Annotated in this window: 49 protein-coding genes, 1 pseudogene and 1 CRISPR repeat array (2 of these 51 only partly in view); of the genes and pseudogenes, 23 read left to right on the top strand and 27 right to left on the bottom strand. The window is 66.8% G+C overall.

All coding sequences use genetic code 11. The features are described 5' to 3' along the window. Together ABXG85_RS01090 and ABXG85_RS01085 are read left to right on the top strand one after the other, a co-directional pair. Nucleotides 1–208 carry the end of an ABC transporter permease gene (locus ABXG85_RS01090; RefSeq protein ID WP_353511888.1) on the top strand. Its footprint begins 569 nt before the window's first position, so 208 of the gene's 777 nt are visible here — the last part of the coding sequence; the start codon falls outside the window, past its left edge; its stop codon occupies nt 206–208. 7 nt (nt 209–215) lie between these two features. Next, nucleotides 216–308, top strand: a pseudogene (locus tag ABXG85_RS01085) (Uma2 family endonuclease); the annotation flags it as partial. 30 nt (nt 309–338) lie between these two features. Here ABXG85_RS01085 and cimA read toward each other — a convergent pair. From cimA to ABXG85_RS01055, 6 genes are all read right to left on the bottom strand, one after another. Beyond that, the gene (gene cimA, locus ABXG85_RS01080; protein WP_353511887.1) at nt 339–1,919 is read right to left on the bottom strand and encodes a citramalate synthase; all 1,581 of its coding nucleotides are present in this window, start codon (nt 1,917–1,919) and stop codon (nt 339–341) included. 2 nt (nt 1,920–1,921) lie between these two features. Beyond that, nucleotides 1,922–3,478, bottom strand: a complete 1,557-nt coding sequence (locus ABXG85_RS01075; RefSeq protein WP_353511886.1) for a 2-isopropylmalate synthase — start codon at nt 3,476–3,478, stop codon at nt 1,922–1,924. Between the two features lie 47 nt (nt 3,479–3,525). Beyond that, nucleotides 3,526–4,539 carry a ketol-acid reductoisomerase gene (gene ilvC, locus ABXG85_RS01070; protein WP_353511885.1) on the bottom strand — a complete coding sequence of 338 codons (1,014 nt, stop codon included), beginning with the start codon at nt 4,537–4,539 and terminating at the stop codon, nt 3,526–3,528. Continuing rightward, on the bottom strand, nt 4,536–5,048 hold the full coding sequence (gene ilvN / locus ABXG85_RS01065; protein ID WP_234503667.1) for an acetolactate synthase small subunit: 513 nt from the start codon (nt 5,046–5,048) through the stop codon (nt 4,536–4,538). Before ilvN ends, ilvC begins: the two co-directional genes overlap by 4 nt. Continuing rightward, nucleotides 5,045–6,739 carry a biosynthetic-type acetolactate synthase large subunit gene (gene ilvB, locus ABXG85_RS01060; protein WP_353511884.1) on the bottom strand — a complete coding sequence of 565 codons (1,695 nt, stop codon included), beginning with the start codon at nt 6,737–6,739 and terminating at the stop codon, nt 5,045–5,047. The genes ilvN and ilvB overlap by 4 nt, the downstream gene beginning before the upstream one ends. Before the next feature lie 143 nt (nt 6,740–6,882). Beyond that, entirely contained in the window at nt 6,883–7,878 is a 996-nt protein-coding gene (locus tag ABXG85_RS01055; RefSeq protein WP_353511883.1) for a YpdA family putative bacillithiol disulfide reductase, read from the bottom strand. A 32-nt stretch (nt 7,879–7,910) separates the two neighbouring features. Between ABXG85_RS01055 and ABXG85_RS01050 the strand changes: the two genes are divergently transcribed. The 3 genes from ABXG85_RS01050 (at nt 7,911) to ABXG85_RS01040 (ending at nt 10,756) form a co-directional block, all read left to right on the top strand. After that, nucleotides 7,911–8,654, top strand: coding sequence for a TerC family protein (locus tag ABXG85_RS01050; protein ID WP_353511882.1), 744 nt, complete (start codon nt 7,911–7,913; stop codon nt 8,652–8,654). A gap of 21 nt (nt 8,655–8,675) precedes the next feature. Continuing rightward, on the top strand, nt 8,676–10,073 hold the full coding sequence (fumC, locus tag ABXG85_RS01045) for a class II fumarate hydratase (RefSeq protein ID WP_353511881.1): 1,398 nt from the start codon (nt 8,676–8,678) through the stop codon (nt 10,071–10,073). Nucleotides 10,074–10,141: 68 nt separating this feature from the next. After that, nucleotides 10,142–10,756, top strand: coding sequence for a superoxide dismutase (locus ABXG85_RS01040; protein WP_353511880.1), 615 nt, complete (start codon nt 10,142–10,144; stop codon nt 10,754–10,756). On the opposite strand, the gene mqnB is transcribed toward ABXG85_RS01040, so the two are convergent. The 6 genes from mqnB to infC form a co-directional block, all read right to left on the bottom strand. Beyond that, entirely contained in the window at nt 10,753–11,415 is a 663-nt protein-coding gene (gene mqnB, locus ABXG85_RS01035; RefSeq protein WP_353511879.1) for a futalosine hydrolase, read from the bottom strand. The genes ABXG85_RS01040 and mqnB overlap by 4 nt on opposite strands. Continuing rightward, entirely contained in the window at nt 11,415–13,076 is a 1,662-nt protein-coding gene (locus ABXG85_RS01030) for a glycerol-3-phosphate acyltransferase (protein WP_353511878.1), read from the bottom strand. Before ABXG85_RS01030 ends, mqnB begins: the two co-directional genes overlap by 1 nt. Then, nucleotides 13,073–13,537 carry a COG2426 family protein gene (locus tag ABXG85_RS01025; RefSeq protein ID WP_353511877.1) on the bottom strand — a complete coding sequence of 155 codons (465 nt, stop codon included), beginning with the start codon at nt 13,535–13,537 and terminating at the stop codon, nt 13,073–13,075. Before ABXG85_RS01025 ends, ABXG85_RS01030 begins: the two co-directional genes overlap by 4 nt. Before the next feature lie 55 nt (nt 13,538–13,592). Then, a complete protein-coding gene (gene rplT, locus ABXG85_RS01020) occupies nt 13,593–13,955 on the bottom strand; it encodes a 50S ribosomal protein L20 (protein WP_353511876.1) in 363 nt (120 codons plus the stop codon). Between the two features lie 12 nt (nt 13,956–13,967). Next, the gene (gene rpmI / locus ABXG85_RS01015) at nt 13,968–14,165 is read right to left on the bottom strand and encodes a 50S ribosomal protein L35 (protein WP_353511875.1); all 198 of its coding nucleotides are present in this window, start codon (nt 14,163–14,165) and stop codon (nt 13,968–13,970) included. A gap of 92 nt (nt 14,166–14,257) precedes the next feature. Further along, complete coding sequence (gene infC / locus ABXG85_RS01010) at nt 14,258–14,773, bottom strand: translation initiation factor IF-3 (RefSeq protein ID WP_353512061.1); 516 nt, start codon at nt 14,771–14,773, stop codon at nt 14,258–14,260. A gap of 91 nt (nt 14,774–14,864) precedes the next feature. On the opposite strand from infC, the gene ABXG85_RS01005 reads away from it, so the two are divergent. Both ABXG85_RS01005 and ABXG85_RS01000 read left to right on the top strand, forming a co-directional pair. After that, complete coding sequence (locus tag ABXG85_RS01005; RefSeq protein ID WP_353511874.1) at nt 14,865–15,629, top strand: enoyl-CoA hydratase/isomerase family protein; 765 nt, start codon at nt 14,865–14,867, stop codon at nt 15,627–15,629. Nucleotides 15,630–15,638: 9 nt separating this feature from the next. Beyond that, nucleotides 15,639–17,285 (top strand): glutamine--tRNA ligase/YqeY domain fusion protein, encoded by a 1,647-nt coding sequence (locus tag ABXG85_RS01000; RefSeq protein WP_353511873.1) that lies wholly within the window; start codon nt 15,639–15,641, stop codon nt 17,283–17,285. Here ABXG85_RS01000 and ABXG85_RS00995 read toward each other — a convergent pair. Further along, the gene (locus ABXG85_RS00995) at nt 17,282–17,710 is read right to left on the bottom strand and encodes a hypothetical protein (protein WP_353511872.1); all 429 of its coding nucleotides are present in this window, start codon (nt 17,708–17,710) and stop codon (nt 17,282–17,284) included. The genes ABXG85_RS01000 and ABXG85_RS00995 overlap by 4 nt on opposite strands. Further along, complete coding sequence (locus ABXG85_RS00990) at nt 17,703–18,014, bottom strand: DUF3234 domain-containing protein (protein ID WP_353511871.1); 312 nt, start codon at nt 18,012–18,014, stop codon at nt 17,703–17,705. The genes ABXG85_RS00995 and ABXG85_RS00990 overlap by 8 nt, the downstream gene beginning before the upstream one ends. A gap of 17 nt (nt 18,015–18,031) precedes the next feature. Here ABXG85_RS00990 and ABXG85_RS00985 point away from each other — a divergent pair, with 17 nt between their 5' ends. Then, entirely contained in the window at nt 18,032–18,739 is a 708-nt protein-coding gene (locus ABXG85_RS00985; RefSeq protein ID WP_353511870.1) for a TlyA family RNA methyltransferase, read from the top strand. On the opposite strand, the gene ABXG85_RS00980 is transcribed toward ABXG85_RS00985, so the two are convergent. Then, nucleotides 18,726–19,721: an aspartate-semialdehyde dehydrogenase gene (locus ABXG85_RS00980; protein WP_353511869.1), complete on the bottom strand. Its 996-nt coding sequence runs from the start codon at nt 19,719–19,721 to the stop codon at nt 18,726–18,728. The genes ABXG85_RS00985 and ABXG85_RS00980 overlap by 14 nt on opposite strands. A gap of 13 nt (nt 19,722–19,734) precedes the next feature. Beyond that, entirely contained in the window at nt 19,735–21,255 is a 1,521-nt protein-coding gene (locus ABXG85_RS00975; RefSeq protein ID WP_353511868.1) for a glycine--tRNA ligase, read from the bottom strand. A gap of 119 nt (nt 21,256–21,374) precedes the next feature. Here ABXG85_RS00975 and ABXG85_RS00970 point away from each other — a divergent pair, with 119 nt between their 5' ends. From ABXG85_RS00970 to sucD, 5 genes are read left to right on the top strand one after another with little or no spacing between them, the layout of a single operon-like run. Beyond that, nucleotides 21,375–23,585 (top strand): ATP-dependent Clp protease ATP-binding subunit, encoded by a 2,211-nt coding sequence (locus ABXG85_RS00970; protein ID WP_353511867.1) that lies wholly within the window; start codon nt 21,375–21,377, stop codon nt 23,583–23,585. A gap of 54 nt (nt 23,586–23,639) precedes the next feature. Then, complete coding sequence (gene radA / locus ABXG85_RS00965) at nt 23,640–24,908, top strand: DNA repair protein RadA (protein ID WP_353511866.1); 1,269 nt, start codon at nt 23,640–23,642, stop codon at nt 24,906–24,908. Next, nucleotides 24,905–25,909 (top strand): PIN/TRAM domain-containing protein, encoded by a 1,005-nt coding sequence (locus ABXG85_RS00960; RefSeq protein WP_353511865.1) that lies wholly within the window; start codon nt 24,905–24,907, stop codon nt 25,907–25,909. The genes radA and ABXG85_RS00960 overlap by 4 nt, the downstream gene beginning before the upstream one ends. Before the next feature lie 43 nt (nt 25,910–25,952). After that, on the top strand, nt 25,953–27,089 hold the full coding sequence (sucC, locus tag ABXG85_RS00955; RefSeq protein ID WP_486401631.1) for a succinate--CoA ligase subunit beta: 1,137 nt from the start codon (nt 25,953–25,955) through the stop codon (nt 27,087–27,089). Next, nucleotides 27,086–27,952 carry a succinate--CoA ligase subunit alpha gene (sucD, locus tag ABXG85_RS00950; protein ID WP_353511863.1) on the top strand — a complete coding sequence of 289 codons (867 nt, stop codon included), beginning with the start codon at nt 27,086–27,088 and terminating at the stop codon, nt 27,950–27,952. Before sucC ends, sucD begins: the two co-directional genes overlap by 4 nt. 39 nt (nt 27,953–27,991) lie before the next feature. On the opposite strand, the gene malQ is transcribed toward sucD, so the two are convergent. From malQ to ABXG85_RS00925, 5 genes are read right to left on the bottom strand one after another with little or no spacing between them, the layout of a single operon-like run. Further along, nucleotides 27,992–29,491 carry a 4-alpha-glucanotransferase gene (gene malQ, locus ABXG85_RS00945; protein WP_353511862.1) on the bottom strand — a complete coding sequence of 500 codons (1,500 nt, stop codon included), beginning with the start codon at nt 29,489–29,491 and terminating at the stop codon, nt 27,992–27,994. A 41-nt stretch (nt 29,492–29,532) separates the two neighbouring features. Beyond that, nucleotides 29,533–30,405, bottom strand: a complete 873-nt coding sequence (locus tag ABXG85_RS00940; RefSeq protein WP_353511861.1) for a 3-hydroxybutyryl-CoA dehydrogenase — start codon at nt 30,403–30,405, stop codon at nt 29,533–29,535. Between the two features lie 15 nt (nt 30,406–30,420). Then, nucleotides 30,421–31,281, bottom strand: a complete 861-nt coding sequence (locus tag ABXG85_RS00935; protein WP_353511860.1) for a DMT family transporter — start codon at nt 31,279–31,281, stop codon at nt 30,421–30,423. Beyond that, nucleotides 31,271–32,491, bottom strand: a complete 1,221-nt coding sequence (locus tag ABXG85_RS00930; RefSeq protein WP_353511859.1) for a M16 family metallopeptidase — start codon at nt 32,489–32,491, stop codon at nt 31,271–31,273. Before ABXG85_RS00930 ends, ABXG85_RS00935 begins: the two co-directional genes overlap by 11 nt. Next, nucleotides 32,481–33,695, bottom strand: coding sequence for a M16 family metallopeptidase (locus ABXG85_RS00925; RefSeq protein WP_353511858.1), 1,215 nt, complete (start codon nt 33,693–33,695; stop codon nt 32,481–32,483). Before ABXG85_RS00925 ends, ABXG85_RS00930 begins: the two co-directional genes overlap by 11 nt. Before the next feature lie 15 nt (nt 33,696–33,710). Between ABXG85_RS00925 and recG the strand changes: the two genes are divergently transcribed. Both recG and ABXG85_RS00915 read left to right on the top strand, forming a co-directional pair. Then, nucleotides 33,711–36,026, top strand: coding sequence for an ATP-dependent DNA helicase RecG (gene recG, locus ABXG85_RS00920; RefSeq protein WP_353511857.1), 2,316 nt, complete (start codon nt 33,711–33,713; stop codon nt 36,024–36,026). Then, nucleotides 36,026–36,802, top strand: coding sequence for a hypothetical protein (locus ABXG85_RS00915; RefSeq protein WP_353511856.1), 777 nt, complete (start codon nt 36,026–36,028; stop codon nt 36,800–36,802). The genes recG and ABXG85_RS00915 overlap by 1 nt, the downstream gene beginning before the upstream one ends. On the opposite strand, the gene ABXG85_RS00910 is transcribed toward ABXG85_RS00915, so the two are convergent. The 4 genes from ABXG85_RS00910 to ABXG85_RS00895 all read right to left on the bottom strand — a co-directional run bounded on the left by ABXG85_RS00910 (nt 36,756) and on the right by ABXG85_RS00895 (nt 43,842). Beyond that, nucleotides 36,756–37,742, bottom strand: coding sequence for a pectin acetylesterase-family hydrolase (locus ABXG85_RS00910; RefSeq protein ID WP_353511855.1), 987 nt, complete (start codon nt 37,740–37,742; stop codon nt 36,756–36,758). The two genes, ABXG85_RS00915 and ABXG85_RS00910, sit on opposite strands and share 47 nt — an antisense overlap. A 262-nt stretch (nt 37,743–38,004) precedes the next feature. Further along, nucleotides 38,005–38,423: direct repeats of the CRISPR family, unit length 37 nt; unit sequence GATCGCAATCCCCTGACGGGGAAGCATCTCGTGCAAC. Between the two features lie 420 nt (nt 38,424–38,843). Next, nucleotides 38,844–41,711 (bottom strand): AAA family ATPase, encoded by a 2,868-nt coding sequence (locus tag ABXG85_RS00905; RefSeq protein WP_353511854.1) that lies wholly within the window; start codon nt 41,709–41,711, stop codon nt 38,844–38,846. Then, nucleotides 41,695–42,819, bottom strand: a complete 1,125-nt coding sequence (locus ABXG85_RS00900; protein ID WP_353511853.1) for a metallophosphoesterase family protein — start codon at nt 42,817–42,819, stop codon at nt 41,695–41,697. The genes ABXG85_RS00905 and ABXG85_RS00900 overlap by 17 nt, the downstream gene beginning before the upstream one ends. A gap of 15 nt (nt 42,820–42,834) precedes the next feature. Beyond that, nucleotides 42,835–43,842: a YibE/F family protein gene (locus tag ABXG85_RS00895; RefSeq protein ID WP_353511852.1), complete on the bottom strand. Its 1,008-nt coding sequence runs from the start codon at nt 43,840–43,842 to the stop codon at nt 42,835–42,837. A 58-nt stretch (nt 43,843–43,900) separates the two neighbouring features. On the opposite strand from ABXG85_RS00895, the gene ABXG85_RS00890 reads away from it, so the two are divergent. The 7 genes from ABXG85_RS00890 (at nt 43,901) to ABXG85_RS00860 (ending at nt 51,253) form a co-directional block, all read left to right on the top strand. Beyond that, nucleotides 43,901–44,269: a zinc uptake transcriptional regulator gene (locus tag ABXG85_RS00890; protein ID WP_353511851.1), complete on the top strand. Its 369-nt coding sequence runs from the start codon at nt 43,901–43,903 to the stop codon at nt 44,267–44,269. A gap of 8 nt (nt 44,270–44,277) precedes the next feature. Beyond that, on the top strand, nt 44,278–46,893 hold the full coding sequence (locus ABXG85_RS00885; RefSeq protein WP_353511850.1) for a DNA translocase FtsK: 2,616 nt from the start codon (nt 44,278–44,280) through the stop codon (nt 46,891–46,893). A gap of 22 nt (nt 46,894–46,915) precedes the next feature. Beyond that, entirely contained in the window at nt 46,916–47,314 is a 399-nt protein-coding gene (speD, locus tag ABXG85_RS00880) for an S-adenosylmethionine decarboxylase (protein ID WP_353511849.1), read from the top strand. A gap of 2 nt (nt 47,315–47,316) precedes the next feature. Next, nucleotides 47,317–48,261, top strand: a complete 945-nt coding sequence (gene speE / locus ABXG85_RS00875) for a polyamine aminopropyltransferase (RefSeq protein ID WP_353511848.1) — start codon at nt 47,317–47,319, stop codon at nt 48,259–48,261. 34 nt (nt 48,262–48,295) lie between these two features. Further along, nucleotides 48,296–48,928, top strand: coding sequence for a DsbA family protein (locus ABXG85_RS00870; RefSeq protein WP_353511847.1), 633 nt, complete (start codon nt 48,296–48,298; stop codon nt 48,926–48,928). 68 nt (nt 48,929–48,996) lie between these two features. Then, nucleotides 48,997–50,532, top strand: coding sequence for a cation:proton antiporter domain-containing protein (locus tag ABXG85_RS00865; protein WP_353511846.1), 1,536 nt, complete (start codon nt 48,997–48,999; stop codon nt 50,530–50,532). Next, the gene (locus tag ABXG85_RS00860; RefSeq protein WP_353511845.1) at nt 50,519–51,253 is read left to right on the top strand and encodes a YebC/PmpR family DNA-binding transcriptional regulator; all 735 of its coding nucleotides are present in this window, start codon (nt 50,519–50,521) and stop codon (nt 51,251–51,253) included. The genes ABXG85_RS00865 and ABXG85_RS00860 overlap by 14 nt, the downstream gene beginning before the upstream one ends. A gap of 32 nt (nt 51,254–51,285) precedes the next feature. On the opposite strand, the gene secA is transcribed toward ABXG85_RS00860, so the two are convergent. Further along, complete coding sequence (gene secA / locus ABXG85_RS00855) at nt 51,286–54,282, bottom strand: preprotein translocase subunit SecA (protein ID WP_353511844.1); 2,997 nt, start codon at nt 54,280–54,282, stop codon at nt 51,286–51,288. Between the two features lie 39 nt (nt 54,283–54,321). After that, complete coding sequence (tsaD, locus tag ABXG85_RS00850; protein WP_353511843.1) at nt 54,322–55,293, bottom strand: tRNA (adenosine(37)-N6)-threonylcarbamoyltransferase complex transferase subunit TsaD; 972 nt, start codon at nt 55,291–55,293, stop codon at nt 54,322–54,324. Between the two features lie 34 nt (nt 55,294–55,327). Between tsaD and ABXG85_RS00845 the strand changes: the two genes are divergently transcribed. Beyond that, nucleotides 55,328–55,393, top strand: the beginning of a protein-coding gene (locus tag ABXG85_RS00845) for a VWA domain-containing protein (protein ID WP_353511842.1). Its footprint extends 1,245 nt past the window's final position; the window shows 66 of its 1,311 coding nt (coding positions 1–66); its start codon is at nt 55,328–55,330; its stop codon lies beyond the right edge, outside the window.

The following is a 55,393-nucleotide window of genomic DNA, read 5'->3' as shown; positions in this document are numbered from 1 at the left end:
GGAGGTCTTCCCCGAGCCCCTGCGGGCCCTCGCCCTCCTTACCCCCTTCCCCTACCTGGTCTACCTCCCCGCCGCCCTCCTGGCCGGGCAGGAGGTGGGCCTCTTCCCGGGCCTTTGGGTCATGCTCCTTTGGGGCGGGTTCTTCCTCCTCCTTTGGCGCCTCCTCTGGCGGCTTGGCCTCAGGCACTACTCCGGCCACGGGGCATAATGAGGGCATGGCCACCCGGTACCGCTTCCGCGTGGAAGAGTTCGAGCGGGCCTTCCCAGGGGTGCCCCACCTGGAGCTCTTACGGGGAGAGGTGTATCGAAGGCGGCAAGCCCCCTGGCCTTCCCTGAGGTCAGGCTTCCTTGGGCGTAGGAACCCGCACGGGGAAGAGAAGGGCGTAGGCGTAGCCGTCGGTGAGGGCCTTGAGGGAGGCCTCGAGGATGTTCTCGCTGGCCCCCACCGTGGCGAAGCGCTCCTCCCCCCGCTTCATCTCGATCATCACCCTCACCCCCGAGTTGGTGCCCGCCTCCTGCCCGGAGAGGATGCGCACCTTGTAATCCGTGAGCTCCACGTCGGCGAGCTCCGGGTAAAACTGCAACACCGCCTTGCGGAAAGCCCTATCCAGGGCGGAAACGGGACCAAAGGGGCTTTCGGCGGCGGTGTGCTGGAGGCTATCCCCCACCCGCACCCGCACCGTGGCCTCGGCCCAGGCGGTGTCCAAGCCCGCCCCGTGAACGAAGACGCTAAACCCCTCCACGCCAAAGGGAAGCGCCCCGCCCTTTAGGCGGTGGGCCAGGAGGTAGAAACTCGCCTCCGCTCCCTCAAAGGCGTAACCCTCGTACTCCAGGGCCTTCACCTCGTCCAAAAGGCGTTTGGCCTCCTCCTTGGAGAGGTCCACCCCAAGTTCTTGTAGCTTGGCCAGGAGGTTGGAGCGGCCCGAAACGTCCGAAACCAGGAAGCGGCGGGCGTTCCCCACCCACTCCGGGGGGAGGTGCTCGTAGGTACGGGGGTTTTTCAAGACGGCGGACACGTGCACCCCCGCCTTGTGGGCGAAGGCCGCCTCCCCCACGTAGGGGGCGCGGCGGTTCGGGGTGAGGTTCGCCCGCTCGTCCACAAAGTGGGAAAGCTCCTTGAGCTCCCGGAGCCTCTCCGGGGGAAGGGCAGGGATCTTGTACTTGAAGACCAGGGTGGGGAGGAAGCTCGTGAGGTTTAGGTTGCCGCACCGCTCCCCGTAGCCGTTGAGGGTGCCCTGCACGTGGGTGGCCCCGGCCCGCACCGCCGCCAAGGCGTTGGCCACGGCGAGGTCGGCGTCGTTGTGGGGGTGGATGCCCACCCTCACCCCGGGGAAGCGCTCCACCACGGTCTTGGTGAGGGCGTAGACCTCCTCGGGCAGGCTTCCCCCGTTGGTGTCGCACAGGACCAGGGTATCGGCCCCCCCTTCCCGGGCGGCCTCGAGGGTGGCCAAGGCGTAGGCGGGGTCCTCCTTGTAGCCGTCAAAGAAGTGCTCCGCATCGTAGATGACCCGCCTGCCCTTCCCTGCGAAGAAGGCCACCGTGTCCCGGATCATGCGGAGGTTTTCCTCCAAGGAGGTTTCCAGGGCCTCCAGGACGTGCAACGTCCAGCTTTTGCCGAAGAGGACCACCACCGGGGTTTCCGCTTCCAGAAGGGCCAAAAGGGAAGGGTCCTCCTCCGGGGCAAGCCCCTTTTTGCGGGTGGCCCCGAAGGCGGCAAGCCGCGCCGCCCCCAGGTCCACCCCCTTCATGCGGGCGAAGAACTCGGCATCTTTGGGGTTGGAGCCAGGCCAGCCCCCTTCGATCACGTGGATGCCGAAGGCGGCCAGGCGCCGGGCGATGGCCACCTTGTCGTCCACGGAGAAGCTTACCCCTTCCCCTTGGGTGCCGTCCCGAAGGGTGGTGTCTAGGATCTCCACCATGCCTAAACCCCACGTTGTACATCAGCGATGGAGGGAGGGTGCCGGGTGGCCCGGCCCGAGGCCAGCTTCCCGGCAGCGTCCAGGAAGGCCAGGGCGCTGGCCTCAATGATGTCCGGGGATACCCCCACCCCCACCGCCTGGAGCTCCCCAAGCCTCAGCCGCACCGTCACCTGGCCCAAGGCCTCCGTGCTTCCCGTGATGGCCTCCACCCGGTAAAGCTCCAGCTCCGGCCTAAGGCCGATGGCCTCCTCCAAGGCCTTGTACACCGCATCCACCGGCCCGTCCCCCGTGTGGGTGGCCACCCGTTCCCCATCCGGGGTCTTCACCTTCACCGTGGCCGTGGGCAGAAGGCCCGAGCCGGAAAAGAACTGCACGTGCTCCAGGGTGAAGAAGTGGGAGGCGGGCTCGCGCTCGCTTTCCACCAGGGCCTGGAGCTCCTCGGCGGAAAGGGGGCCCTTTTTCTCGGCGATCTCCTTGAAGCGGGCGAAGAGCTTCCTCAGGTCCTCCTCGGAGAGGTCCTTGTAGCCCAGGTCCTCGAGGGCCTTCTTAAAGGCCGCCCGGCCCGAGTGCTTGCCGAGAACGATCACCGCAGGCCGCCTGCCGATGAGCTCGGCGTCCATGATCTCGTAGGTGGCCCGGTGCTTTAAGACGCCGTCCTGGTGGATGCCGGACTCGTGGGCAAAGGCGTTGTCCCCCACGATGGCCTTGTTGGGGGGAACGGGCATCCCGGTGTAGCGCTCCACCAAGCGGCTTACCCGGTAGATCTCCCGGGTGTTGATCTGGGTGTAGGCCCTGTACCAGTCCCGGCGCACGTAAAGGGCCATGACCACCTCCTCCAAGGAGGTGTTCCCCGCCCGCTCCCCGATGCCGTTGATGGTGCACTCCACCTGCCCTGCCCCGTTCTCGATCCCCGCCAAGGCGTTGGCGGTGGCTAGGCCCAGGTCGTCGTGGGTGTGGGTGGAGATGACCACGTCCCGCCCCCGCACCACCTCGTCGCGGATGCGGCGGATGAGGGCCCCGTACTCCCCGGGGGTGCCGTAGCCCGTGGTATCGGGGATGTTGATGGTGGTGGCCCCCGCCTCTATGGCCACCTCGTAGAGCCGCTTCACGAAGTCCCAGTCCGCCCGCATCACGTCCTGGGCGGAAAACTCCACGTCGTCCACGTAGCGGCGGGCGTAGCGGACCATCTGGTCCGCCATCTCCAAGACCTCCTCCTCCGTCTTCTTCAGCATGTACTCCAGGTGGATCTTGGAGGCGGAGGTGAAGACGTGGATCCTGGGCTTTTCCGCCTTCTCCAGGGCCTTGGCCGCCTGGTCGATGTCCAGGGTATGGGTGCGGGCCAAGGCGGCGATGACGGGACCCCTTACCTCCGTGGCGATGCGCCGCACCGCCTCAAACTCCAAAGGCCCGGATACGGGGAAGCCCGCCTCAATGATGTCCACGTTGAGCCGGGCCAAGGCATGGGCGATTTCCAGTTTTTGGTCCAGGGAAAGCGCCACCCCTGGGCTTTGCTCGCCGTCCCTAAGCGTGGTGTCAAAGATTCGGATGTGCCGTTCCATGGTTCCCTCCTCCACGCAAAAGGCCCCCTGTGGGGGGGCCTTGGTCGCTACCCGACTTCCTCCAATACCCGGGCCCGCAGGAAGGGCATCATGGCCCTAAGCCTCGAGCCCACCTCCTCAATGGGGTGGCCCTTCCAGCGCTTGCGGTTCGCCTCCAAGACGGGCTGGCCCACCTGGTTTTCCAGCATCCACTCCCGGGCGAACTCCCCAGACTGGATCTGGCGCAAGATTTCCCGCATGCGCCTTTTGGTTTCCTCCACCGGCACCGCCACCTCGCCCCGGGTGTAGTCCCCGTATTCGGCGGTGTTGGAGATGGAGTAGCGCATCCCGGCGAAGCCCGCCTCGTAGATGAGGTCCACGATGAGCTTCACCTCGTGCACCGTTTCGAAGTAGGCCATCTCCGGAGGGTAGCCCGCCTCCACCAGGGTTTCAAACCCCGCCTGGATGAGCCGGGTAAGCCCCCCACAGAGCACCGCCTGCTCCCCAAAGAGGTCGGTTTCCGTCTCGTCCTTGAAGGTGGTGGCGATCACCCCCGCCCGGGCCGCCCCGAGGGCCTTGGCGTAGGCCAGGGCGGTGGGGAAGGCGGAGCCGGAGGCGTCCTGGTGCACCGCCACCAAGGCGGGCACCCCACTGCCCCTTTGGTACTCGCTCCGCACCAGGTGCCCAGGCCCCTTGGGGGCCACCATCCATACGTCCAGGTCGCGCCTCGGCTTGATCTGACCGAAGTGGATGTTGAAGCCGTGGGCGAAGGCCAAGGCCGCCCCTTCCTTAAGGTTGGGCTCCACCTCCTCCCGGTAGACCCGCCCCTGGGCCTCGTCCGGCAGGAGGACCATGACCACGTCCGCCTCCCGCACCGCCTCCGCCACGGGAAGCACCCGAAGCCCCGCCGCCTCCGCCTTGGCGAAGCTCTTGGAGCCGGGCCTGAGGCCTACCCGCACGTCCACCCCCGAGTCCTTCAGGTTTAGGGCGTGGGCGTGCCCTTGGGAGCCAAAGCCCAAAACCGCCACCTTCTTGCCCAAGATGAAGCCCAAGTCCGCATCGTGCTCGTAATAAATCTTCATACCGCCTCCCGTTTTTCCCTGACCTTAAGGGTCCTCTCGCCCCGGCTCATGGCCACGGCCCCGGTGCGCATGACCTCGAGGATCCCGTAAGGCCTCAGGGCCTCAATGAAGGAATCCACCTTCTTGGAGTCGCCGGTGAGCTCCAGGATGAGGCTCCTTTGGGCCACGTCCACCACCCGGGCCCGGAAGGCCTCCTGGATGTCCTTCACCGCCAAGCGCTCCTCCACCCCGGCCACGTGGACCTTGACCAAACAAAGCTCCCGCTCCACGTGGGGCTCAGAGTGGTCGGTGACCTTGAGCACCTCGATCAGTCGGTTGAGCTGCTTTTCCACCTGTTCCAGGGTGTGGTCGTCCCCGGAAACCACCAGGCTGATCCGGGAAAGCCCGGGCACGTGGGTGGTCCCCACCGCCAGGCTCTCCAGGTTGAAGCCCCTGCGGGCGAAAAGGCTCGTGATCCGGTTCAAAACCCGGGGGTGGTCCTGCACCAGGACCGAGATGACGTGCCTCACGCCTCCACCTCCTCCCGCTCCCTTTCCTCGGGATGGTCAAGGATCATGTCCTCCGCCGCGCCGCCGGCGGGGATCATGGGGAAAACCCCCTCCTCGTGGTAGACCTTGAACTCCGCCACCACGGGGCCATCGGCGTTGAGCACCGCCTCCACGCCCTTCCTCAGGTCTTCCTTGCGCTCCACCCTGACGCCCTTGATGCCGTACGCCTCCGCCAGGCGGGCGAAGTCGGGGTTGGAATCCGCCAGGTAGACCTCGGAGTAGCGCTTGGCGTGGAAGAGGTCCTGCCACTGGCGCACCATCCCCAGATAGCCGTTGTTCAGGATCACCACCTTCACGTCCAGCTTATACTTCACCACGGTGGCCAGCTCCTGCAGGGTCATCTGGAAGGAGCCGTCCCCGTCAAAGTCGATCACCAGCTCCTCGGGGCGGGCGATCTTGGCCCCAATGGCGAAGGGAAGCCCCACCCCCATGGTGCCAAGGCCCCCAGAGGTGATAAAGCTCCGGGGCCTCGTCACGGGGAAGAACTGGGCGGCGAACATCTGGTGTTGCCCCACCCCCGTGGTGACGATGGCGTTCCCCCCGGTGGCCTCGTAAAAGGCCCGGATCACCTCTTGGCTTTGCAGGTGGGACCTGGGTTTCCAGCGCAAGGGGTAGCGGGTGCGCCACTCCTCCAGCTCCCGCCACCAGCCCGCCAGCCTCAGGGGCTTGGCCCCTTTGAGCATCTCCTTCAGCACCAGCCGGGCATCCCCCACGATGGGGATGTGGGTGCGCACCACCTTGCCGATCTCCGCCGGGTCGATGTCCACGTGGATGATGGTGTGGGCATGGGGGGCGAAGCGGGAAACCTTGCCCGTGACCCGGTCGTCGAAGCGGAGGCCGATGGCCAGGATCACGTCGGCGTGATGGATGGCCCGGTTGGCCGCCACGGTGCCGTGCATTCCCGGCATCCCGAGCCACAGGGGGTGGTTGCCGGGGAAGGCCCCGAGGCCCATGAGGGTGGTGATCACGGGAAGGCCCGTCCGCTCGGCAAAGGCCAGGAGCTCGGCGTGGGCGTGCTGGGCCCCGCCTCCCACCATGAGGATGGGTTTTTCCGCCTTTTCCAAGGCGTCCAAGGCCCTTTCGATCTGCTTGGGGTGGCCCTTGGTGGTGGGCTTGTAGCCGGGAAGGTCCAGCGCCCCGTCAAAATCCCCCGTGAAGTCCGCCAGCTGCACGTCCTTGGGGATGTCGATGAGCACCGGCCCCGGGCGCCCCGTGGCGGCGATGTGGAAGGCCTCCTTCACCACCCGGGGGATCTCGTTCACGTCCTGGACCAGGTAGTTGTGCTTGGTGATGGGCATGGTGACCCCGGTGACGTCCGCCTCCTGGAAAGCGTCCGTGCCGATGAGGGCCCGGGGGACATTCCCGGTGATGGCCACCACCGGGGTGGAGTCCATGAGGGCATCCGCCAAGCCCGTGACCAAGTTGAGCGCCCCAGGGCCCGAGGTGGCCATCACCACCCCCACCCGGCCCGAGGCCCGAGCGTAGGCCGTGGCGGCGTGCACCCCTCCCTGCTCATGCCGCACCAGGATGTGGCGGATTTTGCTGTCGTAAAGCGCATCATACGTGGGCATGATGGCCCCACCTGGGTGCCCGAAAATCACCTCCACCCCTTCCTGTTCCAGCGCCCTTAAAAGTGCCTCGGCTCCCTTCATGGCCTCCTCCTTCGCTAAGCGAAAACCCCCCGGTTTCCCGGGGGGTTTTGGATGCGCCTGAAAAACGCTACACCCTACCCCCCGCCGGCCCTACGATTAGGACCAGGGCTAGGGATAGGGCGAGGGCGAAGCGCATCTTGCCGCTAAGGATAGCCCGCCCCCTCGCAGGGTGTCAAGGGGCCAAGCCGCCTAGCGATGGCGGAAAGGGCCTGTTTGGCGTGCTCGCGGCCGTTTTCTATGAAAACCGAGCGGGTATCGGGGCCAAAGGCGCAGGAGCCCACGGCGAACAGGCCGGGGAGGGACGTTTCGAACTCCGGGCTCAGGCGGGGCTTTTCCCCCTCGTAGACCACCCCGGCCTCCCGCAGGAGGCGGTCCTCGGCCCGGTACCCGATGAGGACCAGCACAAAGTCCGCCTCCAAAAACCCCCGCCCCTCCGGGCGCCTAAGCCAAAGCCCCTCAGGGGTGATGGCCTCCACCCAGGCCTCCATGAGGGCCTGAATCCTCCCCTCCTTCACCCGGTTTTCAAAATCGGGGAGAAGCCAGTACTTGACGCTAGGGCGCACCCACTTTCCCCGGTGGACCAAGCTCACCTTGGCCCCGGCCCGATAAAGCTCCAAGGCCGCCTCCACCGCGGAGTTGCTCCCCCCCACCACCGCCACCCGGCGGCCAAAGAAGGCTTCCCCTTCCTCGTAGCGGTGGAGGACATGGGGTAGATCCTCGCCAGGCACCCCTAGGCGGTTAGGGTTCCCGTAGTAGCCCGTGGCCAGGACCACGTACCGGGCGAGGAAGGTCCGTTCCCCATGCCGGTCTTTGGCCCGCACCCGAAACGCCCCTTCTTGGCCCTCGAGGCGCAACACCTCGGTGTAGGTGAGGACGTTTAAGGCTTCCCGTTCCGCCACCCGCTGGTAGTAGAGGAGGGCTTCCCTACGGGTGGGCTTGGGGCCGTGGGCTACTAAGGGGTGCCCTCCGATCTCGATGTTCTTGCCCTCGGAGAAAAAGACCATGTTCCGGGGAAAGCGGTAGATGGTCTCCGCCACCGTGCCCCTTTCCAAAACCATGTGGGAAAGGCCCCAGCGCTTGGCTTCGATGGCGCAGGCAAGCCCCACGGGCCCCGCTCCCACCACCAACACGTCCACCATGCCCCCCAGTTTATGGGGTATAGTTCTTGCCCATGGAGTGGCTCACCAACCCTGAGGTGTGGATCGCCCTCGTGACCCTCACGGTGCTGGAAGTGGTCCTAGGCGTGGACAACGTGATCTTCATCAGCATTCTGGCCTCTAAGCTCCCCAAGGAGGAGCAAGACCGGGCCCGGGTCCTGGGCTTGAGCCTGGCGGCGGCGACCCGAATCCTCTTCCTCCTCTCCATCGCCTGGATCATGGCCCTGAAAAAGCCCCTTTTCACCCTTTTGAACCACGAGGTCACGGGAAAGGACCTGGTGCTCATCGCCGGGGGGCTCTTCCTCATCTACAAGTCGGTGAAGGAAATCCACGAGAAGCTGGAAGGGGAACCGGGGCACGCCGTGAAGCGGGTGGCTCCCAGCTTCGCCAGCGTCATCGCCCAGGTCCTCCTCCTGGATATTGTCTTCTCCATCGACTCCGTGATCACCGCCGTGGGCCTCACCCGCTACGTGCCCGTGATGGTGGCCGCCATCCTCATCTCGGTGGCCATCATGCTCCTGGCCTCCAAGGGAATTTACAGCTTCGTCAACCGCCACCCCACGGTGAAGATGCTGGCCTTAAGCTTCCTCCTCCTCATCGGCTTCACCCTGGTGGCGGAGGGCACGGGGGTGCACATCCCCAAGGGCTACGTGTACTTCGCCATGGGCTTCGCCGTCTTCGTGGAGTGGCTGAACCTTCGGGCAGGGCTTCGGGGCGAGCCCGTAAAGCTCCACCAGCCCTATGAGGAGGAAGGGTAAAATCGGTCCGGAGGTGGTCCTATGGAATACCGGATTGAGCGGGACACCATGGGCGAGGTGAGGGTGCCGGCGGACAAGTACTGGGGAGCCCAGACCCAACGCTCCTTGGAACACTTCAAGATTGGGGCCTGGCGCTTCCGCATGCCCACGGAGGTTATCCGAGCCTACGGGATGCTGAAGAAGGCCGCCGCCAGAGCCAACTTAGAGCTGGGAGAGCTTCCCGAGGACATCGCCAAGGCCATCATCCAGGCGGCGGAAGAGGTGATCCAGGGCAAGCTGGACGAGCACTTCCCCTTGGTGGTCTTCCAGACGGGAAGCGGCACCCAGACCAACATGAACGTGAACGAGGTCATCGCCAACCGGGCCTCGGAGATTTTGGGCAAGCCCTTGGGGAGCAAGTACGTTCACCCCAACGACCACGTGAACCGGGGCCAAAGCTCCAACGACACCTTCCCCACCGCCATGTACGTGGCCACCGCCTTGGCGCTCCACCAAAGGCTTTACCCGGCGGCGGAAACCCTCATCGCCACCTTTGCGGAGAAGGCGGAGGCCTTCGACACCATCGTCAAGATCGGGCGGACGCACCTCATGGACGCCGTGCCCATAACCTTGGGGCAGGAGGTGGGGAGCTGGGCGGCGCAGCTTAGGAACACCTTGGCCATGGTCAAGGAGGCGGAAAAGGGCCTCCACAACCTCGCCATCGGGGGCACCGCCGTGGGCACGGGCCTCAACGCCCATCCCCGCTTTGGGGAGCTGGTGGCCCAGTACCTGGCGGAGGAAACGGGCCTTCCCTTTAGGGTGGCGGAAAACCGCTTCGCCGCCTTGGCCGCCCACGACGAGCTGGTCCTCGTGATGGGGGCCTTGCGCACCCTGGCCGGGGCCCTGATGAAGATCGGAAACGATATCCGCTGGCTGGCCTCGGGGCCCTACGGGGGCATCGGGGAGATCTTCATCCCTGCCAACGAGCCCGGCTCCTCCATCATGCCGGGGAAGGTGAACCCCACCCAGGTGGAGGCCCTCACCATGGTGGTGGTGCGGGTCTTTGGCAACGACCACACCGTGGCCTTCGCCGGAAGCCAGGGGAACTTCCAGCTCAACGTCTATAAGCCGGTGATGGTGGACGCCGCCTTAGAGTCCATCAAGCTCCTGGCGGAGGCCATGGAGTCCTTTAACGAGCACCTGGCCAAGGGGATTGAGCCCAACTTGGAGCGGATTGAGGAGCACCTTCAGAAAAACCCCATGCTGGCCACCGCCCTCAACAAGGCCATCGGCTATGACAAGGCGGCGGAGATCGTGAAGAAGGCCATCCGGGAAAAGAAGTCCCTGAAGCAGGCGGCCCTGGAGCTGGGCTACCTCACGGAGGAGGAGTTTGACCGCATCGTGGTGCCCTTGCGGCTCGCCAAGCCCCACGAGGGCTAAGGCGGTTTGTGAGAACGCCCACCCCCAAAGGGGGTGGGCGCTTTATAGTGGGGCTTGGGAGGTGAAGTATGCCGTACCCGTTTAAGCTTCCGGAACTCGGTTACCCCTACGAGGCCCTCGAGCCCCACATCGACGCCAAGACCATGGAGATCCACCACCAGAAACACCACGGGGGCTACGTGAACAACCTGAACGCCGCCCTGGAAAAATACCCCTACCTGCACGGGGTGGAGGTGGAGGTCCTCCTGCGGCACCTCGCCGCCCTCCCCCAGGACATCCAGACCGCCGTGCGCAACAACGGGGGCGGGCACCTGAACCACAGCCTCTTCTGGCAACTCCTCACCCCGGGCGGGGCCAAGGAGCCCGTGGGGGAGCTGAAAAAGGCCATTGACGAGCAGCTTGGGGGCTTCCAAACCCTCAAGGAAAAGGTCACCCAGGCGGCCATGGGCCGCTTCGGCTCGGGCTGGGCCTGGCTGGTGAAGGACCCCTTCGGCAAGCTCCACGTCCTTTCCACCGCCAACCAGGACAACCCCGTGATGGAGGGCTTCACCCCCATCGTGGGCATCGACGTCTGGGAGCACGCCTACTACCTGAAGTACCAAAACCGCCGGGCCGACTACCTCCAGGCCATCTGGAACGTCCTCAACTGGGACGTGGCGGAGGCGTTCTACCAGAAGGGCTAAGCCCCTTTAAACCCTACGAGGCGGCCCACCGCTTCCCCCAGGGCCGCCACCGCTTCTTTAATCCGCCAAGCCCCCTTGTCCCGGAGGCCCGCCGGGTTGGAGATGGCCCTAAGCTCCGCCCCGCGGATCCCCAAGGCGAGGCAGGCCCGGGCGAAGGCCGCCCCTTCCATGTTCTCCAAAGCGGCTTGCCACCGCCTGGCCAAGGCCCGGGCTTCCTCCTCGCTTTCCGAAACCAGGTCCCGGGTGAGGCCCACCACGGGCGAAAGACCCAGGAGGTGGCCCAGGGCCTGGGTCAAGCCCGCATCCAGGGGGAAACGGTTGTAGTAGCGCTTTCCTCCCCCTTCCCAGGCGGGAAAGCCCAGGGGCTTTAGGCCCTCCTTAAGGCCCAGGTCCGCCTCCACCTCCTCCCCCACCAAGGCCACCTCCCCCAGGCGGAGCCCGCTATCGGGATAGGCCCCGGCAAGGCCGAAAAGGAGGGCCTTCTCCACCGGGTTCCGCCCCGCCCAAGCCGCCAGGGTCAGGGCGGCGTTCACCTTGCCGATGCCGGTTTCCAGGTAGACGAAGCCCTCCCCCCTAAGGCCCTTCCGGCCCAGGAAGGAAAAGCGCTCCCCTTCCAGAAAGGGGGCCTCGAGGGCCGTGGGGGAAAGGAGAAGCCACACTAGTCCACCACCCGGAAGCCCAGGGCCTCCGCCCGCTCCACGAAGAACTGGATGTTCTCCCCCTTTAGCTCCCCCCCCAGGCTCTTGCGATCAAAGGCCTCCTCCGCCGCCAGGATCATGGTTTCCGCCAGACAGGCGGGCACCTGATCGGGGGCGCCGAAGTGGAGGTCCAAGGTGGCCCGGGCCTCCCCGGGAAGCCGCACCACCCCCCCGGGGATGACCCGTACCCCCGGCACCGCAAGCACCGAGGGGTGGACGTCCGGGGGCACCCCCTCGTCGTAGATCCAGGCCCCGGGCTTCACGTGCTCCGGGTAGATGATGGGGTTGGGGTCACTGGTGGCGGTGAAGACCAAGTCCGCCTCCTTGATGGCCCCCACCTCCGTGCTCAGCAACATCTCCGGGGCCTCTCCTTTCCGCTCCAGGTTTTTCCTCAAGGTTTCCGCCGCCCGCTTGAGCCGTTCCAGGTCCCGCCCCACCAGGATGAGCCGGCCCACCAGGGGCGCGATCTGGCGAGCGATGCCAAAGGCCACCACCCCGTTTGCCCCCACCACGGCGGCGGTGACGGCCTTGAGGTCCTTGCCCGTCTGGGCGAAGTGGGCCAGGATCTGGGGGATGGCCGCCTTCACCGTGCCGGCGGTGTAGGCACCGCCGTTGGTCACCTCGATCCCCGGCACCGCCTCCTGCACCCGTTTCCCCTTCTCCCCCACCACGCTCCAAAAGGCCCCCAGGCCCACCACCGTGGCCCCGAGCTCCTTGGCAAGCCTCGCCCCCTGGATGGCCCGCTTCACCGCAAGCTCAGGCTTTTCCTTGATCTGGTGGGGCAAAAGGGGGGCGGAGATCAGGTGGCAGAGCACCTCCCGCCCGTCCGCCGTCCTCACCCCCCGCACCTCCCCCACCTTCATGGGGCGGAAGCGCTCCGCCAGGCGCTCCACCCACCCCTGCCGCACAAGCCCCAGGCGTACCAGGGGCTTAAGCCAGCGGAACCGGGGGCTTTGCCAGAAGTCCTCCAAGGTAAGGGGGTGGATGAGGAAGGCGCAGACCACCTGTTTGTCCGAGGGCAGGGGCAAGGGGTTTCCCAGCTTGGGCTCGGTGCCCTCGAGGATCCGGCCCAGGTTCTCCTTGTAGCGCCAAAGGGCGAGCAGGAAAAGCATTCCGGCAAGAAGCCTTTCCACCCCACCCCACCCCCCCAAAACCCCCGCCAAAAAGAGGCCCAGGGGAAGGCCCAAGGCCCCCAAGGAGGCGTAGCCCGTGAGGGCGTAAAGGGCTAACCCCAAGGCCAAGGGCACCATTCCCAAGGCGGGGGGCAGGGGAAGCCCCGCCACGAGGCCCAAAAGGACCCCGGCCCCCTTAGCCCTCAGGGGCCACGGGTCGCGGAGGAAGAGGGGGTAGAGGTGGCCCAGGTAGACCGCCAAGGCCAAAAGGAGAAGCTCCCCCAGGGAAAGCCCGAGGGCGCGGCCCAAGAGAAGGGGCAGGTAGCCCTTGAGGAAGTCCAAAAGGAAGGCGAGGAGGGCGAGGCCAAGCCCCAAGCGCCGCAAGGCGTTTTCCAGGCCCAGGGTGTAGGGGCTCGCCGTGCGCAGGTCCACCCCGCGCCGCCGGGCGAGCCAGTAGCCCAAGGGAAGCGCCCCCAGCAGGTAGGCCAAGGGAAGCAAGAGCGCCGTCATCGCAGGTAGTTTAGCCCGGCCACCGCACCGCCGGTAAGGAGGAGGACGATGAGCCCTGCGGCCAAGACCCCCAGGGAGATGGCCAGGAGGGCATAGCGCCGCTTAAGCCCCAGCACCACCGCCAGCACCGCCCCGCTCCAAGCCCCGGTGCCGGGAAGGGGCACGGCCACGAAGAGGAAAAGGCCCAGGGCGCCAAGCCGTTGCACCTGCTCTTCCCCTTTGAGCCGGACCCGGGCCTCGAGGGCCTGCCAAAGCCGGGCAAAGAAGGGGTGGCGGGTGGCCAGGCCCACCGCCCAAGGGAGGACGGCCAGGGCCAGGGGAGCCACCAAGAGGTTGCCGAGGAGGCTCAAGAGAAAGGCCTCCCAGGGGGAGAGGCCCATGGCCACCCCCAAGGGGATCGCCCCCCTTAGCTCCACCACGGGCAAGGCGGCCAGCAGGACCACGTAAAGCTCAGGCGGCATGGTCAAAAAAAAGCGCCCCGCCAGGATACCCCCGCAGGGCGCCAAGGAACACGCTTTAGGCGGAGGCCCGGGCCGCCTTGGCCTTTTCCACCAGCTGGGCGAAAGCCTGGGGCTCCCGCACCGCCAGGTCGGCCAGGACCTTGCGGTCCAGCTCCACCCCCGCCTTTTTCAGGCCGTGGATGAAGGCGGAGTAGTTGAGCCCGTGCTGGCGGCAGGCGGCGTTGATGCGCACGATCCAAAGCTTGCGGAAGTCCCGCTTCTTGCGCTTGCGGTGGGCGTAGGCGTAGTTGCCCGCAGCGAAGAGGGTTTCCCGGGCCTTCCGGACGCTCTTGGAGCGGAGACCCCAGTAACCCTTGGCCAGCTTCAGGATCTTCTTGTGCTTCCTGCGACGGACAACCCCGGTTTTGGCGCGCGGCATCCTCTACCTCCTTCACGCGTAGGGCAGTAGGAGCTTGATCCGCTCCGCCTCGGGCTTGGCCAGGGTGAACTTCCGCCCCTTTTGCCGGATGGTCTTCCCCGACTTATGCCAGTTGAGGTGCCGCTTGCCCGTCCTCATGGCCACCACCTTGCCCGAAGCGGTCACCTTCACCCGCTTCTTGGCGCCCTTATGGGTCTTCATCTTCGGCATGTTCTTCCTCCCGCCCTTGGGAAGCGCCCCCGGAAGGGGACTTGGGAGCTCCCCAAAAGCCATCCCACTATACCAGAGGCAAGGGCTTCGGTCTAGGCGGACACCTTGGCGGGAGCCAGGAGCATGTTCATGTCCCGGCCCAAAAGCTCCGGCTTCATCTCCACCACGGCGAGCCCCTTCAGGTCCTCGGCCACGCGGTTCAGGAGCTTTTCCCCGAGCTCAGGGTGGCTCATCTCCCGCCCCCGGAACATGATGGTGACCTTGACCTTGTGCCCATCCTCCAGGAAGCGCTTGATATGGTTGAGCTTGGTCTGATAGTCGTGGTCGTCAATCTTGACCCGGAACTTGATGGACTTGACCTCGGTGCGCTTGGCCTTCTTCCGGGCCTCCTTCTCCGCCACCTGCTGCTCGTAGCGCCACTTGGAATAGTCCATGATGCGGGCCACGGGGGGGTCGGCGGTGGGACCTACCAGGACCAGGTCCAGATCCTGCTCCTGGGCCAAGCGCAGGGCCTCCCGGGTGTCCATGATGCCGAGTTGCTGCCCATCGGGTCCGATGACCCTCACCTGTTTGGCGCGGATGCGTTCGTTAACCAAGTACTCCTTTATCTACACCACCTCCTAGCCCGCAGGGCCTTGGCCTCTTCCTGTGCGGGCTAAGGGCAGTCTAGCAGGAAGCCTTCCCCACTACAATGGGGGCATGGTCCTGGTGGAGCGCGGGCGGGTCTACCGCCTGTACCTGAACGACCCCGAGCGGCGCAACCCCCTCTCCCCCGCCATGGTGGAAGGCCTCCTCAAGGCCTTGGACGAGGCGGAAGCGGACCAAGAGGCCAAGGCGGTGGTCCTCACGGGGATGGGTAAGGCCTTTAGCGCCGGGGCCGACCTGGCCTTTTTAGAAAGGGTCACGGAGATGGGAGCGGAGGAAAACTACCGCCACTCCCTTTCCCTCATGCGCCTGTTCCACCGCCTCTACACCTTCCCCAAGCCCACGGTGGCGGCGGTGAACGGCCCAGCGGTGGCGGGTGGGGCCGGGCTCGCCACCGCCTGCGACCTAGTGGTCATGGACCCGGAGGCCAAGCTTGGCTACACCGAGGTGAAGATCGGCTTCGTGGCCGCCTTGGTTTCCGTGATCCTGGTGCGGGCCGTGGGGGAAAAGGTGGCCAAGGACCTCCTCCTCACGGGCCGCCTCCTGGAGGCGGAGGAGGCCAAGGCTTTGGGGCTTGCCAACCGCCTGAGCCCCCGCGGCAAAGCCCTGGAGGCGGCGGTGGCCCTGGCGGAGGAGGTGGCGGAAAACGCTCCCACCTCCTTGCGCCTTACCAAGGAACTCCTCCTCGCCCTCCCGGGGATGGGCCTCGAGGACGGCTTCCGCCTGGCCGCCTTGGCCAACGCCTGGGTGCGGGAAACGGGAGACCTGAAGGAGGGCATCCGCGCCTTCTTCGAGAAGCGAAAGCCCCGCTTCCCGTAAACTTTTGCTATGGGCCTCGTCCCCGAGTGCTTCATCACCGAGATCGTGGAGCGGGACCTCAAGGAGGGGAAGTACCCCAAGCTCCTCACCCGCTTTCCCCCCGAGCCCAACGGCTACCTCCACATCGGCCACGCCCGGAGCATCGTCCTAAACTTCGGCCTGGCCTTGGACTATGGCGGAGAGTGCAACCTCCGCTACGACGACACCAACCCGGAAACGGAAAAGGAGGAGTACGCCCGAGCCATCGAGGAGGACGTGCGCTGGCTGGGCTTCACGCCCACGCAGGTCCTCTACGCCTCGGACTATTTTGAGAAAATGTACGAGTGCGCCCTGGTCCTCATTCAGGAGGGGAAGGCCTACGTGGACGACCTCTCCGAGGAGGAGATGAGCGCCCTTCGGGCCCAGGGCAAGCCCAGCCCCTACCGCGAGCGGAGCGTGGAGGAAAACCTGGACCTTTTTTTGAGAATGCGCCAAGGGGAATTCCCCACAGGAAGCCGGGTCTTGAGGGCCAAGATCGACCCCGCCCACCCCAATTTCAAGCTGCGGGACCCGGTGCTCTACCGCATCGTCCATGCCCCCCACTACCACGCCGGGGACAAGTGGGTCATCTACCCCATGTACGATTACGCCCACCCCTTGGAGGACTTCATCGAAGGGGTAAGCCACTCCCTTTGCACCCTAGAGTTCGAAAACAACCGGGCCATCTACGACTGGGTCATCGAAAACCTCAAGGGAAAGTGCGGCCTACCCCTTGCCCCCAGGCCCCACCAGTACGAGTTCGCCCGGCTGGACCTGAGCCACACCGTGCTTTCCAAGCGCAAGCTGATCCGGCTGGTGGAAGGGGGGTACGTCACGGGCTGGGACGACCCCAGGCTTCCCACCCTGAGGGCTCTAAGGCGGCGGGGGGTGCGGCCCGAGGCCATCGTGGAGTTTGTGCGGCGCACGGGGATTTCCCGCAACGAGGGCCTCATCGAGATGGAGCTCTTTGAGGAGGTGGTGCGGGACGACCTGAACCCCATCGCCCCCAGGGTCCTGGGGGTGCTGGAACCCTTAAGGGTGGTCCTCACCAACTACGAGGGGGAGGAGTGGCTCCTGGCCCCCTACTGGCCCCGGGACATCCCCAAGGAAGGGAACCGTCCCCTCCCCTTTTCCCAGGAGATTTATATTGAGCGCACAGACTTCAGCCTAACCCCCCCCAAGGGCTGGAAGCGCCTCGCCCCGGGGCAGCGGGTGCGCCTCCGCCACGCCTACGTGATAGAGCTGGAGGACGTGGTGGAGGAAGGGGGCGCAATCAAGCTCCTCAAAGCCCGCATCGTCCCCGGGACCCTGGGGGCAAACCCCGAGGAAGGCCCCAAGCCCAAGGGGGTAATCCACTGGGTTTCCGCCCGCCACGCCCTGCCCGTGGAGTTTCGGCTGTACAACCGCCTCTTCCTCACCAAGGACCCAGAGGAAGGGGGGGACTTCCTCCAGAACCTGAACCCCGAGGCCCTGGAGGTGAAGCGGGGCTTCATCGAACCCAGCGTGGCCCAAGACCCCAAGGACACCCGCTACCAGCTGGAGCGCCTGGGCTACTTCTGGCAGGACCCCGTGGACTCGAGGCCAGACGCCCTGGTGATGAACCGCATCGTCCCCCTCAAGGAGGGGTACAAGGCCTAAAGCCCCAGGCTGAGGCCCACCGCCGCCCCCACCCCGAAGCCTGGGGTGGGGGTGAGGTAGTAGATGGGGTGGAGTTCCAGGTAGGCCCCAAGGAGGGGCAGGGGCAAGTTGAACCAGGTGCCGAAGACCGCCCTAACCCCCCCTTGGCCCCGGGCGTCCGCGGGGTAGCTCAGGGCGGGGCCCGTGCCGTAGAAGGCCCCGAGGCCCAGGTAGAGGTCCGTGAGGGGGAGCTTCAGGAGGAGGTCCGCCCCCCCTCCCAGGGCCTCGAGGCCCACCCCCCCATAGACCCGCCCCTCCGCCAGGAAGGGGACCAAGGCGAAGCGCACGCCCCCTTGCACCCCAAAGGGGCTACCCAGGCTCACCTCCGCCCGCTGCCCTAGCCCAAAGGCCAAAAGAACCCCCAATAGCGCCCACACCCTACGCACGCCGCACCTCCTCTAAAAGCTCCGCCACCTTAGCCACCTGCGCCCGGTGCACCCCGGGCCGGTAGTCCACCATCACCGCTTCCACCTGGAGCATCCCCAGGGCCCGGAGGAAGGCTTCCTTAAGCGCTCGGCTTTCCAAGGCGCTCACCCGCATGCCCAACTGGGGGTGGTGGGCCAAGAAGGCCTCCGCCAGTTCCCGGCGCGTCCAAATGCCGGAAAGCCGTTGCCCTAAGGCCTCCACCACCAGGTGCTCCCCCGGCTCCCCTTCCAACACGTACCAGACCCCGGAAAGCTCCGGCTCCACGGGTAGATAATACCTCCGTGCGCCTGGACCGCTACTTGGTGGAACAAGGCCTGGCGGAAAGCCGGGAAAAGGCCAAGGCCCTCATCGCCCAGGGGAAGGTGCGGGTGGAGGGCAAGGTGGTGCAAAAGGCCGCCTACCCCGTGCCCGAGGGGGCCCAGGTGGAGGTCCTGGAGGAAGTCCGGTACGTGAGCCGGGGGGCCTACAAGCTCCTGGGAGCCCTCGAGGCCTTCGCCTTGAGCCCAGCGGGGAAGGTGGCGGCGGACCTGGGGGCGAGCACGGGAGGGTTCACCCAGGTGCTCTTGGAGGGGGGAGCAAACCGGGTCTACGCCGTGGACGTGGGCAAGGGGCAACTCCACCCCAGCCTGCGCCAGGACCTGCGGGTGGTGAGCCTGGAGGAGCAAGACGCCCGCACCCTCCGCCTCCCCGAACCCGTGGACCTCCTGGTCATGGACGTTTCCTTCATCTCCTCCACCCTCCTGTTGCCCAAGGTCTGGGAACTCCTCGAGCCCGGCGGGGACGCTTTGGTCCTGGTAAAGCCCCAGTTTGAACTCTGGCCCGGGGCCCACAAGGGGGTGGTGCGGGACCCCGCCCTAAGGCGAAGGGCCCTCGTGCGGGTGCGGGAAAAGGCGATGAGCCTAGGCTTCCAGGTGCTGGGCGAAAGGGAAAGCCCCCTCCCGGGCAAGGAGGGGAACCGGGAGGTGTGGCTTTGGCTCAGGCGCCCTTAAGCCACTCCTCGGCGATCTGCACGGCGTTCAGGGCCGCCCCCTTCAAGAGCTGGTCCCCCACCACGAAGAAGTCCAGGCCGTTCTCAAAAGCGAGGCTTTGCCGGATGCGCCCCACCTCCACGTCCCACTTGTGGCTGGCGGTGAGGGGCATGGGGTAGCGCTTGGCCAAGGGCTCGTCCACCACCTCCACCCCGGGGGCTTGCCGCAACACCTCCCGCGCCGCCTCGGGGCTCACGGGCTCGGCGAACTCCACGCTCACCGCCTCGGCGTGGGCCCTCAGGGTGGGCACCCGCACCGCGGTGGCGCTGATCTTGAGGGTGTCGTCCCCGAAGATCTTGTGGGTTTCCCACACCACCTTCATCTCCTCCCGGGTGTAGCCGTTTTCCTGGAAGGCGTCGATGTGGGGAAGGACGTTGAAGGGAAGGGGGTGGGCGAAGACCTCCGCCTGAGGGGCCTCCCCGTGGAGGAAGCGGTGGGTTTCCCTGAGGAGCTCCTCCATCCCCTTTGCCCCCGCCCCCGAGGCCGCCTGGTAGGTGGCCACGATGACCCGCTTGGCCCGGAAAGCCCGGTGGAGCGGCCAAAGGGCCATGGCCAGGATGGCGGTGGTGCAGTTGGGGTTGGCGATGATGCCCCGGTGGCGGAAGATGGCCTCCCGGTTCACCTCGGGCACCACCAAGGGCACCCAGGGCTCGTAGCGGAAGGCGCTGGAGTTGTCCACCACCAAGGCACCCCCCTCCGCCCAGACCAGGGCCAAGGCCTTGGAAAGCGCCCCCCCGGCGCTGGCCAGGACCAGGTCCACGGGCAAAGGCCCCTCGGGCAAGGGCTCCACTAAGACCTCCTCCCCCCGGAAGGGGAGGCGCCTGCCGGCGGAGCGGGGGGAGGCGTAAAGCCTAAGCTCGCTTAGGGGGAAGTTTCGGGCCTCGAGGACCTTCAGGATCTCCTGCCCCACGGCCCCCGTGGCCCCCACCACCGCTACCCTCATGCCGCCCATGGTATCACCACCGGAGCTTCTCCCGCAAAAAGCCCTCCAGCTCGTCCACGTGAAGCCGGATCTGCTCCATGGTGTCCCGGTCCCGCACCGTCACCGTGTCCTTGAGCTTGGTGGTGCCGTCCTTGCTCTGGCCGATGGTGTCGTAGTCCACGGTGATGGCGAAGGGGGTACCCACCTCGTCGTGGCGGCGGTAGGCCTTGCCGATGTTGCCCGTGTCCTCGTAGAGGATGCGGCCAAGGCCCAGGGCCTGGAGCCTGCCCTTCAAGCGCTTGGCGTACTCGGTGATCTCGGGGCGGTTCTTGGCCAGGGGGATCACCGCCGCCTTGATGGGGGCGAGCTGGGGTTTGAGCCGGAGGACGATGCGCTCTTCCCCATTGGGAAGCTCCTCCCGGGTGAAGGCCTCGGAGAGAAGGGCCAAGACCCCCCGGTCCACCCCGGCGGAGGGCTCGATCACGTAGGGAACGAACCACTTCCCCGTTTCCGGGTCCCGGTAGGCGAGGCGCTGGGTGGAGTGCTCGTTCCTGAGCACCTTGGCGCTGACCCCTAGCTCCTCTTGGTCCTTGGTGTGGCTCCCCAGGTCGAAGTCCGTGCGGTTGGCGATGCCCTCCAGCTCCTCCAGGCCGTGGGGGAAGCGGTAGAGGATATCCACCGTGGCCTTGGCGTAGTGGGCGAGCTCCTCCTTGGGCTGCTCGTAGGGCACCAGGTTGTCCCGGCTTAGGCCCATCTCCTGCCACCACTTGAGCCGTTCCTCCACCCAGTAGCGGTGCCAGTACTCGTCCTCCCCTGGGCGCACGAAATACTCGATCTCCATCTGCTCGAACTCCCGCACCCGGAAGATGAAGTTCCTGGGGGTGATCTCGTTGCGGAAGGCCTTGCCGATCTGGGCGATGCCGAAGGGGAGCTTGCGGCTCGTGGCGTCCAGGACGTTCTTGAAGTTGATGAAGATGCCCTGGGCGGTTTCTGGGCGCAGGTAGGCCAGGGCGGCCTCCTCCTCCACCGGGCCCACGTAGGTCTTGAACATCATGTTGAAGTAGCGGGGCGGGGTCCAGTCCCCAGGCTCCCCCGTGGCTGGGTCCAAGACCCCGGCGGCGGTCATGGCCCCTCCGGCCCGCTCCGGGGAGGCCATCATGGCCTGGACCAAGGCGTGCAGGTGGCCCTCCTCCACCTCCATGGCCCGGTAAAGGCGGGCCAACACCGCCTCGGGCTGGTCCTTCAGCAGGTGGTCCAGGCGGTAGCGCTTTTTGGTGATGCGGTTATCCACCATGGGGTCGGCGAAGGTGGCCTCGTGGCCCGAGTAGTAGAGGACGAGGCGGTGGGTCAGGATGCTGGCGTCCAAACCCTCCATGTCCTCGCGCTCGTAGACGTTCCGACGCCACCAGGCTTGCTTGAGGTTGTTCTTGAGCTCCACCCCTAAGGGCCCGTAATCGTAGGTGCCCTGGAGGCCCCCGTAGATCTCCGAGCCCTGGAAGATAAACCCACGCCGCTTGCAAAGCGCCACCAGTTCGTCAAGGGTGCTCGCTGGCATCTTTCCTCCCCAAGGGGCTAAGCCCCGGTTAAAGGGCATCTTACCGGATGCCAAGGTGAGCCGGGGCGCAAACCCACGCCAAGGGGGCGCTTAGGCTAGAATGTGAGGTAGAGGGGAGCATGAACAGGTACGACGACCGCGCCAGGCTGGTCTTTCACTACGCAAGGGAGGAGGGGAGCCGCTTAGGCCACTCCATGATCGGCCCAGAGCACCTCCTCCTGGGCCTGATGCGCGAGGGGGGCACCGCGGCCCGCATCCTCCAGGAGTACGGGGCGAGCCTCGAGGCCATGCGCCGCATGGTGGAGGAGCTGGTGGGCCGGGGTGAGGGGAGCCGCACCGGCGAGCCCCCCGCCATCACCCCCAGGGCGAGGCGGGTCATGGAGCTGGCCAGCGCCGAGGCCCGCAACATGGGCGCCCCGGTCATCGGCACGGAGCACATCCTCCTGGGCATCATCCGCGAGGGGGACGGGATCGCCTACCGCATCCTCTCCCACTTCGCCAAGGACGTGGACGCCATCCGCTGGCGGGTCCTGTCCATGGCCGAGGGCCGGGAACGGGAGAAGCCGGTGAACACCCCCTTCCTGGACGAGTACGGCCGCGACCTTACCAAGGAGGCCCGGGAGGGGAAGCTGGACCCCGTCATCGGCCGGCAGGAGGAGATCAACCGGGTCATCCAGATCCTGGCCCGGCGCACCAAGAACAACCCCGTCCTCATCGGCGACCCTGGGGTGGGCAAGACCGCCATCGTGGAGGGCCTGGCCCAGGCCATTGTGGAAGGCCGGGTCCCCCCCATCCTGCGAGGAGCGCGGGTGGTGGCCATTGACCTCGCCGGGGTGGTGGCGGGCACCAAGTACCGGGGCGAGTTTGAGGAACGCTTGCGCCAGATCATCGAGGAGCTCAAAAACGCCAAGGTCATCGCCTTCATCGACGAGCTCCACACCCTCATCGGCGCCGGGGGGGCCGAGGGGACCCTGGACGCCGCCAACATCCTGAAGCCCGCCTTGGCCCGGGGGGAAATCCAGGTGATCGGGGCCACCACCACCGGGGAGTACCACCGCTACATTGAAAAGGACGCCGCCTTAGAACGCCGCTTCCAACCCGTGATCGTCCTGGAGCCCTCCCCGGAGGAAACCCTGGAAATCCTCAAGGGCCTCCGCCCCCGCTACGAGGCCCACCACGGGGTCATCATCCCGGACGAGATCCTGGAGCTCTCGGTCAAGATCGGCATCCGCTCCCTTCCCGGGCGCAACTTTCCCGACAAGGCCATAGACCTCATCGACGAGGCGGCAAGCCGGGTGCGCCTCAACGCCTCCTTGGGCCTCCCCGTGGCCGAGGAGGAGGACGGCACCCCCATGGTGACCCGGGAGGACATCGAGGCGGTGGTGGACTCCTGGGGCGGGGTCTACGTGGACGACAAGGACGACGAGAAGCTCATGCGCCTGGAGGAGGAGCTTAGGAAGCGGGTGGTGGGCCAGGAGGAGGCCATCCGCGCCCTGGCAAGCGCCCTCCGCAGGGCCCGGGTGGGCCTGGGGGGCCGGACCCGGGTGGCGGCGAGCTTCCTCTTCGTGGGGCAAAGCGGCGTGGGCAAGACCCAGCTGGCCAAGGCCCTGGCGGAGGTGCTCTTCGGCTCGGAGCGGGCCCTCATCCGCTTTGACATGTCGGAGTTCCAGGAGCCCCACTCCATCTCCAAGCTCATTGGGGCCCCGCCTGGCTACGTGGGCTACGAGCAGGGAGGCCGCCTCACGGAGGCGGTGCGCCGCCAGCCCTTTAGCGTGGTCCTCCTAGACGAGATCGAGAAGGCCCACCCCGACATCTACAACACCTTCCTCCAGGTCCTGGACGAGGGCCGCCTCACGGACGGCATGGGGCGCACCGTGGACTTCCGCCGGGTGATCCTCATCATGACCTCCAACACCGGCTACAACGTGGGCCCCGCCATCGGCTTCACCAGCAAGGAGGTGGACACCGAGTCCCCCTTGAAGGCCCTCTTCACCCCCGAGTTCCTGGACCGCCTGGACGAGGTGATCCGCTTCCGCCCCCTTACGGAGGAGGAGCTGGTCCAGGTGGCCCGGCTCATGTTGGAGGACATCCAGAAGGAGCTGAAGAGCCGGGACATAGAGGTGACCTTCGCTCCGGAAGTGGCCCGCTTCGTGGTGGAGCAGGCCCCCAAGACGGGGAGCGCCCGGGCCATCCGCGGGGTGATCCGGGAGCGCATCGAAGACCCCCTCTCCCTCGCCCTCCTGAAGAAGCCCACGGGACGGCTTTACGTGAGCGTGGAGGAGGGCCGGTTGGCCTTCCACGAGGTGGAGGGGGAGGAGCTTTTGGTCTAGAGGGGTGGCGCAAGGGGGGAAGGGGTTTGAAGGCCCTTTCCCCTCCTTTTGACCATGGGGAAGACCGCATACGTCTGCGTGGAGTGTGGCTACCGCACCCCTAAGCCCCTGGGGCGGTGCCCGGGGTGTGGGGCCTGGGAAAGCTTCCAGGAGGTGGCCCCCACCCCCCCAAAGCGGGAGGCGCCCAAGGAGGCCTCCCTCCACTTTCTTTCCCGGGTGGAGGAAGGGGAAGAAGGGCGCTTCTCCTCGGGCCTCGAGGAGGTGGACCGGGTGTTGGGCGGGGGGTTTGTCCCCGGGGAGGTGGTCCTCCTGGGAGGGGAGCCTGGGGTGGGCAAGAGCACCCTCCTCCTGGAGATGGCCAAGCGCATGGGCCGGGAGGTCTTCTACGTGGCGGGGGAGGAGTCGCCGGGCCAGATCAAGCTCCGGGCCCGGCGGCTTGGCCTAGAAGAGCTTGTTCTCCTTCGGGAAACGCGCCTGGAGCCCCTTTTGGCCCTGCTGGAGCGCAAGCCCCCAGAAGCGCTTTTTGTGGATTCCATCCAGACCATCGAGGCCGGGGGAAGCCCGGGGAGCCTGGTGGCGGTGCGGGAGGCCACGGGGGCCTTCGTGCGCTTGGCCAAGGCCACGGGCACGGCGGTGGTCCTGGTGGGGCACGTGACCAAGGAGGGGGTGGTGGCGGGGCCCAAGAGCGTGGAGCATGCGGTGGACGCCACGCTTTACCTGGAAACCGCCGGGGTCTACCGGGTGTTGCGGAGCGCCAAGAACCGCTTCGGCCCTGTGGGCGAGCTCGGGGTCTTCCGCATGGAGGAGAAGGGGCTTTTGGAGGTGAAAAACCCCTCCGAGGCCTTCCTCCTGGAAAGGCCCCTAGGGGTTCCGGGAAGCGCCATCGCCTTGGCCTTGGCCGGGGAAAGGGCCTTGGCCCTCGAGGTCCAGGCCCTGGCGGCCAAGACCCCCTTCCCCGCCCCCCGCCGGGTGGTGCAGGGCCTCGAGGGCCGACGGGTGGACATGGTCCTGGCGGTGCTGGAAAGGCGGCTTGGGCTACCCCTGGGCAACCTGGACATCTACGTGAACCTGGCGGGGGGGCTTCGGGTGCAGGACCCAGGGCTGGATTTGGCCGTGGCCCTGGCGGTGTATTCTGCGGTGGTGGGCAAGCCCCTTCCCCCGGACCTGGCGGTGGTGGGGGAGGTGGGGCTTCTCGGCGAGGTGCGAAGCGTTATGGGCTTGGAGAGGCGGCTTAAGGAAGGGGAACGGGCGGGGTTTTCCCGCTTCCTCCACCCCGGGAACATCCGGGGGCTAAAGGAGGCGGTGGAAAGGTACTTCGGATGAGCGGCCGGGTCTTCCTATACCTCCTTTTCGCCTTCTTGGGGTACCAGCTGGCGGTGGGCTTGGAGGGCTTGGGCCTTCTTCCCCGCTCCGCTGGCCTCTTATCCCTAAACCGGCTCTACCTGGTCTTGGCGGGCTTCCTCTCGGGGGTCCTCCTCGCCCCCAGGCTCGAGGCCTGGTGGGAAAGGCGCTTTCCTCGCCTAAAAGACCTTCCCCCCGAGGTGCCCGTGGCCCTCACCTTGGGGGCCAGCTTAGGCCTCCTTCTCACTGTGCTCCTCACCTCCCTCCTCTCCCAGGTGCCGGGGTTTTCCCCTTACCACAGCCTTCTTCTCGCCCTTTTCCTGGTGGGGCTTTTCTCCTATTTGGCCCTGGGCTACCGGGACTACCTGCGCCTGCCCCGGCCGGACAGGGCCAAAGGGGGCAAGGTCCTGGACACCAGCGTCCTGGTGGACGGCCGCATCGCCGAGGTGGCGGCCACGGGGTTTCTGGAGGGGCCCCTCTACGTGCCCCACTTCGTCCTGAAGGAGCTCCAGCACTTCGCCGACAGCCAAGACCCCCTCAAGCGGGCCAAGGGCAGGCGGGGACTTGAGGCGCTGGAGAGGCTGAAGGAACACCTTGCCCTCGAGGTCCTGGAGGAAACCCCCAAAGGGGAGAGCGTGGACGAGAAGCTCCTCTTCCTGGCCCGGGAACTGGGGGCGGCTTTGGTGAGCAACGACCTCGCCCTCCTACAGATGGCCCGCATCTACGGGGTGAGGGCCCTTTCCGTGCAGGCCCTGGCCCAGGCCCTAAGGCCCCAGCTCCAGGTGGGGGATACCCTCAAGCTCCTCATCCTCAAGGAGGGGAAGGAGCCCCATCAGGGGGTGGGCTACTTGGAGGACGGCTCCATGGTGGTGGTGGACGGGGGGATCCGCTACCGGGGGCAGGAGATCGAGGTGGTGGTAACCCAGGCCATCCAGACCCAGGTAGGCCGCCTTTTTTTCGCCCGCCCTGCGGTGGAGGCCTAGGGGTATAATGCCCATCGGCCTTGGCCGGCCAAGGAGGTGGAGCTTGAACCTGCACGAGTATCAAGCCAAGGAAATCCTGGCCCGCTTTGGGGTGCCGGTGCCGCCCGGCAAGGTGGCCTACACCCCAGACGAGGCGAAGCGCATCGCCGAGGAGTTCGGCAAACGGGTGGTGATCAAAGCCCAGGTCCACGTGGGCGGGAGAGGCAAGGCGGGTGGGGTGAAGCTCGCCGACACCCCCCAGGAGGCCTACGAGAAGGCCCAGGCCATCCTGGGCATGAACATCAAGGGCCTCACGGTGAAAAAGGTCCTGGTGGCCGAGGCGGTGGACATCGCCAAGGAGTACTACGCCGGGCTCATCCTGGACCGGGCGCAAAAGCGGGTGGTCCTCATGCTCTCCAAGGAGGGGGGTGTGGACATCGAGGAGGTGGCGGCGGAGCGCCCCGAGGCCATCCACAAGTTCTGGATTGATCCCCACAAGGGCTTCCGCCCCTTTGAGGCAAGGGAGATGGTGAAGCGGGCCGGCCTCGAGGGCAACCTCAACAAGCTGGCCCAGGTCCTGGTGGCCCTTTACCGGGCTTACGAGGGGGTGGACGCCTCCATCGCCGAGATCAACCCCCTGGTGGTGACCTCAGACGGCCAGGTGGTGGCCGCCGACGCCAAGATCGTCCTGGACGACAACGCCCTCTTCCGCCACCCAGACTTGGCGGAACTCCGCGAGGTGGAAGCGGAGCACCCCCTGGAGGTGGAGGCCAGCAACTACGGCTTCGCCTACGTGAAGCTCAACGGCAACATCGGCATCATCGGCAACGGAGCGGGGCTTGTCATGTACACCCTGGACCTGGTGAACCGGGTAGGGGGCAAGCCCGCCAACTTCCTGGACATCGGGGGCGGGGCCAAGGCGGACGTGGTCTACAACGCCCTCAAGGTGGTCCTCAAGGACCCCGACGTGAAGGGGGTCTTCATCAACATCTTCGGCGGCATCACCCGGGCGGACGAGGTGGCCAAGGGAGTGATCCGGGCCTTGGAAGAGGGACTCCTCACCAAGCCCGTGGTCATGCGGGTGGCGGGCACCGCCGAGGAGGAGGCCAAGAAACTTCTGGAGGGTAAGCCCATCTACATGTACCCCACGTCCATAGAGGCGGCCAAGGCCATCGTGGCCATGGTGGGAGGTGCGGCGTGATCCTGGTGAACCGCGAAACCCGGGTCCTGGTCCAGGGGATCACCGGCCGGGAAGGGCAGTTCCACACCAAGCAGATGCTGGACTACGGCACCAAGATCGTGGCCGGGGTCACCCCGGGCAAGGGGGGCACGGAGGTTCTTGGCCTACCCGTCTACGACACGGTGAAGGAGGCGGTGGCGAACCACCCCATAGACGCCTCCATCATCTTCGTGCCCGCCCCCATGGCGGCGGACGCCGCCTTGGAAGCGGCCTACGCCGGCATCCCCCTCATCGTCCTCATCACCGAGGGCATCCCCACCCTGGACATGGTGAAGGCGGTGGCGGAGATCAAGGCCCTAGGTAGCCGCCTCATCGGGGGGAACTGCCCCGGGATCATCAGCGCCGAGGAGGCCAAGATCGGCATCATGCCCGGCCACGTCTTCAAGCGGGGCAAGGTGGGGCTCATCAGCCGCTCCGGCACCCTCACCTACGAGGCGGCGGCCGCCTTGTCCCAAGCGGGGATTGGCACCACCACCACCGTGGGCATCGGGGGCGACCCAGTTATCGGCACCACCTTTAAAGACCTCCTCCCCCTCTTCAACGAGGACCCAGAAACCGAGGCGGTGGTCCTCATCGGGGAGATCGGGGGCTCGGACGAGGAGGAGGCAGCAGCCTGGGTGAAGGAGAACATGAAAAAGCCCGTGGTGGGCTTCATCGGCGGCCGCTCCGCCCCCAAGGGCAAGCGCATGGGCCACGCCGGGGCCATCATCATGGGGAATGTGGGCACCCCGGAGTCCAAGCTCAAGGCCTTCGCCGAGGCGGGCATCCCCGTGGCCGACACCATCGACGAGATCGTGGAGCTGGTGAAAAAAGCCCTGGGCTAGACGCCTTTGGCCTTGGGGCCCCCATCCGGGGGCCCCGTTTCACACCCGGCCCGTGGCCTCCGCCAGGGCCAAAAGCCTTTTGGCGTGCGCCTCCCCAAGCTCCCCGGGGCGAAGCCGCCAGGCCCAGTTGCCGTGGGGCCTTCCCGGGTAGTTCATCCGCGCCTCGGACCCCAGGGCCAACACGTCCTGCACCGGAAAGACGGCAAGCTGAGCCCGGGAGGCCATCCCCAGGCGCATGAGGGCCCAGGGCACCTCGGTTTCCTCGTCAAAGGTGATCCCCCACTCCGCCAGGTAGCGGGCCAAAAAGCCCCGCTCGTGGGGCGTGGCGGTGCGGTACCAGCCCAAGGTGGTGTCGTTGTCGTGGGTGCCGGTGTAGACCACCACCCGCCCGTGCTCGGGGTAGTTGTGGGGGAGGAAGGGGTTTTCCATCCCGTCGTCGAAGGCGAACTGCAACACCTTCATCCCGGGAAGCCCAAAGCGGTCCCTTAGGGCCTCCACCTCCGGGGTGATCACCCCCAGGTCCTCCGCTAGGATGGGCACCCGGCCGAAGACCTCCTGGATGCGGGCGAAGAGGCTTTCCCCCGGGGCCTTGACCCAGCGCCCCTCCACCGCCGTGGGGCAGGAGGCGGGGATCTCCCAGTAGGCCTCGAAGCCCCGGAAGTGGTCGATCCGCACCAGGTGGAATAGCTCCAGCGCCTTCCTTAGGCGGGCGATCCAGAAGGAAAAGCCTTCCCTTTCCAAGACGTCCCAGCGGTAGAGGGGGTTGCCCCAGCGTTGTCCCGTTTCCGAGAAGTAATCCGGAGGCACCCCGGCCACCACGGTGGGCCTCCCCTCCTCGTCCAGGTGGAACCACTCGGGGTGGGCCCAGACCTCGGCGGAATCCTCGGCCACGAAGATGGGCATATCCCCGATGAAGGCGATGCCCAAAGCCTCGGCTTCCTCCCTTAGGGCGTGCCACTGACGGAAGAAAAGCCACTGGGTGAAGGCGTGGAAGGCGATTTCCTCCGCCAACGAAGCCTCCGCCTCCCTAAGTGCCCCTTCCTCCCGCCTTCTCAGGGGAAGGGGCCAGGCGTTCCAAGGAAGCCCCCCGTGGTGGGCCTTGAGGGCCATGAAGAGGGCGTAGTCCCGAAGCCACCACGCCTCCTCCTCTTGGAAGCGGGCAAAGGCCTCCTTCTCCTTTGGGCTAGCCTTTTCCTGGAAGCCCTGGAACGCAGCCCTGAGGGCGGGCCACTTCCAGGCGTAAAGGCGGCCGTAGTCCACCCTGCCCTCGGGGAAACCGGGGCCCTCGAGGCGGAGAAACCCCCGCTCCGCCAGGGGCCTCAGGTCGATCAGGTAAGGGTTACCACCGAAGGCGCTAAAGGACTGGTAGGGGGAGTCGCCGTAACCCGTGGGGCCCAAGGGGAGGACCTGCCAGTAGCGGGCCCCCGCTTCCCGAAGAAAGCGCAGGAAGGCCCGGGCCTCCTCCCCCAACACCCCCACGCCCCAGGGACCCGGGAGGCTCGTGGGGTGGAGGAGCAAACCGTACGCGCGGGGCATCATGCCTCCACTCTACCCCGCGCGTGGAAAAGCTTCCAGACCCCTTAGCCTACCTTGTTGCCCTTCTCGTCGTAGGTGTAGAAGCCCCGGCCCACCTTGCGGCCCAAAAGCCCCGCCTGCACCATGCGGCGCAAAAGAGGGGAAGGGCGATACTTGTCGTCGCCGAAGCCCTTGTGAAGCACCTCCATAATGGCCAAGCAGGTGTCCAGACCGATGAAGTCCGCAAGCTCCAAGGGCCCCATGGGGTGGTTCATCCCCAGGCGCATGACGCCGTCGATGGCCTCCTTGCTGGCCACCCCTTCCCGCAAGGCCTCGATGGCCTCGTTGATCATGGGCATGAGGAGGCGGTTGGAGACGAAGCCCGGATAGTCCTGCACCTCCAAGGGGGTCTTCCCCATACGCTGGGCCACGGCCACCACCACGTCCCGGGTTTCCGGGGCGGTGAGCTCGCCCCGGATCACCTCCACGAGCCCCATGAGGGGCACGGGGTTGAAGAAGTGCATGCCGATGAAGCGCTCGGGGCGCCCGGAGTAGCGGGCCAAGGCGGTGATGGGAATGGAGCTGGTGTTGCTGGCCAGGATGGCCTCGGGCTTGGCCAAGGTGGCGAGCCGCTCAAAGAGCCGCCGCTTTTCCCCCTCATCCTCCACGATGGCCTCCACGATGAGGTCGGCCTCCTTCAAGGCTTCCAGGGCCAGGCTGGTGCGGATGCGCTTCAGGGCTTCGTCGTGGGCTTCCTGACTCAGGCGCCCCTTTTCCAAAAATTTCCCCAAGGAGCGGCGGATGGCGGCGAAACCCCGTTCCAGATAGCCCTCCGCCACGTCCACCAGCACCACCTCGTACCCCGCTTGGGCCGCCACCTGGGCGATGCCGCTTCCCATCTGGCCCGCCCCCACCACGCCGATGGTCTTCACTTCCATAAGCCACCTCGGGGGCTATTTTACGCCCCGTAGGTTCACCAAGAGGACGCCCAAAAGGGCGAGCCCCCCGCCCAGGAGGGAAAGCGGGGAAGGCACCTCCCCGAGCCAGAGGTAGGCAATGAGTAGGGCGAGCAGGGGGGAGAGGTAGAGGAAGGAGGAGAGCCTCGAGGCCGGGGTCCGGGAAAGGGCGTAGGTCCAGGTGAGGTAGGCCAAAGCCCCGGGGAACACCCCCAGGTACAAGGCGGCCCAAAGGGCAGGCCGCGGCGCCTCCTTTAGGGCCTCGCCCAGCCCAGGGAGGAAGGCCAAAAGGGGAAGCGTGCCCAGGACCAGGGTGTAGACCGTCATCTCCTCGCTCCGGTAGCGGGCGAAGAGGGGCTTTTGCAAAACGAAGTAGAAGGAGGTGGAAAGCGCCGCCACCAGGACCAAAAAGGCCCCCGGGCTCAAGGCCACGCCCCCACCCTCCCCCCAGGCGATGAGGGCGGAACCCCCAAGGGCAAGGCCAAAGCCCAGGACCTCCCTGGGGCCCAGCCTCTCGCCCAGGAGGAGGTGGGAAAGCAAGGCGGTGAAGACCGGCCCGGTGGCGATGAGGAGGCTAGCCGCCCCGGCGCTCACCGTAAGCTCCCCGTAAACCAAGGCGGTGTGGTACACGGTGATGCCCAAGACACCCAAGGCGAACAGCCGGGGCAGGTCCTCCCGCCGAGGAGGGCGCAGGCGCAGGAAGCGGGCGTAAAGGAGGAGGAGGCTACCCGCCACCAAAAAGCGGAGCAGGACCAGGTGCCCCGGGGCCAAGCCCTGGAGGCCGGCCCGAATGCCGGCGAAGGCGCTCGCCCAGAAGAGGATGGTGATGAGGGCCGCCCCTAAGGCTTTAGGCTCCATGGGGCACGACCAGGTAGTAGAAGCCTCCGTCCAAAAGCCCCTGCTCCAACAGGGCGTTCACCTCCCGGGCGGAAACCCGGCCGATCCGGTCCTTGAGCTCCGCCAAGGAGAGGTAGCGGCCGGTGTACAGGTACTCCATCCCCAGGTGGAAAAGCCGGCCCATGGGGGTCTCCCCGGCGAAGACCAAGGCGGTGGCCAAGGGGGTTTTGGCCCGCTCCACCTCTTCCTCCCGCACCCCCTCCCGCCGCAGGCGGACGAGCTCCTCCTGAAGGGCGGAAAGCACCGCCTCCTTGTTGCCGGGGTCCGCCTGCACGTAGGCGTGGAAGAAGCCCGCCCGGTCCGCCTCCTCGTGGCCGAAGGAGGCCACCTCCGCCAGGCCCCGGTCCACCAGGGCGAAGTGGAGCCTTCCCGAGCCCTCCTCCCCCAGAAGGTGGGTGAGCACTTGGGCGGCGAAGCGGGCCTCCTCCTGGTAGGCCACCCCGGGGAAAAGCCCCACCAGGTAAAGGGCCCGGGCCTTCTCGTAAGGCCTTTCTTCCAGGCCCGTGGCCGGGGATAAGGGGGGGTAAGCCCGTCCCGCCTCCCCTTCCGGCCAGGAGGCGGTGAGGGCCTCCGCCTCGGCCAAAAGCCGCTCAAAGTCCACCTTGCCCGTGGCGGCGAGGACCATGTTCTTGGGCAAGTAGCGCCGGGCATGGTAGGCCGCCATCTGCTCCCGGGTGAGGGCGGTGATGCTCTCCTTGGTGCCCAAGACGCTATTCCCCAAGGGGTGGCCCCGGAAGAAGCGGGCCCGGGCCCAGTCGTAGGCCATGAACCCGGGGCGGTCCTCGTAGCGGGCGATCTCCTCCAGGATGACCTTTTTCTCCGTGTCGAAGTCCTCTTGGCGCAAAGCGGGGCGCAGGAGCCGGGTGAAGAGGGCCAGAAGTTCGAAGGCAAACTCCGGCAACACCGCCCCGTAGTAGACCGTGGCCTCCTCGGAGGTGAAGGCGTTGTACTGGGCTCCCATCCGGTCGAAGGCCAGGTTCACGGAAAGGGCGTCCATCCCCTCGGGCCCCTTGAAGACCATGTGCTCCAGGAAGTGGCTTACCCCGCTTTCCTCCTTGGCCTCGTCCCGGGCCCCTGTTCTCACGAAGTAGCCCAGGGCCACGCTCTTGGCCTCGGGCAGGACTTCGGCGATGACCTTCAGGCCGTTTTTTAGCTCTGCCTCACGAAACATGGCTTACCTCTCCCAAAAGCCCCACCCAGGGGTTCCGGTAGGGGTGTTCCCGCAGGAAGCGGTTCACCGCCTCGAGGCTGGTCCCAGCGATGGCCCCTTCTATCTCCGCCAAGGGGCGCACCCGCCCCAGGTAGAAGAGGTCCCGGGCCATGGAGGCGGCCCGGCTCCTCACGGACTCGTCGGCGAGGACCAAGGCGGTCTTTAGGCCCACCTTGGCCCGGGCCAGCTCCTCCTCCGCCACCCCTTCCTGCAGGCGCTCCATCTCCCTCAGCATCACCGCCAAGGTTTCCCCCGCCCTCTCCTTGGTGGTGCCGGCGTAGGCCATAAGGAGGCCCTGGCCCTTAACCCCGGCGGGGAAGGCGGAAACGGCGTAGACGAGGCCCCGCTTCTCCCGTACCTCGGTGAAAAGGCGGCTGGACATGCCCCCGGAGAGGACCTCCAGGGCGAGCCGGGCGGCGTAAAACCGGGGGTCCTCCGGCCCCACGTCGGGGTAGGCCAGGCCGATCTGCACCTGGGCCGTGGGCCTTTCCAGGTGGAAGCGGTGGGGCTCAGAAAGCTCTGGAGCAGGGTAAAAGGCCTCCTCCCCTTCCCAGGCCAAGAGGGGCTCGATGGCCCCAAGGAGACGCTCCCAGGAAACCCCCCCCGCCACCGCCAGGATGGCCCCCTTCGGGGTGTAGCGCCGCCGGAAGTCCTCCCGCACCGCCTCCGGGTTCGCCCCCTTTAGGCTTTCCTCCTCCCCCAAGGGGTCGCGGCCGTGGGGGGAGAGGAAGACGTGGCGACGTAGCTCGGAAAGGAGCTTCCGCGCTGGCTGGTCCTCCTGGGAAAGGAGGGCCTGCAAGGCCACGCTCCGCACCGCCTCAAACCCCTCCTCGGGAAGGCGGGGCCGGGTGAGAAGAAGGGCGTAGAGGCGGAAGACCTCCTCCAGCACCTCGGGCAAAAAGGCGGCGGAGAAGGCGGTGTACTCCAGCCCCGCCCCGCTATTCCGCCGCACCCCAAGGGCGTCCAAGGCCTCCGCCAACCCCCTGGCGTCCAGGTCCCCCGCCCCTTTCCAAAGCCAGGCCTCGAGGAGGGCGCTCGCCCCCAACAGCCCCTCGGGCTCGTTCACCGCCCCAGCGGGGACCAAAAGCTGAAAGGCCACCCCCGGGTAGTCCCTTTCCTCCAGGGCCAAGAGGAGGCCATTCGGTAGTCGCTCCACGCGGCTCACAGGCCTAAGGGTATCATGGGGAGCGTGAGGGAAGGGGAACTTCGGGAGAGGCTTCTACGGCCCCTTCTGCGGGAGCTCAAAGACGGGGCGTTGGACCGGGTGGTGGTGGGGGGCCTGGAAAGCCTGGTGCACAACCTGGCCCGGCCCTTCCCCGAGGTCCAGCGGCTCTTCCAGGGCTACGGGGCCAAAACCCCCGAGGCGCGGAAGAAGGTCCTAGAAGCCGCCATCCGCCTTCTCCAAGACGGCCTTCCCCAGGAACAGGAAAAGCCCCCAAGCCCTCCCCCTTCCCGCCTAGCCCCGGAGGAGCCCGCCCACCGCCTCGCCCCCCCGCAAAGCCGCAAGAAGCTTTCCGAGCTCGGCCTCCACACGGTGCGGGACGTCCTCCAGTACTACCCCCGCCGCTACGAGGACCGGCGCACCCTGCCGGGGGTGCGCTTTCTGGAGGATGGGAAGAAGGCCACCTTGCAGGTGAAGGTCCTTAGCAAAGAGCTGATCAAAACCCCCAAGAAGGGCATGCAGGTGGTGCAGGTGAAGGCCCAAGACGCCTGGGGCTGGCGGCTCACCTTGGTCTGGTTCAACCAGCCTTGGGTCCTGTCCCAAGTGGAGGAGGGGGCCACCCTCATCGTCACGGGCCGGGTGCAGCGGCGGGGGGGCGTGCAGCTTTTTGTGGAACACTTCGAGGACGAAGGGGCCGAGTCCCTTTCCACCGGGCGCATCGTCCCCATCTATCCTGCCAAGGAGGGGATAAGCCAAGCCTTCCTCCGGCGCACGGTGCAACGGGCCCTGGAACTGGCCCTGCCCCTTCCCGACCCCTTGGGCTCCTACCGGGAGGCGGAGGGGCTTTTGCCCTACAACGAGGCCCTGCGGCAGATCCACTTCCCCGAGGACGAGGAGGCGCTCCAGCGGGCCCTTTTGCGGCTCAAGTTTGACGAGTACCTCCTTCTGGAACTCAAGGCCCTCCTGGACGCCGGGGGGATGGTCCTGGGGCGGAGCTTCCGGGTGGAGGAGGCCTGGGTGGAAGCCTTCAAGAAGGCCCTCCCCTTCCCCCTCACCCGGGCCCAGGAACGGGTCATGGGGGAAATCGCCCAGGACATGCAAAACCCGAGGCAGATGGCCCGCCTTCTGCAGGGGGACGTGGGCTCGGGGAAGACGGTGGTGGCCGCCTTCGCCCTCTACCTGGCGGCGCAAAACGGGGCGCAAGGGGCCCTCATGGCCCCCACGGAGATCCTGGCGCAACAGCACTTCCAAAACCTCACCCGCTACCTCTTCCCCCTAGGGGTGCGGGTGGAGCTCCTTTTGGGCTCCATGAGCCCGAAGGAAAAGGAAGCGGCAATCGGGCGCCTGAGCCGGGGGGAGGCCCAGGTGGCGGTGGGCACCCACGCCCTCATCCAGGAGGGGGTGGCCTTTAGGGATTTGGGCCTCGCCGTGGTGGACGAGGAGCACCGCTTCGGGGTGTTGCAGCGGCGGGCCCTCCTCAAGCTGGCCCACACCCCCCCCGACGTCCTGGTGATGTCCGCCACCCCCATCCCCCGCTCCTTGGCCCTCACCCTCTACGGGGACCTGGAGGTGAGCCTCCTGGACGAGATGCCCCCCGGGCGTACCCCCGTGAAGACCAAGGTCCTGCCCCACCGCCTCCGTCTCCAGGCCTACGCCTTCGCCCGGGAGGAGGTGAAAAAGGGCCACCAGGTCTTCGTGGTGGCCCCGGCCATCGAGGAGAACGAGGAGCTGGACCTCAAGGCGGCGAAAAGCCTCTACGAGGAGCTCAAGGCCCTCCTCCCCGAGGTGCGCATGGCCCTCCTCCACGGCAAAATGCCGGCCCGGGAAAAGGAAAAGGTGATGGAGGCCTTCCGGCAAGGGGCCTTTGACCTTCTCGTTTCCACCACGGTGATCGAGGTGGGGGTGGACATCCCCAAGGCCACCCTCATCATCGTGGAAAACGCCGAGCGCTTCGGCCTCGCCCAGCTCCACCAGCTCCGGGGCCGGGTGGGGCGGGGGGGCCTCGAGGGCTACGCCATCTTCCTGGCGGGGGAGGCAAGCCAGAAAACCCTCAAGCGGCTCAAGGTCCTGGAGGAGTCCACGGACGGCTTTTACATCGCCGAGGTGGACCTGAAGCTAAGGGGCCCCGGGGAGCTCAGGGGCACGCGGCAGTCGGGCTACCCCGAGCTCCGGCTGGGCGACCTGGCGGAGGACACGGGGATCATCGAGCGGGCCCGGGCCTTGGCCAAGCGGATCCTCGAGGCCGACCCCGACCTCTCCCGCCCCGAGCACCAGGCCCTGAAGGCGGAGCTCAAGGCCCAGGCAGAGCGCATCGGCTTTAGGGAAGTGATCTGATGCGGGCCCTCCCCCACCCCCACCTTCCCGCCTTCTTCTCGGAAGGGGGGGCTTTGCGGGCGCGGGCCCTCAGGGACTACCTCCTGGCCCTTAGGGAGGTCTACGCCCGCTACGCCCCCCTTCCCCCCGTGGCCCTTTACATCCTCTCGGAAAAGGACTGGCGGGCCCGGCTTCCCTACCCCTACGGCCTCCCCTTCCAGCACGCCGGGCTCGAGGGCCTGGCCCTTTACGCCCCCCTCACCTACCCGGAAAGGCTCCTCCACCGCCTGCGGGAGGCCCTTCTGCCCTTGGGGCCCCCTCCCGGGGAAATCCCCGCCTTCCTAGACCTCAACCTGGGGCACGAGTACGCCCACGCCGTCCAGGTGGCCTGGCGGCTCCGCACGGGGGCCAGGTGGCTGGACGAGTTCTTCGCCAACTACCTCTTCCTCTTAGCCCTAAGGGAGGCCAGCCCCTCCTTGGCGGACCTCCTCCTCACCTGGAGCCGCTACCTCGCCCGTCTCACGCCCAAGAGAAAAAGCCTTTCCGCCTACGAACGGCGGCGTGGGGGGCTTGCGGGGGCGCTTTGGTTCCAGGCCCAGTTCACCCTCAAGGCGGAAGAGCTCCTTCGGGAAGACGGGGACCGCCTCCTAAGGGCCTTTTTGGCGGAGACCCCCCTGGACCGCAGGAAGGGCCACCGCCTGCTTTTGGCGCTTTACCCCGGGCTGAAGGGTTGGTTCGCCGGCTTCGGCCTCAGGGGCGCACTCGAGGGGGCACCTTCCCCTCCGCCAGGCCCCTGAGCCAGTCCAAGAAGCTTACCTCGCCCACCTTCACCGTGTACAGCTCGGGCCGGGGCAGGATGCAGTGCTGGCCCCCGGGGGCCAGGTAGAAGGTGTAGTTTTCCGCCTGGGCCGGGCGGAGCACCGCCTCCAGGGCCTTTTGCGCCCACTCCCGGGCGGTGGCCTCGGAAGGGGTGGCCTCCCCCTTCATGAGGCCGTAGAAGAAGATCTGGGTGCCATCCAGGACGGTGGTGTACTGGGCGACGGCCGCCTTTGGGTAGGCCCGGGCCAAGGCCAAGTAGATCTCCGAAACCTCGGGGTTCGGGGAGAGGCCCGGCAGGTCGGGCAGGCGCGGGTTCCAGCGGGCGAAGCCCGGGAAGCCCTCCGTGCGCACCCCCACCCCGGCGTCCCCGCAGACCGCCACCTGGGCGTTCCTGTAGGTGGACAGCACCTTGTCCGCCCAGAAGACCGCCCCGTAGGCCCCGGCGCTACACCCGGTGACGAAGACCCGCTCCGGGTTGGTGTGGTTCTTGAAGACGTACTCCAGCACCGCCTGGACGTTCCGCGCCCCCTGGTGGTGAACCCTGAAGCCCCCGTAGTCCACCGTGGCCCGGCCCACGTGGAGGTCCCCGGTGCAGTAGGGGATGAAGACGTGGGTCCAGCCGTGGAAAGGGTTGACCACGCTGATGCGGTTATATATGCCCTGGGCGAGGGCGAGCTCCTGCGTGTCCACCCGCTTGCGGTAGGTGCGGCTTTCCGGGCCGCAGGTGGCGGCGTCCCAACAGGCCCCACCCCCCTGGAAGTCCAAGACCACCTTCTTGGGGTCCCCTGGGCTCACGTAAAAGCGGTAGGGAGACCCGTCGGCGCAAACCCCGCCCGGCACCTCCACCGCCTGCCAAAGGGCAAGCCCCTGAGCTAGGGCCAAACCCAAAAGCCAAAGGAGGGCTAGAAGCCGTTTCATTTCCACCTCCGCCCCCAGTCTAAAAGAGGGCTTGGACCGGGTCAAGAAAAGGTAGCCCAAAGGGCTCCCTCGCGCAAGGAGAGCTTTGGCCCCCTCCACGGGGGGCCACCGCGACGAGGGGGTGGGGATGCTCGCCGCTTCCCCGCCCGGAGCGCAAAACAGGCCCTCCTAGACGCGGCCTCCTAGCTTTTACGCCGGATGATGGGGCGGCTCAGGACCTACTACGCCGGTCAGCTGGACCAGGTGGCTTGACAAACAAGACCGTATCAATCCCCTGACGGGGAAGCATCTCGTGCAACCCATCGATGAAGCGGCGAAGGCTTTAGGGGTGTCCCGGGGGTCGCAATCCCCTGACGGGGAAGCATCTCGTGCAACGTGGGATATCAGGGAGCCCACACCGAGCAAGACGTCCAGGAGTCGCAATCCCCTGACGGGGAAGCATCTCGTGCAACTTGTTCTTTAGGCGTAGGTTTAGCCGCGGATGGGTTAGATCGCAATCCCCTGACGGGGAAGCATCTCGTGCAACTTCGCGAATAAGCCTCATGATGCCGCCCACTCCACCCTAACGATCGCAATCCCCTGACGGGGAAGCATCTCGTGCAACACTTGGCAACGCCATCACCACCCTCCTGCAAGCCCCTTTAGATCGCAATCCCCTGACGGGGAAGCATCTCGTGCAACGGCACCCCCTTTTCTGCTACGTCCTGGACGGCACTCCTGGAGGGGGGTTTGTGAGAAAGATGAAGCTTGGAATATGCACACGCCGTATAAGGGCGGTTTTTGGGGGTTTAGCCCGTTTGCAAGCCACTTGCGGAAGGGTCGTTGAAAAGGAAAAAGCGCATATTCGCCTTCCTCAAGGGGAAAACTGGCTTTCAAGAACCCCGTCGGCCAGGGCCGACACCCCAAGTATAGCACAAGACCGAAAACGTTGACCAAGTCCAAACACAGGACAAGAAGGGGCCTGGCATCAACCCTTCGCTTTGGTGAAGTATCAAACATTCCTGTTCTGTCGTATTTAGGCAGATTAGGGAAGTAGCTATCAAAGTTTGAAGCAAAAGGAAACCGTAAACCCCTTCCGGGAAACCCGACAAGGCAGCTCCCTCAGGCCCACTCCACCCGGCTACCGGAAGGGTGCTTGCGCACGCGTAGCCTTGCGGGAAGCCGCTCCGCCAAGGCCTCCACGTGGGTCACAATCCCCACCAGCCTCCCCTTGGTGGGGAGGCCCTCCAATACCCCGGCCACCACCTCGAGGGCCTCCGGGTCCAGGGTGCCAAAACCCTCGTCCAAAAAGAGCGCCCCCAGGCGGCCCCGGGAAAGCTCCTCGGAAAGGGCCAAGGCCAAGGAGAGGCTCGCCAGGAAACTCTCCCCCCCGGAAAGGGTCTTCACCGGGCGGCGGGCCTCGGTCCAGAGGTCATACACCTCGTACTCATCCCCCTTGCCCAAGAGGCGGTAGCGGCCCCCGGAGAGGGTGGAGAGGAGGGCGTCCGCCCGCTCCACCAGGTTCCTTTGCCGTAGGCCCAGGAGGTAGGCGGGGAAGTTGTTCTCCTGAAGGTCGCGGGCCAGCTTGTCCCACAGGTCCACCTCCCGCACCACCTCCGCCAAGCGGCCTTCCAACTCCCGGCGCCGCTTGAGCCCCTCCCGAAGCGCCTCTGCCTGGCTTCGCAACACGGCAACCCGCTCGTTGAGTTCGCCGAGCCTCTCCTGCGCCCGGTCCAGGGCCTCCCGGAGTTCCCTAAGGCGGGCCTTGGCCTCCTCCAAGGGGATGTCGGGTAAGGGGGGCAAAGCCTTCAAGAGGGCCTCCACCTGGCCAAGCTCCTCCTCGTGGGCCTTTAGGCGGCCTCGCAGGGCCTCCGCCTCCTCGAGGGGAAGGTAGAGGCTTCTCGCCTCCTCCTCGGGCATGAGCCCCGAGAGCAGGTTCTGGGCCTCGGCCAGGGCCTTTACCTGCTCCTCTTTCTTGGCCTGAAGGGCAGCGAGGTCCCTGCGCACCTCCTCCAAGGCCTTGGCGAGCTCGCCGTCGCGCTGTTCCTTCTCCTCTAGGGCCGCCACCTCCTGGGCCAGGGCCTCCAGGTACGCCTTCACCCCCTTGCCCCCCGTGGCCGCCTGGAGGTATTGGTAAAGCCCGGCCCCCAAGGCGGCCTTCTCCTCCCGTAAGGCAGCCAAGGCGGCCTGGGCCTCGGCGAGGAGGGCCTCCGCTTCCCCCTCCCGGTCCGGGCGGAGGCGGGCCTCCGCCGCCCGAAGCTCCTCCACATCCTTCTGCTTGTCCATCACCCTGCTCCTCAGCCCCTGGTAATGGTCCCGCAGGTCCTCTAGCGCCTTCTGCGCCTCGGCCTGGGCCTTCTTCAGGGCCTCCAGGTCCCCAGGCCTGGGTTCCACCCCTAGCTCCCTCAGGGCCTTCTCCTTCTGAAACACCGCCTGCCGCAGGCTCCCAAGCTCCTCTAGTACCTCCCTGAGCGCCTTTTCCAGGGCCTGCCGCCGCGGGGCCAGGTCCAGCCCTTTCGGCCGTGGGGGCAGGGCGTGGACCAAGCCGCCGCACAGGGGGCAGGGCTTGCCCGGCTCCAGGAGGTCGTGGTAGGCGGCTAGCCCTTGCCGCCTCTCCTCCCTCTCCAGGGCGGCGAGCTCCCCTTCCAGGCGCGCCCTCTCTCCCTGGAGGCGCTCCAAGGCCGCTTTCAGGCGGGAAAGCTCCTCCGTTAGGGCGTGGGCCTCCGCCCCCTTGAGGGCCTGGGCCAGGGCCTCTACCTCCTCCCTTTGGGCCTTGCCCTGGGCTTCCACCTCCTTCAGCCTCTCCTTGAGCTCGGCCAAGGCCCCCTCCTCCGCCAAGCGCTTCGCCCTGGCCTCGGCCCAGGCTGTTAAGGCCCGCACCTCCCCCTCCAGCAGGGGCTCCTTGGCCAGAAGCTCCTCCAGGGCCTTCTCGTCCCGGCGGGGGCTTGGGTGTTCCCTTATCCCCACCCGGCGCCAGAGGGCCTCGAGGGCCTTCAGCTCCTGGGCCTTCAGGAGGGCTTCCCTTGCCTCCCGCAGGGCCTCGGGGTGGAAGGCCAGGGCCTGCCGCTTGCCCTCCAGGTCCGCAAGCCTCTCCCATAGCCCCCTAAGCTTCGCCTCCGTGGCCTGCAGGGCGGCTTCCTTTTCCCGGTAGGCCTGCCACAGGGGCAGGACCCGGGCCGCCTCCTCCGCCTGGGCCAGGCGCTCCCGCAGGGCCGCCATGGCAGGGGCCTCCGCCAGGAGACGCGCCTTTCTCGTTTCCAGGTGGTGGCGCTCTTCCAGGCGCTCCACCAGACCTTCCCCCTCCTTGGCCTTCCTTTCCAGGCGCCTCGCCTCTTCCCTTAGCCCCTCCGCCTCCTTCTCCAAGCGGGCACGCTCTTCCTCCAGGGCCTCCAGGGCCTCCGGGGTGACCGCCTCGAGGGCCCGTAGCTCCCCCTCCAGGCGCCCCTTTTCCTCCAGCAAGGAAGCCCGCCTGGAGGCCGCCTTCTCCCTGGCCTTCTCCAGCCTTGAAAGCTCGAAGAGGTCCAGGAGGATGCGCCTGCGCTCCTTGGCCTCCCCTTTCAAGAAGCGGTCAAACTCCCCTTGCGGCAGGAGGAGGGCCCGGGTGAAGGCCTCGTAGGAGAGGCCGAGGAGGTCCTCTATCCCTTGGTTGAGCTTCTCCAGGTTTTCCCAGGGCACCAGGCGCTCCCCGCCCGCCTCCAGCTCAAAAAGCCGCCCTTCCCCCTTCCTGCCCCGCACCCGCTCCACCCGGTAGACCCTTCCCCCCACCTGGAAGGTGAGGCGCACCCGGGCCTCCCCCAAGCCGGGGTGGACCAGATTGCCCACGTTGCGGCCCACCCGGGGCACGAGGCCGTAAAGGGCGAAGGCCATGGCGTCTAAAAGGGTGCTCTTGCCGCTTCCCGTGGGCCCGGTGATGGCGAAGAGCTCCACGTCGGAGAAGTCCACCTCCTGCCGCTCCCGGTAGGGGCCAAACCCCTCAAGCTCCAAGCGCAAGGGCCTCAAGCTCCACCTCCGTCAGGACCTGCTTTAGACCTTGCAGAAGGCCTTCCTCCTTGCGCCCCTTTTCCTCCAGGTACCGGGCGTAGGCCTCGAGGAGGCCAAGCTCCGCCCCCCCTTCTTCTTGGAACTCCCCGGGCAAAGCCCCCGCCCCCTCCACGGCCAGAAGGTTGGGCAGGGCCTGGAAAAGCCTTTCCTTGACCACGGGGGAAAGCCTTCCCTCCACCACGAGCCTGAGGTAGCCAGGAAAGTCCTTTAGCTCCTCTAGCCTCCCGTCCAGGGCCTCGGGGGGAAGGCGGTAGGTCCTTAAGGGCTTGCCCCAGCGCTCCCGGATGGGGTGGACCTTGGGGGGCCCCGAGGGGGGAAGCTCCACCAATAGCGCCCCCCGCTCCCCTTCCTCCCCCTCGCCAAAGTCCAACTGGATCAGGCTTCCCGAGTACCAGGCCAAGGGGGTTTCGGACACCGCCTGCTGGCGGTGGATATGGCCTAGGGCCACATACCGGGCGGAAAGGGGAAGGGCGGAGGCGGGCACGGCGTAGGCCTCGGAAAGGTGAAAGGCGAACTCCCCTCCCCCGGGCCGCGCCCCCACCACGGCGAAGTGGCCCAGCATCAGGGGGCTTTCCAGGTTGCCCAGGATGCGCCGCATGTTCTCGGCGTAGGCGCGGTGGCGCTCCTCCGCCTCCTGCCAGAGCTTTTTCATCAGCACCCTCTCGGAGATGAAGGGGAGGAGGGCCGCCCTTAGGCCCTTCACCTCCACTACCCCCCCCTCCTCGCGGAACAGGGGCCGGCCCCGCACCGTGGCCCCCGCCAGGGCCAGGAGGGGGGAGAGGGCCTCGAGGCGCTCCTTGGGGTCGTGGTTCCCGGCGATGACCAAGGCGGGCACCCCAAGCTCCTTAAGCCTCAGGAAAAACTCCACCGCCAAGGCCTCCGCCTCCGCAGAAACCTGGGGCCGGTCGAAGAGGTCCCCCGCCACCAACACCAGGTCCACCCGCTCTTTCTTGACGATTTCCAAAAGCGCCTTTAGGGCCTCCCCGATCTCGGGGGTGCGGTCCACGCCTTTTAATACCTTTCCCAGGTGCCAATCTGCCGTGTGAAGGAGGCGCACGGCACCCATTATGCCCTAGTGGGCGTGGCCGGGGTCGGGAGGCCCACCCCGCCCCCCCCGGAAGGCCAAGGCCGCCACCAAGGTGGTGAGGGGAACCGCCAGGAGGAGCCCCAAGGAGCCCAGGACCATGCTGGCAATCTCCGCGGCGAAGGGCTCGGTGTTGAGGAGGAAGCGCAAGGGGGTGGGGTCCCGGGTGAGGAGGAGGAACAGGGGCAAGGACCCGGCGGCGTAGGCCAAGACCAGGGTGTTCACCAGGCTCCCGATGTGGTCGTAGCCCACCTCCATGCCGCGGCGGTAGAGCTCCCGGACTCCCCAGCGGGGGTTGGCGTGGCTCAGGGCCTGGACCACCGCCGCCTGGGTCACGGTGACGTCGGTGAGGGCCCCCAAAGCCCCCACCACCACCCCCGCCAGGTAGAGGGAAACCAGGTCCACCCCGCCCCATTGCCGGAGGAGAAGGGCCTCCTCCGAGGCCAGGCCGGTGAAAGCCATGGCCCGGGTGAAGAAAAGGGCAAGCCCCAGGACGAAGGCCACGGAAAGGAGCGTGCCCAAAAGGGCGGCGGTGGTCTTGCGGTTTAGCCCGTGCACCAGGTAGAGGGTGAGGAAAAGGACGCCCACGCTCCCCAGAAAGGCGTAAAGGAGGGGGTTTCCCCCCGCAGCCACCTGCGGCACCACGAAGTAGACCACCACCAGGAGGCTCAAGAAGGTGCCAAGAAGCCCCCTAAGCCCCTTCCCCCGCCCCAGGAGGAGGGCGAAGAGGGTAAAAAGCCCCAAGAGGAAGGCGAGGTGGGGCATGCGGTCCGGCTCGGTGACGTAAAGCCGCTCCCCTTCCCGATAGAGGACCACCCGCTCCCCCAGCCGAAACCCACCCCCGTCCGTGGGCAGCAAGGCCTCCTGCCGCCTTCCCTCCACCAGGACCTCCGCCACGCCCCTTTCCGGGTTCAGGGCCAGGATGCGGCCCAAAAGGTACCCCCCTTCCGCCCAAGCGGGAAGGAGCAAAAGCAAGAGGAGAGGCCAAACCCGCATGCCCCCACTTTAGCCCCGAAAGATGAAAGGCGGTTTTCACCTAAGGTATCCTGGGGTCATGGAGCGGGCCACCAAGCAACGGCGGGCGATCCGGGAGGTGTTCTTGGAGGCGAGAAGGCCCCTTTCCCCCCAGGAGGTCTTGGCCCTGGCCCGGAGAAAGGTGCCCTCCTTGGGCCTGGCCACGGTCTACCGCAACCTGAAGGCCTTGGTGGAGGAGGGCTTTCTCGCCCCCGTGGCCCTGCCCGGGGAACCCCCCCGGTACGAGCCCGCAGGCCTCGAGCACCACCACCACTTCTTCTGCCGCCGCTGCGGCCGGGTCTTTGAGCTTTTGGGGTGCGAGCTCGCCCTAACCCACCTCCCGCCGGGCTTCCAGGCCGAGGACCACGAGGTCACGGTCTATGGCCGTTGCCCCGAGTGCGCCATATAATCGTTGCGATGGCCAAGCGGAAGCCCGCGAAGCCCGCCCAAGGTCCCGAGCGCGAGGGCCAGGCCGTCCTCTTGGGCGCCTTGGGCTTTTTCCTCCTTTCCCCCTTCTTTCCTTGGGACACGGGGGCGGTGGGGGAAGCCCTGGGCACCTTCTACCGGGCGGTGGGCCTGCCCGGCTATCTGCTTCCCCCAAGCCTCTTCCTGGTGGCCCTGGCCCTGTACCGGCAAAAACCCCTAAAGCCCCTTCTCCGCCACCTGTTCTTCCTCTACCTCCTCGCCTTCAGCCTCCTCCCCCTAGCAGGACCTTTGGCGGGGGAAGTCGGCCAGGGTCTTAGGCGTTTCCTTCAGGCGCGGGCAGGGGTCTTGGGCCTTCTCCTTTCCCCCCTCCTGGCCAGTGCGGTCTTGGACCTTTGGCTTCGGCAAAGGCCCTTTTCCCTCCTCCTCAAAGGGCTCCAAACGGGGGTGGAAGGGGTGCGGCGGGCCCGCCACGCCCTAAAGGCCTTTCTCTTGCGGCAAAAGATCCGGGCCTTAGCCCGGCTTTACCCCGAGCACACCGCCCTCCACGCCCTGGGCAAAACCCTCACTCCCGAGGAGCTACCCGGGGTGGAGAAAGCGCTCCGGGCCTTCTTGGAAGAGCGGGTAGCGGAGCTTAGGCGGCAACTGGAAGCGGACCAAAGGCCCCTGGAGCCCGATCTCCTCGCCCTAGAAAACGCCCTCAAGACCCCTCTCCCGGGGGAAGGCCCCTTGCGGGAGGCCCTAGAGGAAAGGCGCGCTGCCCTGCTCCTGGAAGCCCAGGCCCTTAGGGCGAGGCTCCAGGCCCTAAAGGCCCTCCCCCGGCTACACCCTTCCCTAAAGGGGCTTCTCCTTGGGCAAAGACTGCGGGAGGCGCGGCGGGCCCGGTTTGCGGAGCTCGCCGGCCTGGTGGAGGACCTCACAAGGCGGCAGGAGGAGCTCGCCCGCTTCCTCCCCTTCCTCACCGCCCCCAAGGAGCTCCAGGCGGAGGCCCTCAGGGCCCTCCTCACGGGCAACCCCCCGCCCCAGCCCACCCAGGCGCAAACCCGGCCCGAGCCGGTCCCCGAGCCCGAGCCCTTCGACCTGGACCTGGTCTTCCCCGAGCCCACCCCCCCCGCTAAGGACCCTCCCCGGCCCCAAGGGGAGGCCCGGGTGGCGGTGGCGCCCAGCACTGCCTTGGCCCTGCCCACCCCCGAGCTTCTGGACCCCCCGGAGCCCAAGGGGAACGTCCGCGCCCTGGAGGAGGAGGCGGAACGGCTCAAGCGGGCCATCGCCGACACCCTCAAGCAGTTTGGCGTGCAGGCGGAGGTGGTGGGCCACGCCCGGGGTCCAAGCGTCACCCGCTACGAGCTCCTCCCCGCCCCGGGGGAGAAGATCAGCCGCATCCAGAGCCTGCAGAACGACCTGGCCCGGGCCCTAGCGGTGGGGGCGGTGCGGATTGAGGCCCCTATCCCCGGGAAGAACACCGTGGGCCTCGAGGTCCCGAACCCCAAGCGGGAGTTGGTGCGCTTCTCCGAGGCGGTGCTTTCCCCGGGTTTCCAACACGCCAAGGCCCTTTTGCCCTTGATCCTGGGCAAGAGCATCGAGGGGGAGATCTGGGTTAGGGACCTGGCCAAAATGCCCCACCTCCTCATCGCCGGCTCCACGGGAAGCGGCAAGAGCGTGGCCATCAACGTCCTCATCGCCAGCCTCCTCTTCAAGCACCTCCCCACCGCCCTGCGCCTCCTCCTCATCGACCCCAAGATGGTGGAGCTCACCCCCTACGAGGGCATCCCCCACCTGGTGCGCCCCGTGGTCACGAGCCCGGAGGAAGCGGCGGGGGTCTTGCAGGGGGCGGTGGCCCACATGGAGCGGCGCTACCGCCTCATGAGCCAGGTGGGGGCCAGGAACCTGGAGCAGTACAACGCCAAGATGGAAAAGGAGGGTGGGGAAAGCCTGCCCTATTTGGTCATCGTGGTGGACGAGCTGGCCGACCTCATGATGACCGCCCCCAAGGAGGTGGAGGCGGCCATTTTGCGCCTGGCCCAGATGAGCCGGGCCACGGGGATGCACCTCGTCCTCGCCACCCAGCGCCCCAGCGTGGACATCCTCACCTCCCTCATCAAGGTGAACATCCCCGCCCGCCTGGCCTTCGCCGTGGCCAGCGGCTTTGACTCCCGGACCATCTTGGACACGCAAGGGGCGGAAAAGCTCATCGGGCAGGGGGACGCCCTCTTCCACCAGCCCGGCCTCACCAAGCCCGTGCGCCTCCAGGTGCCCTACCTCTCCGAGGAGGAGGTGGCCCGCCTCGCCGCCTTCCTCCGGGGGCAAAGCTTTGAGGACCGCTTCGCCGAGGCCTATGGGGCCGACTTTGAGCCCCCCAAGGCCCCTGAAGGGGCAGGGCCGGGGGAGGTGGACTTCTCCGACCCCCTCTTGAAGAAGGCAGCGGAGATCGTGGTGGAGGAGGGCTACGGCTCGGTGAGCCGGTTGCAGCGGCGGCTTTCTATCGGCCATGCCCGCGCCGGGAAGCTCATGGACGCCCTCGAGGCCATGGGCATCGTGGGCCCCCCCAAGGGCTCCAAGCCCCGGGAAGTCCTGATCACGAAGGAACAACTGAAGGACTTCTTCGGATAGGGGTGTGCTATCATGGCCCCTTGTGGAAGCGGTGCCGGGCGGGCGCTGGGTAGCGGAAATCTACGGCTGCGATCTGGACGTGTTGGAAAACCCCAAGATGGTGGAGGCGGCCCTCCTGGATGCGGTGATGCGCCTCGGGGCCCCCAAGGACTCGGCCCAGTCCGTGGTCTACAAGTTCCACCCCCAGGGGCTTTCCGCTGCGGTGGTGAGCCCCGTGGCGGCGGTGATGATCCACACCTGGCCCGAGGACAACGCCTCCGCCACCTTAGACCTCTACTTCTACCGCGACGGGGTGGACCCGGAGGAGGTGCTTAAGGGCCTTTCCCGGGCCTTCGGGGCCAAGGAGGAGTCCGCCTTCCGCTACTGGCGGGGCACGGAACACGCCATCCGGCGCCGAGGCTTCGGCGGCCAAGGAGGTTAGGTATGGACTACGGCATGTACTTTTTTGAGCACATCACCCCCTTTGAAACCATGGTGCGGCGCATGGAGCGGGTGATCGCCTCGGGCCGCACCCGGTACCAGGACTACTTCCTGTTTGAGAGCAAGGGCTTCGGCAAGGTGCTGGTCCTAGACAAGGACGTGCAGAGCACGGAAAAGGACGAGTACATCTACCACGAAACCCTGGTCCACCCCGCCATGCTTTCCCACCCCGAGCCCAAGACCGTGCTCATCGTGGGGGGCGGGGAGGGGGCCACCTTGCGGGAGGTGCTCAAGCATCCCACGGTGGAAAAGGCGGTGATGGTAGATATCGACGGGGAGCTGGTAGAGCTGGCCAAGGCCCACATGCTCGAGTGGCACCAGGGGGCCTTTGACGACCCCCGCACGGTCCTCATCATCGACGACGCCCGGGCCTACCTGGAGAGGACCCAGGACACCTACGACGTGGTGATCCTCGACCTCACCGACCCCGTGGGCGAGGACAACCCGGCCCGCCTCCTCTACACTGTGGAGTTCTACCGCCTGGTGAAGGCCCACCTGAACCCCGGGGGGGTGATGGGGATGCAGGCGGGGATGATCATGCTTACCCACCACCGGGTCCACCCCGTGGTCCACCGCACGGTGAAGGAGGCCTTCCGCTACGTGCGAAGCTACAAGAACCACATCCCGGGCTTCTTCCTCAACTTCGGCTTCCTCCTGGCCTCGGACGCCTTTGACCCCGCCGCCTTCTCGGAAGGGGTCATTGAGGCCCGCATCCGGGAACGCCACCTGGCCCTGCGCCACCTGAACGCCCATTACCTCGAGGCCATGTTCGTCCTGCCCAAGGACCTGCAGGACGCCTTGGACCGGGAGGAGATGGTGTCCACCGACGCCCACCCCTTCTACGTCACCCCCGAGGGGGATGCCCGCCAAGCCCCCTATCTGGGCTAAGCGTTCTCAGAGGAATAGGGAGTAGAGTAAGAGCATGCCGCGCGCCTTCGTTCTCGGAGTAGTGGCCCTGGCCCTTGTGGGCCTAGGCTGGATCCTCTTTGGGCCTAAGGGCAAGGCGGGCCTGGACCCCGCCCAAGGGGCTCGCTTCGCCTTGGGGTCCGAAAACGCTCCCGTGGTGGTGGTGGACTTCTCCAACTACCTCTGCCCCCACTGCCAGAACCATGCCCTAAACGTGCTTCCCAGGCTCAAGGCGGAGTACATCGACACCGGCAAGGTGCGCTACCTCTTCCGCGACTTCCCCTTCCCCGGCCAGGCCAACGTCATCCGGGCCAGCGAGGCCGCCGCCTGCGCCCACGAGCAGGGGCAGTACTACGCCTACCACGAGGTGCTCTTCCGCGCCGCAAGCGCCTGGGGGAATCTCACCGGCACCGTTTTGGACCGCTACCTGGTAGACTTGGCAGGGCAGATCGGGCTAGACACCCAAGCCTTCCAGGCCTGCTTAGCCTCAGGTAGGCATCGGGAAGGGGTCTTGGCGGACCAGAAGTTGGCCGATGAGCTAGGCCTCACCGGGACCCCCACCTTCTTCATCGCGGGGGAGAAGCGCACGGGCTTCCTCCCCTACGAGGAGTGGAAAGCCCTTCTGGACCAAGCCCTTTCCCAGAAATAGGCCAAGCGGTGTAGAGGCGGGGGAAGCACACCCCCGCCCCTTTCCCCTGCCTCTGCTACCCTTGGGGCATGGAGGCGCTCTGGGTAGCCGCCGCCTTCGCCCTCGGCCTGTTGGCAACCCGGCTAGGCCTCCCTCCCTTGGTGGGCTACCTGGGAGCGGGGTTTGGCCTCCACGCCCTGGGGCTAGGGGAAACGGACTTCCTGCGCCATGCGGCGGACATCGGCGTCCTGCTCCTCCTCTTTAGCGTGGGGCTTAAGCTTCGGCCCAAGGACCTTCTAGAACCCCGGGTCCTGGGGGTGGGGGGGCTTCACCTCCTCTTTTTCGCCCTCCTGGCCTTGCCCTTCGCCGGCCTCCTTCCCCTCGCCCTGGCCCTGGGGTTTTCCAGCACGGTGCTGGTGGCCAAGCTCCTGGAGGACAAGCGGGAACTCACCACCTACCACGGCCGCCTGGCCATCGGCATCCTGGTGCTACAGGACCTGGTGGCGGTGGGCCTGCTGACCCTGGGGGGCGGCGGCGCGGTGAGCCCTTGGGCGCTTTTCCTCTTCCTCTTCCCCCTCCTCCGCCTGGGGGTGACCTGGCTTTTGGAAAGGAGCGGGCACGAGGAGCTTTTGGTCCTCTATGGCCTGGGCCTTGCCCTTTTGGGAGGGGAAACCTTCCGCCAAGTGGGGTTATCCCCGGAGCTCGGGGCGCTTCTCACCGGCACCCTCCTTTCCGGCCACACCAAGGGCACGGAGATGGCCAAGTCCTTGTGGAGCCTCAAGGAGGCCTTCCTGGTGGCCTTCTTTTTGGACATCGGCCTGCGGGAAGGGCTACAGGGGGTGGAGGCGGGCCTGGTCTTGGGCCTTCTTCTCCTCTCCCTCCTCAAGGCCCCCCTCTTCTTCCTCCTCTTTCTCCTCTTTGGCCTACGGGCCCGCACCGCCTTCGTGGCCGGGGTTTACCTGGGCAACTACTCCGAGTTCGCCCTCATCGTGGGGGTGGTCCTGGAGCGGGCAGGGCTCCTCCCTTTAGGGCTTGGGAGCCTCGCCCTGTTGGTGGCCCTTTCCATGGCCCTCTCCGCCCCATTGAGCCGCTACAGCCATACCCTTTACAAGCGCCTGGAGCCTTGGCTCCTCCGGCTGGAGCGGAAAGGCCGCCACCCCGACGAGGAACCGGAGCGCCTGGACGGGGCCACGGCCCTCATCGTGGGCATGGGGCGCACCGGGGGAGCGGTCTACCGGGTGCTGGAGGCGAGGGGGGAGCGGCCTTTCGGCCTGGACGCCGACCCCGAGAAGGTGGAACGGCACCGGGCCAAGGGCAGGCGGGTGCTCTATGGGGATGCGGAGGACCCCGAGCTTTGGGAGCGGCTGGACCTCTCGGGGGTCAAGGCGGTGGTCCTGGCCCTGCCGGACCTCGAGGCCAAACTCCTCGCCGCCCGCTGGCTCCAGGAGCGGGGCTTCCAAGGTGTGGTGGCCGCTACCAGCTTCCACCTGGAGGAGGACCCGGTCTTGGAAGCCGCCGGGGTGACCCTCCTCTTCCACCCCTTCCGCGAGGCGGGCGAGCGCCTGGCGGAGAGGGTGCTAGAGCGCCTGGCTATAATGGGTGAGGTGAGCCATGGCCGGTCATAGCAAGTGGGCACAGATCAAGCGCAAGAAGGCCGCTAACGACCTAAAGCGCGGCAAGATCATCTCCAAGCACCTTCGGGCCATCCAGGCGGCCGCCCGGGCCGGGGGTAGCCCCTACCCGGAGGCCAACGTCCAGCTCCGGAATGCCATCGAGGCCGCCCGGGCGGACGATGTGCCCATGGAGAACATCGAGCGCCTCCTGCAAAAGCTCCAAGGGGGCGGGGACGGGGCCGAGCAGTACGAGGAGATCATCTACGAGGGCTACGCCCCCGGGGGGGTGGCCCTACTGGTCTACGCCCTCACCGACAACCGCAACCGCACCGCCGGCGAGGTACGCCACGTCTTCTCCAAGTACGGGGGTTCCTTGGGCACCTCGGGGAGCGTGGCCTGGCAGTTTGAGCGCAAGGGCATCATCGTCTGCCAGAACTCGGAGGCCGCCCAGGAGGCGGCCATAGAGCTGGGAGCCTTGGACCTGGAGGAAGAAGGGGAAAGCCTCACCCTCTACACCGACCCCGCCGAGGCTTACCGCATCGCCGAGGAGCTCAAGAAGCGGGGCATCCCCGTGGAGGCGGTGGAGGTGGTGCAACACCCCCAGAACCCGGTCAGCCTGCCCCCGGAGGAGGCCGCCAAGGTCATGCGCCTGGTGGAGGCCTTGGAGGACCTGGACGACGTGCAACACGTCTACACCAACCTAGACCCGGCAAGCCTCCAGGTGGAGGCGTAAACAGCCGCCCGGGGGTACCCCCGGGCGGTGCCTTACTCCTTCTTGCGCTTTTTCTCCTCCCGCATGAGGCGCCGGCGTTCCGCCCGGGAGAGGCCCGGCTGGGGCGGAGGGGTGGTGGGCCGCTTCCGTTCCACCCCGAAGGGCTCGGGCGCCTTGGGCGCCTCGGGCACGGGCACGTAGGGGGCCTCCCGCACCGGGCGCACCGGCTCCGCCTCCACCTTGAGCCGGAAGAGGAACTTGGCCACCTCGCCCTTGATGAAGGCCACCATGTCGTTGAAAAGGCGGGTGGCCTCAATCTTGTATTCCTGGAAGGGGTCCTTCTGCCCGTACCCCCGGAGGAAGATGCCCTGGCGCAGGACGTCCAGGTTGTGGAGGTGCTCCTTCCAGGCGGAGTCCACCACGTTGAGGATCACGAAGCGCTCCACCGCCCGCATGAGGAGCGGGGAAAGCTCCGCCTCCCGGGTCTCGTAGGCCTTTAGGGCCGCCTCCACCAGGCGCTCCACCCCCTCCTCGGGCTTGATGCTCCTTAGCTCCTCAAAGGGGAAGTCCTGTAGCTGGGGCACGGTGTCCAGGAGGGCGGCCTTGAGGCCCTCCAGGTCCCAGTCCTCGGGGTGGACCTGGGGGTTTAGGACGTTTTCCGCCAAGGCGGCTACCGTTTCCTCCACCATGCCCAAGGCAGCCTCCCGCACCGCCTCGTCCTGGCCCAGAAGGATGAGGCGGCGCTGGGCGTAGATCACCTCCCGCTGGCGGCTAAGGACGTCGTCAAACTGCAAAAGCTGCTTGCGGATGGCGAAGTTGCGGTCCTCCACCCGCTTTTGCGCCCGCTCGATGGAGCGGGTGACCATGGGGTGCTCGATGGGCTCGGAGTCGTCAAAGCCCATGCGGTCCAGCATGGCGATGACCCGGTCCGAGGCGAACAGGCGCATGAGGTCGTCGTCAAAGCTCACGTAAAAGCGGCTCCCCCCGGGGTCCCCCTGGCGGCCGGCGCGGCCCCGGAGCTGGTTGTCTATCCGCCTGGACTCGTGCCTTTCCGTGCCCAGGATGAAAAGCCCCCCCAAGGCCCGCACCCGCTCCTCGTCCTGTTTGCACTCTTCCCGGATCTGGCGGATCCTCTCCAGAAGCTCGTCCTTGACCCCAAGCTCCGCCGCCAGGGCCTTGGCCTCCTCCTCCTGTCCCGCCACCATCTTCTTGATGAAGAGCTCCACCTTCCACTCGTAGCGGTCAAAGCCTTCCTTTTCCAAAAGGGCGGCGGCCAGGTACTCGGGGTTCCCCCCCAGCTTGATGTCCGTGCCCCGGCCCGCCATGTTGGTGGCGATGGTGACGGTCTTGCTCCGGCCCGCCTGGGCCACGATCTCCGCCTCCTTGGCATGGTGCTTGGCGTTTAGGACCTGGTGGGGGATGCCCTGGCGGAGGATGGAGAGGGTGTGCACCGCCCGCTTCAGGCCCTCCCAGGCGGTGCGCAGGTTGCCCTTTGCCGGGATGAGCTCCTCAAAGGGGGCCAGGTCCTCGTCCTTGAGCTGGGCGGGCCTTTCTAAAAGCTTCCTCAGGCGGTCCCAGGCCTCCCCCTGTTGCTTGGCGCTGGCCTTCTTGAAGAGCTCCAGGCGCATCTCGAGGCGGGGGAGGTAGAGCCTGGGCTCCTTGAGCATCTGGGAAAGCCTTTCCGACTTCTCGATGCTGATGGTGCCCACCAAGACGGGCTGGCCCCGCTCGTACTTCTCGGCGATCTCCTCCACCACGGCGTAGAACTTCCCCTTTTCCGAGCGGTAGACTACATCGGGGTAGTCCTTGCGGATCATGGGGCGGTTGGTGGGCACCACCACCACGTCCATGCCGTAGATTTCCTGGAACTCCTTCTCTTCCGTCTTGGCGGTGCCCGTCATGCCGGCGCGCTTCTCGTAGAGGCGGAAGAAGTTCTGGTAGGTGATGGTGGCCAGGGTCTGGTTCTCCCGCTCAATCCTGACGCCCTCCTTGGCCTCGATGGCCTGGTGGAGGCCCTCGCCGTAGCGGCGCCCCGGCATGAGGCGGCCCGTGAACTCGTCCACGATGATCACCTGGCCATCCTGGACGATGTAGTCCCGGTCCCGGTGGTAGAGCTCCTTGGCCCGGATGGCCTGGATGAGCATGTGGGCGAGCTCCATGTTCTCGGGGCTGAAAAGCCCCTCCACCCCCAGGAGCTTTTCCGCCTTGGCGATGCCCTGGAGGGTGAGGTGGACGGAGCGGTTCTTCTCCTCAATGGTGTAGTCCCCCGTGGGCTCCTTGCGCACCCCTGGCTCTGCGGGCAGGCCCCTTTCCAGCTTCTTGGCGATCTCCGCCATCTTGTAGTAGAGGTCGGTGGCCTTCTCCGCCGGGCCGGAGATGATGAGGGGGGTACGGGCCTCGTCTATGAGGATGGAGTCCACCTCGTCGATGATGGCGTAGTGCAGGGGCGTGTCGTGGCGGAGGACCAGCTGGTCCGGGCTGATGGCCATGTTGTCCCGGAGGTAGTCGAAGCCAAGCTCGGCGTTGGTCACGTAGGTGACGTCCGCCAAGTAGGCCTTGCGCCGCTCCTCCGGGGTGGAGGCGTGCTGGATCACCCCCACGTTCAGGCCCAAACCCCGGTAGACGGGCCCCATCCACTCCGCATCCCGCTTGGCCAGGTAATCGTTCACCGTGACCACGTGAACGCCCTTCCCCGTGAGGGCGTTCAGGGCCACGGCCAAGGTGGCCACCAGGGTCTTCCCCTCCCCGGTTTTCATCTCGGCGATCTTGCCCTCGTGGAGCACCGCCCCGCCGATGAGCTGGACGTCGAAGTGCCGCATGCCCAGGTAGCGCTTGGCGGACTCCCGGGTGAGGGCGAAGGCCATGGGGAGGAGCTCGTCCAAGGAAGCGCCCCGCCCGTGCTTCTCCTTGAGCTCCCGGTAGGCGGCGGCCAGGTCTTGGATCTTCTCCACCTCCGGCTCCAGCCGGTTGGTGGGCTCCACCACTTGCTTGTAGTAGCGGGCGATCTCCCGCTCGTTGTTGTCGAAAAGCTTCCGTAAGAGGCCCAGCATCCTAGGGCCGATTGTACTCCTTGGGGATGAGAAACCCCTTTAGCCTTCCTCCAAGGGCCAGTAGGCGGTGGCCCCCAGGGAAAGGGGGCTTGGGGGAAGGCCCTCTTGATAGCGGCGGTAGGCGGCCAGGGCGATCATGGCCCCGTTGTCCTGGGAAAGCCCCCTGGGGGGGAAGTAGACCCTAAGCCCCGCCTCCCGGAAACGGGCCTGGAGGGCCTGGTTCGCCGCCACTCCCCCGGCCACCAGGAGGACCTTGTGCCCCGTGTCCCGGACCGCCCTAAGGACCACCTCCGCCAGATGGAGGATGGCCGCCTCCTGGAAGCCCTTGGCCAAGGCGGGTTTGGGAAGGCCCTTCTCCACGAGCTGCACCGCCTTGGTCTTGAGGCCGGAGAAGCTAAAGTCATACCCCTCCTGTTCCCGCATGGGCACGGGGAAGGGGACCGCCTCCTCCGCCTCTTGGGCCAGGCGCTCGATCTCCGGCCCCCCGGGAAAGCCGAGGCCCAAAAGCCGGGCCACCTTGTCAAAGGCCTCCCCAGCGGCGTCGTCCCGGGTGGCGCCCAGGAGGCGGTAGCGGCCAAGCCCCAGGACCTCGTAGAGGTGGGTGTGCCCCCCCGAGGCCACCAGGGCCAGGAAGGGGGGGTCTACCCCTTCCGGCCAGGCGGCGGCGATGTGGCCCTCGAGGTGGTGAATGGCGTAGAAGGGCCGCCCCAAGGCCCAGGCCAGGCCCTTGGCGAAGGTGTAGCCCACCAGGAGGGCCCCGATGAGCCCGGGGCCCCGGGTGGCCGCCACCAGGTCCAGCTCCCGGGGGGCGACCCCCGCCTCGGCCAGGGCCTTTTCCGTGAGGGGGCCGATGGCCTTCAGGTGCTCCCGGCTTGCGAGCTCCGGCACCACCCCGCCGTAGGCCTCGTGGAGGCGCACCTGGCTCGCCACCAGGTTCACCACCACCTGGCCGTCCTTCACTAGGCCCACCCCGGTGTCGTCGCAGGAGGTGTCAATCCCCAAGACCCACACCTTTCCACCCTACCAAGGCTAGGCTAGGGGAAAGGTGCTTTGGCTTTTCCCCATCCTCCTCCTGGTCTACCTCCTCTACCGGGCCCAAAGGCCTAAGCCC

It is taken from the genome of Thermus sp. LT1-2-5, from assembly GCF_040363165.1.
In the GTDB taxonomy this organism is placed as follows: domain Bacteria; phylum Deinococcota; class Deinococci; order Deinococcales; family Thermaceae; genus Thermus.
Note: the sequence above shows the minus strand (reverse complement) of the source record. Positions and strands in the feature narration are given on the sequence as shown.

Excerpts from the sequence above, each read along its gene's own strand:
- ABXG85_RS00870 (WP_353511847.1), top strand. The coding sequence starts at position 48,296 with ATGCCGCGCGCCTTCGTTCTCGGAGTAGTGGCCCTGGCCCTTGTGGGC.
- ABXG85_RS00890 (WP_353511851.1), top strand. The coding sequence starts at position 43,901 with ATGGAGCGGGCCACCAAGCAACGGCGGGCGATCCGGGAGGTGTTCTTG.
- rpmI (WP_353511875.1), bottom strand. The coding sequence starts at position 14,165 with ATGCCGAAGATGAAGACCCATAAGGGCGCCAAGAAGCGGGTGAAGGTG.
- fumC (WP_353511881.1), top strand. The coding sequence starts at position 8,676 with ATGGAATACCGGATTGAGCGGGACACCATGGGCGAGGTGAGGGTGCCG.
- malQ (WP_353511862.1), bottom strand. The coding sequence starts at position 29,491 with ATGATGCCCCGCGCGTACGGTTTGCTCCTCCACCCCACGAGCCTCCCG.
- ABXG85_RS00860 (WP_353511845.1), top strand. The coding sequence starts at position 50,519 with ATGGCCGGTCATAGCAAGTGGGCACAGATCAAGCGCAAGAAGGCCGCT.
- secA (WP_353511844.1), bottom strand. The coding sequence starts at position 54,282 with ATGCTGGGCCTCTTACGGAAGCTTTTCGACAACAACGAGCGGGAGATC.
- ABXG85_RS00935 (WP_353511860.1), bottom strand. The coding sequence starts at position 31,281 with ATGGAGCCTAAAGCCTTAGGGGCGGCCCTCATCACCATCCTCTTCTGG.
- ABXG85_RS00960 (WP_353511865.1), top strand. The coding sequence starts at position 24,905 with ATGAGCGGCCGGGTCTTCCTATACCTCCTTTTCGCCTTCTTGGGGTAC.
- ABXG85_RS01050 (WP_353511882.1), top strand. The coding sequence starts at position 7,911 with ATGGAGTGGCTCACCAACCCTGAGGTGTGGATCGCCCTCGTGACCCTC.
- ABXG85_RS00865 (WP_353511846.1), top strand. The coding sequence starts at position 48,997 with ATGGAGGCGCTCTGGGTAGCCGCCGCCTTCGCCCTCGGCCTGTTGGCA.
- ABXG85_RS00980 (WP_353511869.1), bottom strand. The coding sequence starts at position 19,721 with ATGAGGGTAGCGGTGGTGGGGGCCACGGGGGCCGTGGGGCAGGAGATC.
- ABXG85_RS00940 (WP_353511861.1), bottom strand. The coding sequence starts at position 30,405 with ATGGAAGTGAAGACCATCGGCGTGGTGGGGGCGGGCCAGATGGGAAGC.
- ABXG85_RS00885 (WP_353511850.1), top strand. The coding sequence starts at position 44,278 with ATGGCCAAGCGGAAGCCCGCGAAGCCCGCCCAAGGTCCCGAGCGCGAG.
- ABXG85_RS00910 (WP_353511855.1), bottom strand. The coding sequence starts at position 37,742 with ATGAAACGGCTTCTAGCCCTCCTTTGGCTTTTGGGTTTGGCCCTAGCT.
- radA (WP_353511866.1), top strand. The coding sequence starts at position 23,640 with ATGGGGAAGACCGCATACGTCTGCGTGGAGTGTGGCTACCGCACCCCT.
- rplT (WP_353511876.1), bottom strand. The coding sequence starts at position 13,955 with ATGCCGCGCGCCAAAACCGGGGTTGTCCGTCGCAGGAAGCACAAGAAG.
- ABXG85_RS01040 (WP_353511880.1), top strand. The coding sequence starts at position 10,142 with ATGCCGTACCCGTTTAAGCTTCCGGAACTCGGTTACCCCTACGAGGCC.
- ABXG85_RS00970 (WP_353511867.1), top strand. The coding sequence starts at position 21,375 with ATGAACAGGTACGACGACCGCGCCAGGCTGGTCTTTCACTACGCAAGG.
- ABXG85_RS01055 (WP_353511883.1), bottom strand. The coding sequence starts at position 7,878 with ATGGTGGACGTGTTGGTGGTGGGAGCGGGGCCCGTGGGGCTTGCCTGC.
- ABXG85_RS00895 (WP_353511852.1), bottom strand. The coding sequence starts at position 43,842 with ATGCGGGTTTGGCCTCTCCTCTTGCTTTTGCTCCTTCCCGCTTGGGCG.
- ABXG85_RS00930 (WP_353511859.1), bottom strand. The coding sequence starts at position 32,491 with ATGTTTCGTGAGGCAGAGCTAAAAAACGGCCTGAAGGTCATCGCCGAA.
- ilvC (WP_353511885.1), bottom strand. The coding sequence starts at position 4,539 with ATGAAGATTTATTACGAGCACGATGCGGACTTGGGCTTCATCTTGGGC.
- ABXG85_RS01030 (WP_353511878.1), bottom strand. The coding sequence starts at position 13,076 with ATGACGGCGCTCTTGCTTCCCTTGGCCTACCTGCTGGGGGCGCTTCCC.
- speE (WP_353511848.1), top strand. The coding sequence starts at position 47,317 with ATGGACTACGGCATGTACTTTTTTGAGCACATCACCCCCTTTGAAACC.
- ABXG85_RS00915 (WP_353511856.1), top strand. The coding sequence starts at position 36,026 with ATGCGGGCCCTCCCCCACCCCCACCTTCCCGCCTTCTTCTCGGAAGGG.
- cimA (WP_353511887.1), bottom strand. The coding sequence starts at position 1,919 with ATGGTGGAGATCCTAGACACCACCCTTCGGGACGGCACCCAAGGGGAA.
- ABXG85_RS00975 (WP_353511868.1), bottom strand. The coding sequence starts at position 21,255 with ATGCCAGCGAGCACCCTTGACGAACTGGTGGCGCTTTGCAAGCGGCGT.
- ilvB (WP_353511884.1), bottom strand. The coding sequence starts at position 6,739 with ATGAAGGGAGCCGAGGCACTTTTAAGGGCGCTGGAACAGGAAGGGGTG.
- ABXG85_RS01005 (WP_353511874.1), top strand. The coding sequence starts at position 14,865 with ATGGTCCTGGTGGAGCGCGGGCGGGTCTACCGCCTGTACCTGAACGAC.
- ABXG85_RS01000 (WP_353511873.1), top strand. The coding sequence starts at position 15,639 with ATGGGCCTCGTCCCCGAGTGCTTCATCACCGAGATCGTGGAGCGGGAC.
- recG (WP_353511857.1), top strand. The coding sequence starts at position 33,711 with ATGGGGAGCGTGAGGGAAGGGGAACTTCGGGAGAGGCTTCTACGGCCC.
- ABXG85_RS01075 (WP_353511886.1), bottom strand. The coding sequence starts at position 3,478 with ATGGAACGGCACATCCGAATCTTTGACACCACGCTTAGGGACGGCGAG.
- ABXG85_RS01025 (WP_353511877.1), bottom strand. The coding sequence starts at position 13,537 with ATGCCGCCTGAGCTTTACGTGGTCCTGCTGGCCGCCTTGCCCGTGGTG.